Origin of the sequence: Klebsiella sp. KPN54798 (assembly GCF_021184225.1) — a bacterium.
Classification (GTDB): Bacteria; Pseudomonadota; Gammaproteobacteria; order Enterobacterales; family Enterobacteriaceae; genus Klebsiella; species Klebsiella pneumoniae.
The window spans coordinates 2,455,911-2,511,568 of sequence record NZ_CP089234.1 but is presented as its reverse complement, the minus strand read 5'-3'; the positions used below and the strand labels follow the sequence as shown (position 1 = coordinate 2,511,568).

General features: G+C 59.4%; 55 protein-coding genes and 3 pseudogenes (2 of these 58 cut by a window edge). 22 read left to right on the top strand and 36 right to left on the bottom strand.

The window, feature by feature from the left end:
• The 8 genes and pseudogenes from LPQ25_RS12100 to LPQ25_RS12065 form a co-directional block, all read right to left on the bottom strand.
• Nucleotides 1-438, bottom strand: the 5' portion of a protein-coding gene (locus LPQ25_RS12100; RefSeq protein ID WP_074424893.1) for a transporter substrate-binding domain-containing protein. It extends 414 nt beyond the left edge of the window; the window shows 438 of its 852 coding nt (coding positions 1-438); it begins with the start codon at nt 436-438; the stop codon falls past the left edge of the window.
• Between the two features lie 38 nt (nt 439-476).
• Entirely contained in the window at nt 477-1,256 is a 780-nt protein-coding gene (locus LPQ25_RS12095) for an amino acid ABC transporter ATP-binding protein (RefSeq protein WP_002906697.1), read from the bottom strand.
• The gene (locus LPQ25_RS12090; RefSeq protein WP_014907517.1) at nt 1,240-2,166 is read right to left on the bottom strand and encodes an amino acid ABC transporter permease; all 927 of its coding nucleotides are present in this window, start codon (nt 2,164-2,166) and stop codon (nt 1,240-1,242) included. Before LPQ25_RS12090 ends, LPQ25_RS12095 begins: the two co-directional genes overlap by 17 nt.
• Nucleotides 2,167-2,175: 9 nt before the next feature.
• A complete protein-coding gene (locus tag LPQ25_RS12085; RefSeq protein WP_002906702.1) occupies nt 2,176-2,685 on the bottom strand; it encodes a GNAT family N-acetyltransferase in 510 nt (169 codons plus the stop codon).
• Between the two features lie 11 nt (nt 2,686-2,696).
• Nucleotides 2,697-4,960, bottom strand: a pseudogene (locus LPQ25_RS12080) (NtaA/DmoA family FMN-dependent monooxygenase).
• A gap of 24 nt (nt 4,961-4,984) precedes the next feature.
• A complete protein-coding gene (locus LPQ25_RS12075; protein ID WP_014907515.1) occupies nt 4,985-6,106 on the bottom strand; it encodes a M20 peptidase aminoacylase family protein in 1,122 nt (373 codons plus the stop codon).
• The gene (locus LPQ25_RS12070) at nt 6,096-7,103 is read right to left on the bottom strand and encodes an MsnO8 family LLM class oxidoreductase (protein WP_014907514.1); all 1,008 of its coding nucleotides are present in this window, start codon (nt 7,101-7,103) and stop codon (nt 6,096-6,098) included. Before LPQ25_RS12070 ends, LPQ25_RS12075 begins: the two co-directional genes overlap by 11 nt.
• 91 nt (nt 7,104-7,194) lie before the next feature.
• Nucleotides 7,195-7,746 carry a P-loop NTPase family protein gene (locus LPQ25_RS12065; protein WP_004180132.1) on the bottom strand — a complete coding sequence of 184 codons (552 nt, stop codon included), beginning with the start codon at nt 7,744-7,746 and terminating at the stop codon, nt 7,195-7,197.
• Nucleotides 7,747-8,019: 273 nt separating this feature from the next.
• Between LPQ25_RS12065 and LPQ25_RS12060 the strand changes: the two genes are divergently transcribed.
• Together LPQ25_RS12060 and ansP are read left to right on the top strand one after the other, a co-directional pair.
• Entirely contained in the window at nt 8,020-8,907 is an 888-nt protein-coding gene (locus LPQ25_RS12060) for a LysR family transcriptional regulator (RefSeq protein ID WP_002906776.1), read from the top strand.
• A gap of 189 nt (nt 8,908-9,096) precedes the next feature.
• Nucleotides 9,097-10,551 (top strand): L-asparagine permease, encoded by a 1,455-nt coding sequence (gene ansP, locus LPQ25_RS12055; RefSeq protein ID WP_014907513.1) that lies wholly within the window; start codon nt 9,097-9,099, stop codon nt 10,549-10,551.
• A 50-nt stretch (nt 10,552-10,601) separates the two neighbouring features.
• On the opposite strand, the gene LPQ25_RS12050 is transcribed toward ansP, so the two are convergent.
• Both LPQ25_RS12050 and yncE read right to left on the bottom strand, forming a co-directional pair.
• A complete protein-coding gene (locus LPQ25_RS12050; protein ID WP_002906779.1) occupies nt 10,602-10,823 on the bottom strand; it encodes a YgdI/YgdR family lipoprotein in 222 nt (73 codons plus the stop codon).
• A 168-nt stretch (nt 10,824-10,991) separates the two neighbouring features.
• Nucleotides 10,992-12,053: a 7-bladed beta-propeller protein YncE gene (gene yncE, locus LPQ25_RS12045; protein ID WP_014907512.1), complete on the bottom strand. Its 1,062-nt coding sequence runs from the start codon at nt 12,051-12,053 to the stop codon at nt 10,992-10,994.
• A 258-nt stretch (nt 12,054-12,311) separates the two neighbouring features.
• Between yncE and pqqU the strand changes: the two genes are divergently transcribed.
• Together pqqU and LPQ25_RS12035 are read left to right on the top strand one after the other, a co-directional pair.
• Nucleotides 12,312-14,417 (top strand): TonB-dependent receptor PqqU, encoded by a 2,106-nt coding sequence (pqqU, locus tag LPQ25_RS12040; protein ID WP_002906783.1) that lies wholly within the window; start codon nt 12,312-12,314, stop codon nt 14,415-14,417.
• A 197-nt stretch (nt 14,418-14,614) separates the two neighbouring features.
• Nucleotides 14,615-16,320: pseudogene (locus tag LPQ25_RS12035) on the top strand (amidohydrolase).
• Between the two features lie 97 nt (nt 16,321-16,417).
• On the opposite strand, the gene LPQ25_RS12030 reads toward LPQ25_RS12035, so the two are convergent.
• Together LPQ25_RS12030 and LPQ25_RS12025 are read right to left on the bottom strand one after the other, a co-directional pair.
• Nucleotides 16,418-16,717, bottom strand: coding sequence for a DUF406 domain-containing protein (locus LPQ25_RS12030; protein ID WP_002906788.1), 300 nt, complete (start codon nt 16,715-16,717; stop codon nt 16,418-16,420).
• Nucleotides 16,718-16,806: 89 nt separating this feature from the next.
• Nucleotides 16,807-17,037, bottom strand: coding sequence for a hypothetical protein (locus LPQ25_RS12025; protein WP_041169031.1), 231 nt, complete (start codon nt 17,035-17,037; stop codon nt 16,807-16,809).
• Between LPQ25_RS12025 and rihA the strand changes: the two genes are divergently transcribed.
• Nucleotides 16,999-17,934 carry a pyrimidine-specific ribonucleoside hydrolase RihA gene (gene rihA / locus LPQ25_RS12020; protein WP_002906791.1) on the top strand — a complete coding sequence of 312 codons (936 nt, stop codon included), beginning with the start codon at nt 16,999-17,001 and terminating at the stop codon, nt 17,932-17,934. The two genes, LPQ25_RS12025 and rihA, sit on opposite strands and share 39 nt — an antisense overlap.
• Nucleotides 17,935-17,997: 63 nt before the next feature.
• On the opposite strand, the gene LPQ25_RS12015 is transcribed toward rihA, so the two are convergent.
• Together LPQ25_RS12015 and LPQ25_RS12010 are read right to left on the bottom strand one after the other, a co-directional pair.
• On the bottom strand, nt 17,998-19,035 hold the full coding sequence (locus LPQ25_RS12015) for an NADP-dependent oxidoreductase (RefSeq protein ID WP_002906792.1): 1,038 nt from the start codon (nt 19,033-19,035) through the stop codon (nt 17,998-18,000).
• Between the two features lie 65 nt (nt 19,036-19,100).
• Nucleotides 19,101-19,682 carry a helix-turn-helix domain-containing protein gene (locus tag LPQ25_RS12010; RefSeq protein WP_014907509.1) on the bottom strand — a complete coding sequence of 194 codons (582 nt, stop codon included), beginning with the start codon at nt 19,680-19,682 and terminating at the stop codon, nt 19,101-19,103.
• 162 nt (nt 19,683-19,844) lie between these two features.
• Here LPQ25_RS12010 and LPQ25_RS12005 point away from each other — a divergent pair, with 162 nt between their 5' ends.
• Both LPQ25_RS12005 and LPQ25_RS12000 read left to right on the top strand, forming a co-directional pair.
• Nucleotides 19,845-20,363, top strand: a complete 519-nt coding sequence (locus LPQ25_RS12005) for a GNAT family N-acetyltransferase (protein WP_002906796.1) — start codon at nt 19,845-19,847, stop codon at nt 20,361-20,363.
• The gene (locus LPQ25_RS12000; protein WP_004180135.1) at nt 20,360-20,809 is read left to right on the top strand and encodes a DMT family transporter; all 450 of its coding nucleotides are present in this window, start codon (nt 20,360-20,362) and stop codon (nt 20,807-20,809) included. Before LPQ25_RS12005 ends, LPQ25_RS12000 begins: the two co-directional genes overlap by 4 nt.
• 8 nt (nt 20,810-20,817) lie before the next feature.
• Here LPQ25_RS12000 and LPQ25_RS11995 read toward each other — a convergent pair whose 3' ends face one another.
• The gene (locus LPQ25_RS11995; protein WP_002906801.1) at nt 20,818-21,051 is read right to left on the bottom strand and encodes a YdcY family protein; all 234 of its coding nucleotides are present in this window, start codon (nt 21,049-21,051) and stop codon (nt 20,818-20,820) included.
• A gap of 16 nt (nt 21,052-21,067) precedes the next feature.
• Entirely contained in the window at nt 21,068-22,666 is a 1,599-nt protein-coding gene (locus LPQ25_RS11990; protein WP_014907508.1) for an ABC transporter substrate-binding protein, read from the bottom strand.
• Nucleotides 22,667-22,935: 269 nt separating this feature from the next.
• On the opposite strand from LPQ25_RS11990, the gene LPQ25_RS11980 reads away from it, so the two are divergent.
• Nucleotides 22,936-24,369, top strand: coding sequence for an aldehyde dehydrogenase (locus LPQ25_RS11980; protein WP_014907507.1), 1,434 nt, complete (start codon nt 22,936-22,938; stop codon nt 24,367-24,369).
• Nucleotides 24,370-24,382: 13 nt separating this feature from the next.
• Here LPQ25_RS11980 and LPQ25_RS11975 read toward each other — a convergent pair whose 3' ends face one another.
• Both LPQ25_RS11975 and LPQ25_RS11970 read right to left on the bottom strand, forming a co-directional pair.
• Nucleotides 24,383-25,132, bottom strand: a complete 750-nt coding sequence (locus LPQ25_RS11975) for an alpha/beta fold hydrolase (protein WP_004200090.1) — start codon at nt 25,130-25,132, stop codon at nt 24,383-24,385.
• A gap of 88 nt (nt 25,133-25,220) precedes the next feature.
• Nucleotides 25,221-25,394, bottom strand: a complete 174-nt coding sequence (locus LPQ25_RS11970) for a GhoT/OrtT family toxin (protein WP_002906888.1) — start codon at nt 25,392-25,394, stop codon at nt 25,221-25,223.
• A 195-nt stretch (nt 25,395-25,589) separates the two neighbouring features.
• Between LPQ25_RS11970 and yncL the strand changes: the two genes are divergently transcribed.
• Complete coding sequence (yncL, locus tag LPQ25_RS11965; protein WP_002906891.1) at nt 25,590-25,682, top strand: stress response membrane protein YncL; 93 nt, start codon at nt 25,590-25,592, stop codon at nt 25,680-25,682.
• A gap of 51 nt (nt 25,683-25,733) precedes the next feature.
• Here the strand turns inward: yncL and LPQ25_RS11960 are convergent, their stop codons facing one another.
• Nucleotides 25,734-25,985, bottom strand: coding sequence for a hypothetical protein (locus tag LPQ25_RS11960; protein WP_014907506.1), 252 nt, complete (start codon nt 25,983-25,985; stop codon nt 25,734-25,736).
• 137 nt (nt 25,986-26,122) lie between these two features.
• Nucleotides 26,123-26,320, bottom strand: a complete 198-nt coding sequence (locus LPQ25_RS11955) for a hypothetical protein (RefSeq protein ID WP_041168961.1) — start codon at nt 26,318-26,320, stop codon at nt 26,123-26,125.
• A gap of 148 nt (nt 26,321-26,468) precedes the next feature.
• Here LPQ25_RS11955 and LPQ25_RS11950 point away from each other — a divergent pair, with 148 nt between their 5' ends.
• Nucleotides 26,469-26,591, top strand: coding sequence for a small membrane protein (locus LPQ25_RS11950; protein ID WP_004175940.1), 123 nt, complete (start codon nt 26,469-26,471; stop codon nt 26,589-26,591).
• 340 nt (nt 26,592-26,931) lie between these two features.
• Here the strand turns inward: LPQ25_RS11950 and patD are convergent, their stop codons facing one another.
• The 6 genes from patD to LPQ25_RS11920 all read right to left on the bottom strand — a co-directional run bounded on the left by patD (nt 26,932) and on the right by LPQ25_RS11920 (nt 33,999).
• On the bottom strand, nt 26,932-28,359 hold the full coding sequence (gene patD, locus LPQ25_RS11945) for an aminobutyraldehyde dehydrogenase (protein WP_004175939.1): 1,428 nt from the start codon (nt 28,357-28,359) through the stop codon (nt 26,932-26,934).
• Nucleotides 28,360-28,381: 22 nt separating this feature from the next.
• Nucleotides 28,382-29,188, bottom strand: a complete 807-nt coding sequence (locus LPQ25_RS11940; protein WP_004143773.1) for an ABC transporter permease — start codon at nt 29,186-29,188, stop codon at nt 28,382-28,384.
• On the bottom strand, nt 29,178-30,107 hold the full coding sequence (locus tag LPQ25_RS11935; RefSeq protein WP_002906903.1) for an ABC transporter permease: 930 nt from the start codon (nt 30,105-30,107) through the stop codon (nt 29,178-29,180). The genes LPQ25_RS11940 and LPQ25_RS11935 overlap by 11 nt, the downstream gene beginning before the upstream one ends.
• Nucleotide 30,108: 1 nt before the next feature.
• On the bottom strand, nt 30,109-31,122 hold the full coding sequence (locus LPQ25_RS11930) for an ABC transporter ATP-binding protein (RefSeq protein ID WP_004184243.1): 1,014 nt from the start codon (nt 31,120-31,122) through the stop codon (nt 30,109-30,111).
• A gap of 16 nt (nt 31,123-31,138) precedes the next feature.
• Nucleotides 31,139-32,284 (bottom strand): putative ABC transporter substrate-binding protein YdcS, encoded by a 1,146-nt coding sequence (gene ydcS / locus LPQ25_RS11925; RefSeq protein ID WP_014907505.1) that lies wholly within the window; start codon nt 32,282-32,284, stop codon nt 31,139-31,141.
• A gap of 302 nt (nt 32,285-32,586) precedes the next feature.
• Nucleotides 32,587-33,999 (bottom strand): aminotransferase-like domain-containing protein, encoded by a 1,413-nt coding sequence (locus LPQ25_RS11920; RefSeq protein ID WP_014907504.1) that lies wholly within the window; start codon nt 33,997-33,999, stop codon nt 32,587-32,589.
• 687 nt (nt 34,000-34,686) lie between these two features.
• Here LPQ25_RS11920 and LPQ25_RS11915 point away from each other — a divergent pair.
• The 5 genes from LPQ25_RS11915 to LPQ25_RS11895 all read left to right on the top strand — a co-directional run bounded on the left by LPQ25_RS11915 (nt 34,687) and on the right by LPQ25_RS11895 (nt 37,978).
• A complete protein-coding gene (locus LPQ25_RS11915) occupies nt 34,687-36,084 on the top strand; it encodes a cytochrome ubiquinol oxidase subunit I (RefSeq protein ID WP_004151214.1) in 1,398 nt (465 codons plus the stop codon).
• On the top strand, nt 36,084-37,094 hold the full coding sequence (gene cydB / locus LPQ25_RS11910; RefSeq protein WP_014907503.1) for a cytochrome d ubiquinol oxidase subunit II: 1,011 nt from the start codon (nt 36,084-36,086) through the stop codon (nt 37,092-37,094). Before LPQ25_RS11915 ends, cydB begins: the two co-directional genes overlap by 1 nt.
• The gene (locus LPQ25_RS11905) at nt 37,094-37,219 is read left to right on the top strand and encodes a DUF2474 domain-containing protein (protein WP_004180143.1); all 126 of its coding nucleotides are present in this window, start codon (nt 37,094-37,096) and stop codon (nt 37,217-37,219) included. Before cydB ends, LPQ25_RS11905 begins: the two co-directional genes overlap by 1 nt.
• A gap of 95 nt (nt 37,220-37,314) precedes the next feature.
• Nucleotides 37,315-37,599 (top strand): hypothetical protein, encoded by a 285-nt coding sequence (locus LPQ25_RS11900; RefSeq protein WP_014907502.1) that lies wholly within the window; start codon nt 37,315-37,317, stop codon nt 37,597-37,599.
• Between the two features lie 148 nt (nt 37,600-37,747).
• Nucleotides 37,748-37,978 (top strand): DUF2554 family protein, encoded by a 231-nt coding sequence (locus LPQ25_RS11895; protein WP_004143781.1) that lies wholly within the window; start codon nt 37,748-37,750, stop codon nt 37,976-37,978.
• Between the two features lie 12 nt (nt 37,979-37,990).
• Here LPQ25_RS11895 and LPQ25_RS11890 read toward each other — a convergent pair whose 3' ends face one another.
• Entirely contained in the window at nt 37,991-39,952 is a 1,962-nt protein-coding gene (locus tag LPQ25_RS11890) for a peptidase U32 family protein (RefSeq protein ID WP_002907469.1), read from the bottom strand.
• A 33-nt stretch (nt 39,953-39,985) separates the two neighbouring features.
• On the opposite strand from LPQ25_RS11890, the gene LPQ25_RS11885 reads away from it, so the two are divergent.
• A complete protein-coding gene (locus tag LPQ25_RS11885; RefSeq protein WP_041168960.1) occupies nt 39,986-40,153 on the top strand; it encodes a hypothetical protein in 168 nt (55 codons plus the stop codon).
• 10 nt (nt 40,154-40,163) lie between these two features.
• Here LPQ25_RS11885 and LPQ25_RS11880 read toward each other — a convergent pair whose 3' ends face one another.
• Nucleotides 40,164-40,733: a helix-turn-helix domain-containing protein gene (locus LPQ25_RS11880; RefSeq protein WP_002907473.1), complete on the bottom strand. Its 570-nt coding sequence runs from the start codon at nt 40,731-40,733 to the stop codon at nt 40,164-40,166.
• 185 nt (nt 40,734-40,918) lie between these two features.
• Between LPQ25_RS11880 and LPQ25_RS11875 the strand changes: the two are divergent.
• Nucleotides 40,919-42,083, top strand: a pseudogene (locus LPQ25_RS11875) (benzoate/H(+) symporter BenE family transporter).
• On the opposite strand, the gene LPQ25_RS11870 reads toward LPQ25_RS11875, so the two are convergent.
• Complete coding sequence (locus LPQ25_RS11870) at nt 42,060-42,929, bottom strand: AraC family transcriptional regulator (RefSeq protein WP_004151213.1); 870 nt, start codon at nt 42,927-42,929, stop codon at nt 42,060-42,062. The pseudogene LPQ25_RS11875 and the gene LPQ25_RS11870 sit on opposite strands and share 24 nt — an antisense overlap.
• A 180-nt stretch (nt 42,930-43,109) precedes the next feature.
• On the opposite strand from LPQ25_RS11870, the gene LPQ25_RS11865 reads away from it, so the two are divergent.
• Nucleotides 43,110-44,006, top strand: a complete 897-nt coding sequence (locus LPQ25_RS11865; RefSeq protein ID WP_004180146.1) for a DMT family transporter — start codon at nt 43,110-43,112, stop codon at nt 44,004-44,006.
• A gap of 46 nt (nt 44,007-44,052) precedes the next feature.
• Here LPQ25_RS11865 and LPQ25_RS11860 read toward each other — a convergent pair whose 3' ends face one another.
• From LPQ25_RS11860 to tehA, 3 genes are all read right to left on the bottom strand, one after another.
• On the bottom strand, nt 44,053-44,721 hold the full coding sequence (locus LPQ25_RS11860) for a DUF3313 domain-containing protein (protein ID WP_004180147.1): 669 nt from the start codon (nt 44,719-44,721) through the stop codon (nt 44,053-44,055).
• A gap of 260 nt (nt 44,722-44,981) precedes the next feature.
• Complete coding sequence (tehB, locus tag LPQ25_RS11855) at nt 44,982-45,578, bottom strand: tellurite resistance methyltransferase TehB (protein WP_004891517.1); 597 nt, start codon at nt 45,576-45,578, stop codon at nt 44,982-44,984.
• Nucleotides 45,575-46,579, bottom strand: a complete 1,005-nt coding sequence (gene tehA, locus LPQ25_RS11850) for a dicarboxylate transporter/tellurite-resistance protein TehA (protein ID WP_002907483.1) — start codon at nt 46,577-46,579, stop codon at nt 45,575-45,577. Before tehA ends, tehB begins: the two co-directional genes overlap by 4 nt.
• 111 nt (nt 46,580-46,690) lie before the next feature.
• Here tehA and ydcK point away from each other — a divergent pair, with 111 nt between their 5' ends.
• On the top strand, nt 46,691-47,671 hold the full coding sequence (ydcK, locus tag LPQ25_RS11845; RefSeq protein WP_004891515.1) for a YdcK family protein: 981 nt from the start codon (nt 46,691-46,693) through the stop codon (nt 47,669-47,671).
• On the opposite strand, the gene rimL is transcribed toward ydcK, so the two are convergent.
• On the bottom strand, nt 47,657-48,235 hold the full coding sequence (gene rimL, locus LPQ25_RS11840) for a 50S ribosomal protein L7/L12-serine acetyltransferase (protein WP_014907501.1): 579 nt from the start codon (nt 48,233-48,235) through the stop codon (nt 47,657-47,659). The two genes, ydcK and rimL, sit on opposite strands and share 15 nt — an antisense overlap.
• 53 nt (nt 48,236-48,288) lie before the next feature.
• Nucleotides 48,289-49,944, bottom strand: a complete 1,656-nt coding sequence (locus tag LPQ25_RS11835) for a glucan biosynthesis protein D (protein WP_002907489.1) — start codon at nt 49,942-49,944, stop codon at nt 48,289-48,291.
• 437 nt (nt 49,945-50,381) lie between these two features.
• On the opposite strand from LPQ25_RS11835, the gene LPQ25_RS11830 reads away from it, so the two are divergent.
• The gene (locus LPQ25_RS11830) at nt 50,382-51,470 is read left to right on the top strand and encodes an NAD(P)-dependent alcohol dehydrogenase (RefSeq protein ID WP_002907491.1); all 1,089 of its coding nucleotides are present in this window, start codon (nt 50,382-50,384) and stop codon (nt 51,468-51,470) included.
• 46 nt (nt 51,471-51,516) lie between these two features.
• Here LPQ25_RS11830 and LPQ25_RS11825 read toward each other — a convergent pair whose 3' ends face one another.
• Both LPQ25_RS11825 and hglS read right to left on the bottom strand, forming a co-directional pair.
• Nucleotides 51,517-53,022 (bottom strand): carboxylesterase/lipase family protein, encoded by a 1,506-nt coding sequence (locus LPQ25_RS11825; RefSeq protein WP_014907500.1) that lies wholly within the window; start codon nt 53,020-53,022, stop codon nt 51,517-51,519.
• Nucleotides 53,023-53,063: 41 nt separating this feature from the next.
• Nucleotides 53,064-54,407, bottom strand: a complete 1,344-nt coding sequence (gene hglS, locus LPQ25_RS11820) for a 2-oxoadipate dioxygenase/decarboxylase HglS (protein ID WP_002907549.1) — start codon at nt 54,405-54,407, stop codon at nt 53,064-53,066.
• Nucleotides 54,408-54,646: 239 nt separating this feature from the next.
• On the opposite strand from hglS, the gene pcaH reads away from it, so the two are divergent.
• Together pcaH and pcaG are read left to right on the top strand one after the other, a co-directional pair.
• Nucleotides 54,647-55,387: a protocatechuate 3,4-dioxygenase subunit beta gene (gene pcaH / locus LPQ25_RS11815; RefSeq protein WP_014907499.1), complete on the top strand. Its 741-nt coding sequence runs from the start codon at nt 54,647-54,649 to the stop codon at nt 55,385-55,387.
• A protein-coding gene (gene pcaG, locus LPQ25_RS11810) for a protocatechuate 3,4-dioxygenase subunit alpha (RefSeq protein WP_004175889.1) crosses the window boundary here: on the top strand, nt 55,384-55,658 show its beginning. The gene runs 346 nt beyond the window's last position; 275 of the gene's 621 nt are visible here — the first part of the coding sequence; its start codon is at nt 55,384-55,386; its stop codon lies off the right edge, out of view. The genes pcaH and pcaG overlap by 4 nt, the downstream gene beginning before the upstream one ends.

Genomic DNA, 55,658 nt, shown 5'->3' with positions numbered 1-55,658 from the left:
AAGGTCGGCGGGTCCGTTTACCGCGGCGATATCGCTGGTGGATTTCACCGAGAAGGCCAGGGAGTCCACCCGGTAAGTCGCAAAATCGAACTTCTCTTTGCGCTTCTCGGTCACCGCGATATTGATCAGCGCCACATCGTAGCGGCCGGAGGCGATGCCCAGCGGCCAGTCCTCCCACGCGGTGGGCACCAGCCTGAGCTTCAGGCCAAGGCTTCCGGCCAGCAGGCGGGCTATATCCGGGTCGCTGCCGATCCGCGTGCGGTTGTCGCTGGCCAGCAGGGCCAGCGGCGGCGAATTGAGCGCCGAGATCGCCACCGTTAGCGTCCCCGGCTCGACGAAGCGATAGCCCGGCGGAATTTTCGCTATCGCCTGCGGGTCGCGGGTGACCGGCAATGGCTGCTCATTGGCGCGCAGATCCAGCGCCGCGGCAGCGTCCATGGCAAAAGCGCTGAGAACAAGGGTCATTAGCGCTCTGTTCATGACGGCAGCACCCTGGATAAAAACTGCCGGGTACGCGGATGCTGCGGATGATTGAGCACCTCGTCGCTGCTACCCTGCTCGACGATCCTGCCGTCGACCATAAACACCACCTGGTCGGCCACCTCGCGGGCAAAGCCAATCTCATGGGTGACCACCACCAGGGTGGTGCCCGATCGCGCCAGCTTTTTGATCACATCCAGCACCTCGCCCACCAGCTCGGGATCCAGCGCCGAAGTGGGCTCATCAAACAGGATCACCCGCGGGTTCAGCGCCAGCGCCCGGGCAATGGCGATACGCTGCTGCTGGCCGCCGGAGAGATGCCGGGACCAGGCGTCGGCTTTATTGCGCAGTCCGACGACGTCCAGCAGTTCATAGGCGCGGGCAATGGCCTCTTTGCGCGTGACCTGCTGGTGGGCGATCGGCGCCTCTATCAGGTTCTCCAGCACCGTCAGGTGCGGAAACAGGTTAAAGTTCTGGAACACGTAGCCGACGTTGATCCGCTGGCGAAGAATTTCCTTTTCTTTCATCTCATACAGCTTGTCGCCTTTGCGGCGATAACCGATATAGTCGCCATCAATCTGAATAAATCCCTCATCGACCCGTTCGAGGTGATTTATGGTGCGCAGCAGCGTGGACTTGCCCGAGCCGGAAGGGCCGAGGATCACCGTCACCGTGCCCGGGGGGATCTCCAGCGACACATCGTCCAGCGCCTTGTGGCGGCCATAGTATTTGCTGACCCCGGTGATAGAGATATGGCCATTATGAGAGCTGGGCATGAACGGCCTCCTGCGGCTGTGGTTGACGTGCGGGTTGATTCAGACGGCTGCTGCGGGCGCTGTTTACCGCCGAGCGGCGCTCGCTGCGCGCCAGGCCCCGTTCCACCAGATACTGAATGGCGGAGAGGACGCTGGTGATCGCCAGATACCAGGCGGCGCCGACCATCAACAGCGGGATCACCTCCTGGGTACGGTTGTAGATCATCTGGATGGTGTAGAACAGTTCCGGCATCGCCAGGACGTACACCATCGCCGTTCCCTTGGCCAGACTGATGATCTCGTTGAAGCCGGAGGGCAGGATGGTGCGCAGCGCCTGCGGCAGAATAATGCGCAGCGTGCGCCGCCAGGCGGGTAGCCCCAGCGCGGCGGCGGCTTCATACTGCCCGTGGTCAACGCCGAGAAAGCCGCCGCGAATAATCTCCGCGGTATAGGCGCTCTGCACCAGGGTCAGGCCCACCACCGCCGTGGAGAATTGCCCCAGCACGTTAATGGTCTGATAGCTGGCCCAGGTCACGCCGGTAAACGGGATCCCCAGCGACAGGGTGTCGTAGAGATAGGAAAAGTTATAGAGAATGATCAGCACCACAATCAGCGGCAGCGAGCGAAACAGCCAGATATAGCCCCAGGCGAGACTGCTGAGCAGCCACGATGAGGACAAACGGGCCAGCGCCAGCAGGCCGCCGAAGATCACGCTTAGCACCGTGCCGAGCAGGGTCAGGAGCAGGGTTTGCCCCAGCCCCTCGAGGATCACCGGGTCGAAGAACCAGCGGGCGAAGACGCCCCACTCCCAGCGCGGGTGAAAGGCCACCGACTGGATCACCACCGCCAGCACCAGCAGGGCGACCAGAGCCCCGACCACCCGCAGCGGATAGCGCGCCGGCACCACTTTGATCGTTTCAGATGAATGCATAATGCCTCCTCAGGCGCTGTGGCTGTAGGCGCTCACCGCCAGCGCTTTAGTGAACCGCAGCCGGCCATCGTACGGCGGCTGACTGTACTCTTCCGGGTCTCTCGTGAGGTCAAACTGCGCCTCATACCCCTGGCTGAGATAGAGCTTTACCGCCTCCGGCTGACGGAAACCGGTGGTCAGGTAGATATGGCTGTACCCGGCCAGCACCGCCCGTCGCTCCAGCTCCTGGACCACCTTCGCCGCCAGCCCCTGCTGGCGCAGACGGCGGTGCGTCCAGATACGTTTGATCTCCGCGGTGTGGCGATCCTTCGGCTTATACGCGCCGGTGGCGATAATTTCGCCCTCACGCTCAAGGACAATAAACAGCCCCTGCGGCGGCACATACCACTCACTTAACTCCACTTCCGCATCGCGGGAAAAATAGTCGCCGTAGCGGGCGGCATATTCGGCAAACAGCCCGCTAATAATCGGCTGCAGCTCCGGAGCCTCCGGAGAAATATCGCGGAATGCTTCGCTCATCGCGCCTCCTGTCAGTCGCCCAGTCCGGGCGGATTGATTTCCGATTGCGGAATGCTTTCCACCCCTTCGCCCCAGCGGTTAAGCACTTTGGCGTAGTCCCCGCTGGCGATAGCCCCGTTCAGCGCCGCCTGGACGGCATTCACCAGCCCGCTGTCTTTTTTCAGCGTTACCGCGATGTGCGCCGCTTTTGGCCAGCCGCCATCGACGCTGCCCACCAGTTTGGTTTTGCCGGTCAGCGCCGCCTTCCACGCGCCAATCACGTTGGGGCCGAAGAAGGCGTCGGCTCGTCCGGTCTGCAGGGCCAGCGTCTGGGCGGCATCATCCTTGGTGTAGACCGGGATAAACGGCTTCAGCCCCTTCTTGACGTTCTCCGCGTTCCACGCCAGCAGGATCGCCTCCTGGTTGGTGCCGGAGCCGACAATAATCTTTAGCCCGGCGATATCTTCCGCTTTGTCAATCTTGCTCAGCGGACTGGTGCTTTTGACGTAGAAGCCCAGCGAGTCTTTGCGGTAGGTGGCGAAATCGAACTTCTCTTTCCGCTCTTTGGTGACGGTAATATTGCTGATCGCGGCATCATATTTGCCGGAGGTGACCCCCAGCGGCCAGTCTTCCCATGAAGTGGGAACCACGTTTACTTCCAGCCCGAGGCTCTCCGCCACCAGCCGGGCGATATCCGCCTCGCTGCCGAGCAGGGTTTTGTTGTCATCGGCAAAGACCGTCAGCGGCGGAGAGTTCAGGGCCGCCACCGCGACGGTGAATTTCCCCGGCACCGCCAGATGCAGATCTTGCGGCAACAGGGCAATGGCCTGCGGATTTTTCGCTGTGTGAATCGGCGTTTTGTTGGCCTCCAGGCTCACTCCGGTGCCATTGATCTTGACGTCCTGACCCCACGATGAGGCGCTAAATGCCAACGCGACGGCCAGCAAGAGTGTTGTTTTCTGCATAGCGTGATTCTCTTTTATTATTTTTGGAATTGATTAGCGGGTAGCGCCAGACCCAGACTTTCCCGCAGGGTGGTGCCCGGATAGTCGCGACGGAACAGTCCGCGCGCCTGTAACAGCGGAACCACCTCGTCCACAAAGCGCGGGAAGGTTTCCGGCGTGCCGCCCTGAATAATGAAGCCGTCCGCCGTGTGCTGCTCGAACCACAGTTGCAGGCCATCAGCGACATCGCTGGCGGTGCCGGTAAAGCGCGGACGCGGGCTGGCTGCCTCCAGAGCCACCTGGCGCAGGGTTAAGCCCCGCTCGCGGGCGTGACGTTTAATCTCGTCGGTGGTGCTGCGGAAGCTGTTTTGTCCGAGGTCGCCAATATCCGGGAAAGGTTCGTCGAGCGGGTACTGCGAGAGATCGTGGTGTTCGAAATAGCGCCCGAGATAATTCAGCGCATCCTCGATGGAGACCAGCGCCGCGGTGGTCTGGTACTGCCGCTCCGCATCCTCGGCGTCATCCCCGACGATGACGCTGACGCCCTGGAAAATATGCAGTTGGTCCGGGCTGCGCTGATATGCGGCGAGTTGGCTTTTGACATCCCGATAAAATGCCTGCGCCTCGGCCAGCGAGTCCTGATGGGTAAAAATGGCATCGGCGTGGCGTGCGGCTAATTTCTTGCCGTCGTCCGATGCGCCGGCCTGGAAAATAATCGGTCGGCCCTGCGGCGTGCGGGCAATATTCAGCGGCCCGGCGACTTTAAAGAAATCGCCGTGGTGATCGAGCGTATGCAGTTTATTTTTATCAAAGAACTGACCAGTCTCCTTATTGCGCACAAAGGCGTCTTCTTCCCATGAATCCCATAAGCCTTTCACCACCTGCAGATATTCATCGGCAATGCGATAGCGCAGCGCATGATCCGGATGTTCGGCCCGGGAGAAGTTTTTCGCCGACCCCTCCAGCGGCGAAGTGACCACGTTCCACCCCGCCCGTCCCTGGCTTAAATGGTCAAGGCTGGCGAACTGGCGGGCGGTGGTAAACGGCTCGCTGTACGAAGTCGATAAGGTCCCCACCAGCCCCAGTCGCCGGGTGATCGCGGCCAGCGCGGAAAGTACCGTTAAGGGTTCGAAGCGATTTAAAAAATGGGGAATCGATTTTTCGTTAATATATAAACCGTCGGCGACAAAAATAAAATCCAGCTTCCCCTCTTCTGCTTTTAGCGCCGTCTGGGTGACGAAATCAAAATTAATACTGGCGTCCGCCTGGGCCGCCGGATGACGCCAGGCGGACATATTTCCCGATGCGCCATGCAATATGGTTCCCAGACGCAATTGTCGATTTTCAGACATAGCTACCCCTTCCCCTGTCATTCGTTAAATGTGTTGTAACGCTTCTTCCGCGAGACGGGCGAAATAGTGCGCCGCGGGCGCAATCAGCCGTTCATCCGGATTAAATGCCGGATGGTGCAAACCATATTCGCTGGCGCTGCCGATGCTGACGAACGCCCCGGGAATATGCTGAAGATAGACCGCAAAATCTTCGCCGCCGAGATGCAGATCGGCATGGTGGGTGCGATACCCGGCCTGGGCTGCCACCTCGCTGGCGAAGTCGGCCCAGCGGGGGTCGTTGACCAGCGCCGTCGGGCCGGCGTACCAGAAGACGTCAATCTGCGCGCCAAAGGCGCTGGCGAAACCGGCCGCAATCTCGCTGACCCGGGCCTTGACCCGCTGCTGCACTTCACTGCTGTGGGTGCGCAGCGTCCCCTCCAGCTCGACGCTCTCCGGCAGCACGTTCCAGGTATTGCCTCCCTGGATCCGCGTCACGCTGAGCACCACCGAGTCGAGGGTGTTCACCTCCCGGCTGGCCACGCTCTGCAGCACCGTCACCAGCTGGCTGGCCAGCAGGATCGCATCCCTTCCTTCATGTGGGCGGGCGGCATGCGCCCCTTTCCCGGTCACTTTGAAGACGAAGCGGTCGACGTTGGCGTAGAACGCGCCGCCGCGGGTGGCAAATTCGCCCACCGGCAGGCCGGGCTCATTGTGCATGCCGAAGATCGCCGACACCTCCTCCAGCGCCCCGGCGCGGATCAGGGTTTTCGCCCCGCCAAAATTTTCCTCCGCCGGCTGAAACAGGATCCGCACCCGCCCCGGGAGTTCCGCTTCCCGCTCCTTCAGCAGCAGCGCCGCCCCCAGCATCACGCTGGTGTGAATATCGTGGCCGCAGGCATGCATTACCCCTTGATTCTGCGAGCGGTAAGGCAGACCGGTCGCCTCCTCGATGGGCAACGCGTCGATGTCCGCCCGCAGGGCAATCACCTTATCGCCGCTGCCGACTTCGGCGACCAGCCCGGTTTTCAGATCGTAGGGCAGCAGGGTCAGCCCGCCGCTCTGCAGCCAGTCGCGGATCCGCGCGGTGGTGGCCACCTCCTGCAGGGAGAGCTCCGGGTTCTGGTGCAGCTCGCGCCGCCAGCTAATCAGTTGTTGTTCAAAGGACATTCAGCACCTCCTTGCCGTAGTGAGCCTGCGCCAGCAGGCGCAGGGAGTGCAGGCGCGCTGGCCCGTCGCTAATAGGGGTATCAATGATGAGTTCATCCAGCTGTTCTTCCGCCTGCAGCGCGTCAAGCCGGGCTTTAACCTGTTCGGGAGTACCGGAGATCAGCGAAGATTCACGGCGGGCAATGCGCGTCGGTCGGCTGCCGGCCTGGCGGGCAAAAGCGACGGCCTGCGCCTCACTGCCGACGGTCACCCGCTGGCCGTTCTCCAGCTCGACGCCCCACACCTCGACCTGCTGCGCCAGCGCGGCGGCGGTGGCCGGATCGTCAGCAACCACCACCTGGACGGCGACCATCGCCTCACGCGGGCTGAGCTCGCGCCAGCGGTTGAACACGGCACGGCGCAGCGCGCTGTCGCCATTGAGATGGGCGGCAAAGACAAAGTTCCAGTCAAGGCGGGCGGCCAGTTCAGCACTCTCCAGGCTGGCGCCGAGCAGAAAACCGTCTGCCCGGCGCGGCGGGATCGGCGTGGCGCGTAGGCTCTCCCCTCCCCCGGGCTCAGTCAGCGACAGCCAGTTATCCAGCTGCGCCAGCTGATCGGCAAAGGTCCCTTTCTCCTCTTGATGCAGGCCCTGCTGCAGGGCGCGGGTGGAGAGCGGCAGGCCGCCAGGCGCCTTGCCGACCCCGAGATCGATGCGGCCCGGCGCGAGGGCGGCCAGCAGGTTAAAGTTTTCCGCGACCTTATAGGGGCTATAGTGCTGGAGCATGACGCCGCCGGACCCAAGACGGATCCGCCGGGTGTGGCCCAGCAGCCAGGCGATAACCAGCTCCGGCGAGGGGCTCGCCAGCTGATCGGTATTGTGGTGTTCAGCGACCCAGAAGCGGTGGTAGCCCCAGGCTTCGGCGTGTTGCGCCAGCGTTAATGTACGCGCCAGCGCCTGCGCGGCGGTTTCCCCGGCGGCAAGCGGACTTTTATCCAGAATACTGATTCGATAAAACATTTCGCAGGCTCATATGAAAGTACGTGCCTGCATTATTAAAATCTCTGCTAACTATTGAGAAACAATTAATTCACATGTGTACTGCTGAAAATTAGATATGCCCGGCTGAACGCTGCGCTTCCAGCTCGCGGAGCAGCGCCTCGGCCTGCCGCGGATTGCGCACCCGGACGAAGCGAATATGACGATATTGCGGATCCTGCATATCGGCCAGATAGCGTCGGCGATGCTGCCGCCAGGTTTTCAGCGTCCAGAGGATGATGGATTCCCGGCTGCAGAACGAACGGCGAAAACTCTCGCAGTTGCCCGTGCCCGGCCACAGCTCCTGATGTCGCCACGCCCGGCTCGCCGCCCGCCATACCGCCTGGCGCAGCGTGCGCCAGAAACCATAATCTACCCAGATCACCAAATCCACCGCACGCCATTTAACGCTGCGGCTGCGATTGTAATTGCCATCCAGCACCCAGCCCGGCGTGGCCGTCGCGGCGGCAATGGCGGCGAAAAATGCCTCATCCGGCGCGCCCTGCCAGTTCGGCCGCCAGTACAGGCGATCGAGCTCGATCCAGGGTAATTCCAGCCGGTGCGCCAGGCGCCGGGCCAAAGTGGATTTGCCTGAGCCGCTGGTGCCGACCACGTTGATATTCATCTCTGTTTCTCCCCGGTTACCAGACTCTGCCTGGCGATACTCTTGAATCATCTTTCGGGCTGCCGTCCCCCCGGTCATGCCGCGCCAGCGAATGTCGGTTCACCTGGCGCTGGCGTTTTTTGGGCCTACTACAATACCTGCCCTGCACAGAGGAATAAATCATCCGCCATAACCATTCTGCTCCACTGCGTCCGGCCATCAGGCTGGCACAATCCTCAGGCCGGGCATACACTCTGCGTACCTGTGAGCAGTATTCATCAATCCGGAAAGATTATGCTAAAAGAGAACGTAAACGATCTGCTCTCCTTTATGGTGGTGGCGCGTGAACGCAGCTTTACCCGCGCGGCGGCCCAGCTTGGCGTGTCGCAGTCGGCGCTCAGCCATGCCATGCGCCATCTCGAAACGCGGCTCGATGTCCGGCTGTTGACCCGCACCACCCGCAGCGTGGTGCCGACCGAAGCGGGCGAGCGACTGATTCAGCGCCTCGGTCCGCATCTGGAAGAGATCGAGCAGGCCCTGGCTGCATTGCGCGACACCCGAGAACGCCCGGCGGGCAACCTGCGCATTACCGCCGGGGAGCATGCCGCCAGCGCGGTACTCTGGCCGGCGCTAAAGCCATTTATGCTGCAATATCCTGATATTAACATCGAAATCACTGTTGATAATGGGCTCACGGATATCGTGGGTGACCGCTTCGACGCCGGGGTGCGTCTCGGCGAACAGGTGGCAAAAGACATGATTGCCGTGCGCATCGCCCCGGATATGCGGATGGCGGTGGTGGGTTCGCCGGCCTATCTGCAGCGGGCCGGTACGCCGCAAACGCCCTGGGATCTTGCCCAACATCGCTGCATCAATCTGCGCCTGCCGACACGAGGGGGACTTTACGCCTGGGAATTTGCCCGCGATGGCCGGGAGATTCAGGTGCGGGTGGAGGGACAGCTGATCCTCAACAGCCTGCCGCAGCGCATCGACGCGGCGGAGGCGGGCCTCGGGCTGGCCTACGTTCCGGATGACTGCGTGGCGGAGGCCTTAGCCAGCGGCCGGCTGGTGCGGGTGCTGGCGGAGTGGACCCCCGCCTTCCCCGGCTACCATCTCTATTACCCCAGCCGGCGCCAGCATACCAGCGCTTTCACGCTGTTACTGGAAACTCTGCGACGCTGATCTCATTGATAAATCTGTCAAATGCTCTCGGTAAATGTTTTAGGTGCGTAACTATTAGGTTACGTGTAGGATTCAGCGCCATGTCTGAGCTTATCTCCTACGTCAGAATGATGAGAAAGCCAGCATAATGTGCCAGCCGTCCTCCATTCCGGCTGCAAACATGGGCATTGACAGGAAACTGATACATCAATGAATACGAAACACGAAAGTGCAGCGGAGCATCATGCTGCAAAACGCCACTGGCTTAACTCACATGAAGCGGGTTATCACAAAGCGATGGGCAACCGTCAGGTACAGATGATCGCCATCGGCGGCGCCATCGGTACCGGTTTGTTCCTCGGCGCCGGGGCACGTTTACAAATGGCAGGGCCAGCGCTCGCCCTGGTCTATCTGGTCTGCGGCATCTTCTCCTTCTTTATTCTTCGCGCCCTCGGCGAACTGGTCCTCCACCGCCCCTCGAGCGGCAGCTTCGTCTCTTATGCCAGGGAGTTCCTCGGTGAAAAAGCCGCTTACGTGGCCGGCTGGATGTACTTCGTTAACTGGGCGATGACCGGGATTGTCGATATCACCGCCGTGGCGCTGTATATGCACTACTGGGGCGCGTTTGGCGATGTGCCGCAGTGGGTCTTCGCCCTCGGCGCGCTGGCTATCGTCGGCACCATGAATATGATCGGCGTGAAGTGGTTCGCCGAAATGGAGTTCTGGTTCGCGCTGGTTAAGGTGCTGGCGATCGTCGCCTTTCTCGTGGTCGGCACCATTTTCCTCGGCTCCGGTAAGCCGCTGGACGGCAATGCCACCGGCTTCCATCTGATCACCGATAACGGCGGCTTCTTCCCGCACGGCCTCCTGCCGGCGCTGGTGCTGGTGCAGGGGGTGGTCTTCGCCTTCGCCTCCATCGAGCTGGTGGGGACCGCGGCCGGAGAGTGTAAGGATCCGGAGACAATGGTGCCGAAGGCCATCAACAGCGTGATCTGGCGTATCGGTCTGTTCTATGTCGGTTCGGTGGTGTTGCTGGTGCTGCTTCTGCCGTGGAACGCCTACCAGGCCGGACAGAGCCCGTTCGTTACCTTCTTCTCAAAGCTGGGCGTGCCATATATCGGCAGCGTGATGAACATCGTGGTGTTAACCGCGGCCCTCTCCAGCCTTAACTCGGGTCTCTACAGTACCGGGCGTATTCTGCGCTCGATGTCGATGGGAGGCTCCGCGCCGAAGTTTATGTCGAAGATGAGCCGTCACCACGTCCCTTACGCCGGGATCCTGGCGACGCTGGGGGTATATGTAGTTGGGGTTTTCCTCAACTATCTGGTGCCATCTCAGGTATTTGAGATCGTACTCAACGTCGCCTCGCTGGGGATCATTGCCTCCTGGGGCTTTATCGTGGTGTGTCAGATGCGTCTGCGCAAAGCGATCAAGGAAGGGAAAGCGGCAAAGGTCAGCTTCAGAATGCCGGGGGCGCCGTTCACCTCCTGGCTGACGCTGCTGTTCCTGTTCAGCGTGCTGGTGCTGATGGCCTTCGATTATCCGAACGGTACCTACACCATAGGATCAATTCCGCTGCTGGCGGTATTGCTGGTGGCTGGCTGGTTTGGTGTGCGTAAACGCGTGCATGAGATTCACAGCACGGCGCCGACGCTGAGGAAGTAACTGGCAGGACTCCCGGTTTGTCCATCGCGGGCAAACCGGGAGGTCAGAACTTAATTATCTTCAACCAGCTGCGACACATCGCTGCTGTTAATTTCCCGCTTATTACCTGACTCATCGATATAGCTGGTCATCCCCGTTTCTTTATCCAGCTGCGGCTTGCCGTGGGTAACGATAGTTTGACCGCTCTTCGTGGTCATAACGTAGTTTGACGAACAACCTGCCAGCAGCGCCAGCATCGCGCCGGCGCAAATCACCATGAATGGCTTTTTCATTTTATCTCCACTGATTACCACTGCCCGCACGTGGCGGGAAAGGGTTAAGTGTATAACCATCTGGTTTGTCAGGCCAATAGGCGTTTGTAACAGAGGGTGAGTCGCCGGGCCAGGCCCGGCGGCATGCGGAGCGCGACCACCGTTTTCCGGTTTCGTCGCGCTGAGGTCTTACAGGGCGATGCGGATCACATCGTCCGGCGCGGTGGCTTCTTTCTCACGGCTGGAAGCCTGTTTCACGCTAACGTACAGCGTTTTGCCGTCCTCGGAGAGCGCCAGGCTGTTGGGGTGAGTCGGCGTTTTAAAGGTCTTCACCACCTTGTAGCTCTTGCCGTCGATAACGCTGACTTCCCCGGCCTTACGATGCGTCACATAGGCTTCGTTGCGCGCCGGGTTAAACAGCACCGCCAGCGACTCCGGCGTGGCGATTTTCTCCAGCACCTTGCCGTCGCGGGTATCGACCACCAGCACTTCCGGCTGCTTGCTGTCGGTAATAAAGGCACGATGGCCGGCGGTATCGAGACTCAGGTTAAGATAGAAATGCGCTTTGCCGTCATCCTGCAATTTTTTGCGCGACGCAATCGTGTTGCTCTCGCTGTCGATGGTCAGCAGTTCGCCATCGGCGTTGGTGGTATACAGACGCTTAGCCTGCGGATCGATCGCCAGACCCGTCGCCATTGCCCCGGTGCCGGTAATGGTCGTTTTCAGCTTCAGGGTCGCGCCATCTACCACCCAAATCACGCTCTCTTTGCCCAGACCGGTAATGTAGACCGTGTTGGTCTGCTCATTGACCGCCAGCTCGCGCGGCTGCAGCGGGCGCACGGTTTCGCTGCGCTGACGCTCGTCCAGCACCAGGCGCCCCTTCACGGCGCCGGTTTTGGCGTCAATAGCGGTGACAGTGCTGTCGACGGTATTGCCAAACCACAGCGTGCCGGTGGCATGGTTGATAGTGGCGCCGAACGGCTTCAGATCGTTGTGAATAATCTGCGTCACGTCGAGGGTGGTGGGGTCAAGACGGTAAACCACCCCGCCTTTGTCCAGCGAACGACTCTGTGATGTGGCGACCCACAGCGCATTCTCCTGCTGGCTGTAGGCCATTTCGTAGGCCCCTTTTCCGACGGCCTTGCGCAGCATCTCTTCCGCGGCGTGGGCGCTAAAGCTGCCTGCCAGCAGCAGAGAAGTGACGAGCAGTGAATGGCGCAGTCGCGGCGCGGCAAAATGACGTAATGACATGACGACTCCCTTTGATAAACCAGTATGTGCTGACCCGACATCGCTTCCGGCGGTAAAGTCCTGGCTTTACCCTTATTATTGAATGCGAATAGTAATCATTATTTATATCAAAGTGGAGCGTTAATTGTTGTTGTGCGGTAAATTCATGCCTGGCGAGCACTATCCGTTAACCAGTAGCAGTTAATAATTTTCAAATATTTTACAAACGAGGTAACATATATACATATGTTCCATTTGGTTCGTCTTTGAGTATTATCGATGAAAATCCTGTCCGTGCGTCACGCCGCCCTCCCGGCCCTGCTCTTGCCGCTCATTGCGGCAGCCCAGGCCGCTGATGAACAAACCATGGTGGTGACCGCCGCGCCAACCACGGTTTCTGAACTGGATACCCCCGCCGCCGTCAGCGTGGTGAATGGGGATGAGATGCGCCAGGCCGCGCCGCGCGTCAATCTCTCTGAATCGCTGGGCGCCGTGCCGGGCCTGCAGGTGCAGAACCGGCAAAACTATGCCCAGGATCTGCAGCTGTCGATTCGCGGCTTTGGCTCGCGCTCAACCTATGGCGTGCGCGGACTGCGCATCTATGTGGATGGCATTCCGGCCACCATGCCCGACGGCCAGGGGCAGACCTCAAATATTGATATCGGCAGCGTTGACACCATTGAGGTGCTGCGCGGCCCCTTCTCTGCCCTGTACGGTAACTCGTCCGGCGGGGTGATCAACGTCACCAGCCAGACCGGCACCCAGCCGCCCACCGTGGAAGCCAGCAGCTACTATGGCAGCTTCGGCACCTGGCACTACGGGATGAAAGCCACTGGCGCCGTTGGCGACGGCAGCCACGCAGGCGATGTGGATTACACGGTCTCAACCAATCGCTTCACCACCCATGGCTATCGCGATCACAGCGGCGCGCGCAAAAATCTGGCGAACGCCCGGCTGGGGGTGCGCATCAACGACGTCAGTAAGCTGACTCTGCTGCTGAATAGCGTGGATATCAAAGCCAATGACGCCGGTGGCCTGACCGCCGATGAATGGCGCGATAACCCGCGCCAGTCGCCGCGCGGCGACCAGTATAATACCCGCAAGAATACCCGACAGACCCAGGCCGGCCTGCGCTATGAGCGCCAGCTCAGTGCCCAGGACGATCTCAGCGTTATGATGTACGCTGGAGAACGTGAAACCACTCAGTTCCAGTCGATCCCGCGCGCGCCGCAGCTGAAGCCGAGCCATGCCGGCGGGGTGATCGACCTTACCCGTCACTACCAGGGGATCGATACCCGGCTGACCCATCGCGGAGAGCTGCTGGTGCCCGTCACGCTCACCGCCGGTCTCGACTACGAAAACATGAGCGAGCGGCGCAAAGGGTATGAAAACTTTGTGATGGTCAACGGCGCGCCGCAGTATGGCGAACAGGGCGCGCTGCGCCGTAACGAACGCAACCTGATGTGGAACGTCGACCCCTACCTGCAGACCCAGTGGCAGCTCACTGACAAACTCTCGCTCGATGCCGGGGTTCGCTACAGCTCGGTATGGTTCGACTCGAACGACTACTACATCACCCCAGGCAATGGCGATGACAGCGGTGATGCCAGCTATCACAAATGGCTGCCCGCGGGCTCGCTGAAATATGCCCTGACCGACGCGTGGAACGTCTATCTTTCCGCCGGCCGCGGCTTCGAGACGCCAACCATTAACGAACTCTCCTACCGCTCCGATAACCAGAGCGGCCTCAACTTCGGCCTGAAACCCTCCACCAACGACACGGTGGAGATCGGCAGCAAGACGCGGATCGGCAATGGGCTGTTCACCGCCGCCCTGTTCCAGACCAATACCGATAATGAGATTGTGGTCGACAGCAGCAGCGGCGGGCGCACCAGTTATAAAAACGCCGGCAAGACCCGCCGTCAGGGGATGGAGCTGGGGCTGGATCAGCAGTTTGGCGAGAGCTGGCGTCTGAAGGCGGCCTGGACCTGGCTGGACGCGACCTATCGCACTAACGTCTGCGACGACGCCAGCTGCAATGGCAATCGCATTCCGGGGATCGCGCGCAATATGGGCTACGCCTCCTTTGGCTATCAGCCGGAGCAAGGTTGGTACGCCGGGAGCGATATTCGCTATATGAGCGATATCATGGCCAATGACGAAAACACCGCCAAAGCGCCCTCCTGGACGGTGGTTGGCCTGACGACTGGCTATAAATGGAGCTACGGCAGGATGGATATGGATCTGTTCGGTCGCATCGACAACCTGTTCGACCGGGAGTACGTCGGGTCTGTCATCGTTAACGAGTCTAACGGACGTTACTACGAGCCTGCCCCGGGACGTAACTACGGCATCGGCCTGAACCTCGCCTGGCGCTTCGAATAACACGCCCCTTCCCCGCCGATGCCTCTCGCGATCGGCGGGCGAAGCGCTTTTCCTTACCGTCTATTCCACCGCCAGGCGGATACCCGCCAACCACCCGCGCTTGACACTCCCCCCTCTTCGTAGTCATATAGTCACCACATAATCACCATGGTTACTATTTATATTGATCGGCACTTTTATCAGCCAGGGAGGGATAAATGGATAATGTCGTTTATGCGGACTGCGTATTGATTAACGGCAAGGTCGCCACGGTGGACGCACATTTTAGTTTCAAGCGCGCCATCGCCGTGAAGCAGGGATGGATTATTAACGTTGGTGAAGACCAGGAGATTCAGCAGCATATTGGTCCCCAGACGCAGGTCATTGACCTTGGCGGCAAACTCATTTTACCCGCCGCGCATGACTCACATATCCATATCGGCTGGCTCGCTGACAGCTGGCATTGCCTGAACTGCCAGGACGTGCGTTCCCTGGCAGTACTGCGGGAAAGACTGCGCGACCAGGCAGCCCGCACTCCCGCCGGGGCATGGATTCGTGTCTGCGGTCTGGATCCAAACGCAATCAAGGAGTGCGCGGCCGAGCAGCGCTCTCTGACGCGCTGGGATATTGACGACGTCACGGCCGATCATCCCACCCTGCTCGCCCTGTGGGACGGTCACTCCTGCATCGTCAACAGCCGGGCGCTGGCCCTCTCCGGTCTTGACGCCAGCACCCCTGATCCCCTCGGCGGACATCTGGGGCGAACGGCCAGTGGCGAACTGGACGGCAATTTCATCGACCTGCCCGCCCTGCATCTCGCATCCGGCACGATGCCCCGTCTGACCGTAGCGGCCCTCAAAGAGAACCTTCTGGCAGCCCAGCGCCTGATGAACAGCGAAGGGTATGCCAGCTACACGGAAGGCGCCATGGGTCCGGGGGAAAACACGCGCGAGGTGGGCGCTGCGGGGGATCGCGCCATCGCCGCCTACCGTGAACTGCAGGATGAAGGAAAACTCACCGCCCGGGTATCCATCGCCTTTTACTCCGCCGAGCGGGGCGTTCAGTCCTGCGCCACCCTGAAGCGCGATCTGGATAGCTTTGATTTCTCCCAGTTCACCGACCGGGACTGGCTGGACTGTCGGACCATAAAACTGTTCTGCGATGGCGTTCCCACATCGCACACAGCGTGGATGAATCAGGATTACGCCGACCGGCCGGGATATCGCGGACGCTCGGTGTTTGGTGGCCCCGAGGCGACCGAGGAAGCACAAGTTGAGGCGCTAAAGCAGATGATTCTGCTGGCTCACCAGCGCGGTTTTCAGGTGGCAGTCCATGCGGTCGGCGATAAGGCGGTAAAAGTCACGATTAACAGCTTCGTGCAGGCGATTCAGCGCTATCCGGGGAGAGCCGACGGCATTATGTGCTGCACGGCTCAATGGGCGATCGGCAAGATTTCGTGACGGCGGCAAAATACGGCATTCTGCTTTCCGAACAACCCTCACCCGGCGGCCCGGCATATGACTATGAACAGCGCGCCCGCTACTGTGGCATCAAGGGGGAAATCTGCAAAGGGCTACGGGATATCATCGACCTTGGGGTCATCGTCGCCGGCGGGTCAGATGGCATTATGGCGCTGGTGAACTGGCGCAAAATGGTTCAGGCAGCGGTCACCCGCAAATCATCTTCCAGCGGCAACGTTATTCGCCCGGAGCTGGCAATTAGCGTGGCGGACGGCGTGCGGATGTACACCATCAATGCGGCCTATCAGGAAGGGAAAGAAGCGGTACGCGGATCGATAGAGGTCGGCAAAGTCGCTGATTTTCAGGTGCTGGACAGCGATATCTTCGCCGTAGCCCATGAAGAGATTGGCGCCAGCCGCGTGGTGATGACCATGGTTGGCGGAAACATCGTCTTTCAAGACTAACCGCGCTCACCCGGCTCAGGTCGCCGGGCGGGCAGCGTGCTGCATTAGCGGAAGGCGCCTGCCCGCCAGAGCATCACGCTTCCGCTACAGGCGCGAATTAAAGCAGATTTCGCAAGGATAACTCGAAAATGATCTTTTCCGCCTGGCAGGAGAAGGCGATGGAGAGGTCGAGTTTCACCGCGTCGCCAGCGGCGACGATGGTGTAATCGACCTGCGGCGGTTCACTGGCCGGCGCTGCGGCGGCAGCACGTTCGCGCACGGCGGCTACGGTGGATTCCGCTTCTTCGCGGCTTGGGAACACCTTCTCGGCCCGGTAGACGCAGTCCTCGTTATCAATGATCGTCCCGACATCAATGGCGCAGCCTTTGGTGCTGCATTTATCTACTACATCTTTCATCGTAATAACCTCTTGAGTTTTCTTAAGGATAAGAACCCGCCCGCCGAAAAGCAAACCATTAATATCCGTAAGGATTAGCAATTTTTCTATTATATCGCGCCGCGCCGGGCGCCATCTTGCGCCACCGCAAAACGAGGCACCATGTTTACGGACGGTCGCGTAACGATATGCGTTGCCCTCGCAGCAATCGTGGTCTCCATCACACTATTCTGCACACCATCTCGTCTGCCTCGCCTCACAGCGTTAATCTGGTCACAGAACAACGCCAACAAGGAGCTGCTATGGCACTGCCGATTATGATTGATTGCGATCCGGGACATGATGACGCGATCGCCCTGGTCCTCGCCCTCGCCTCGCCGGAGCTGGAGGTGAAAGCCGTCACCGCTTCCGCGGGCAACCAGACCCCGGAGAAGACCCTGCGCAACGTGCTGCGTATGTTGACGCTGCTGAACCGGCCGGACATTCCGGTTGCCGGCGGCGCGTGGAAGCCGTTGATGCGCGATCTGATCATCGCCGATAACGTGCACGGCGAGAGCGGACTGGATGGCCCGAGCCTGCCTGAGCCGGCCTTTGCGCCGCAGAATTGCACCGCCGTCGAGCTGATGGCCAGCGTGCTGCGGGAAAGCCAGGAGCCGGTGACTCTGGTGGCCACCGGACCGCAGACTAACGTGGCGTTGCTGCTCGCCAGCCATCCGGAGCTGCACGCGAAGATCGCCCGCATCGTGATCATGGGGGGCGCCATGGGGCTGGGCAACTGGCAGCCGGCGGCGGAGTTTAATATCTACGTTGATCCGCAGGCCGCGGAAATGGTCTTTCAGTCGGGGATCCCGGTGGTGATGGCGGGCCTTGACGTCACCCATAAGGCGCAAATCCTTCCCGCCGATATCGAGCGATTCCGCCAGATTGGCAACCCGGTGTCGACCATCGTCGCCGAACTGCTCGACTTCTTTATGGCCTACCACAAAGATGAAAAGTGGGGCTTCGACGGCGCTCCGCTGCACGATCCCTGCACCATCGCCTGGCTCCTCAAGCCGGAGATCTTTACCACGATCGAACGCTGGGTTGGCGTAGAAACGGAAGGCAAATATACCCAGGGGATGACGGTGGTCGATTACTACCATCTGACCGGCAATCGGCCCAATACGACCCTGATGCTGGATGTGGACCGCGAAGCCTTTGTCGATCTGCTCGCCCAGCGGTTAGCCTTCTACGCCTGACCTCTATGCCAGGCCCCTTTCCCCTGGCGGAAAAAGGGGCCTGTTCAGTCGAAGCCCGCCAGGTTAGTCGTCCGCCGCGACGCGGATCACTACCTTACCGAAGTTCTCGCCTTTTAACAGGCCGATCAGCGCCTGCGGCGCCTGGTCCAGACCGTCGATAAGCTGTTCGCGATATTTAATTTTCCCCTCCTGCACCCAGCGCCCCATCTGCTGCTGGAATTCGGCGATCCGATGCCCGTAATCCTGGCCGATAATAAAGCCCTGCATCCGGATGCGCTTTTTGAGGATGGTCGCCATCAGCAGCGGCAGACGATCTGGCCCGTCCGGCAGCCCGGTGGCGTTATAGCCGCTCACCAGCCCGCAGACGGGTACCCGCGCTGCGGTATTCAACAGCGGCAGCACCGCGTCAAAAACCTTGCCGCCGACGTTTTCATAATAAACGTCAATACCCTGCGGGCAGGCCTGGGCCAGCTGTTCGGCAAAATCATCCGCACGATGGTCAAGGCAGAGATCAAAGCCTAACGTCTCAACCGCATAGCGGCATTTTTCCGCGCCGCCAGCGATGCCGACGGTGCGGCAGCCCTTAATTTTGCCGATCTGTCCAACCGTGGCGCCAACCGGCCCGGTCGCCGCGGCGACCACCAGCGTTTCGCCCGCCTTTGGCTGGCCGATGTCCAGCAAACCCATGTAGGCGGTGAAGCCGGGCATCCCCAGAACTCCCAGCGACCAGGACGGGTGTTGCGGATTGTCACCCAGCTTCACCAGTCCGCTGCCGTCGGAGAGTTCATAATCCTGCCAGCCGCTGTAGCCCAGCACCCAGTCGCCGGGTTGATAATCGGCATGATTTGAGCTGACCACACGACTCACGGTCCCTCCCACCATCACCGCGCCAATGGCCACCGGCGGCGAATAGGACGGCGCGTCGCTCATGCGCCCGCGCATATATGGGTCGAGCGATAAATAAACGGTACGCAGCAGCACTTGACCCGGGCCTGGCGTCGGCACTTCGCTCTCTTCCAGGCGGAAATTCTCTGCCGTCGGTTCACCATGGGGGCGGGAAGCTAGTACCCAGCGGCGATGGCGTTGCGGTTGATCTGTCATAGCAAACTCCTCTTGTTAGCAGACTGTACTGAGGCTAGCTGCTTTATGCGCAACGTGCTTTACCATTAAGAGCCGGATGGCGATTGATTAAGGCGAACCACCAGATAGACGCAGGTCTCTGCGGATTCATTAATAAAGCGACAATCGTTGGGCGGGCCAAGCTCCAGACAATCCCCCGCCTGCATCTCATGGCGGGTATTGCCTTCGACAAACATCAGCTCGCCCTGTTGCAGCCAGATTAGCTGGCGGGCAAGCGCATAGGACGCGGCGGGCATCGGCACATCGCTACCGGGCGGCAGCTCAATCTGCACCAGATCGATCGGCAAATCGCTGCGCGGCGAAACGTGGCGGCGGAGATAGTGGCTTTGCGGGTCGCGCCATACCGGCTGGCTGGCAAAGCGCAGCAGCTTGCCCTCCTGCATTTCCGCGCGGGCGATCAGGGTCGACATACTGATGCCGAAGGCGCCGGAAAGGCGGCCCAGCATCGAGGCGGTCGGGCTGCTTTCGCCGCGCTCGATTTTATGGATCATCGCCCGCGAGGCGCCGGCCCGTTCGGCGAGGTCGTTCAGCGACCAGCCGCGGGACTCGCGCTCGATGCGGATGCGCGCGCTGATGCGCTGATTGAGGTTGTCTTCTATAGTATTCATAACGTAACACTATAGTGTGCGCCCCCCCATTACACAACCATCCACCGAGACGCGTTATTCCCGGGTTAGCCGTTAAAATTATGCTGAAAACGGATGACAGCGTGGCGTTCATTATTGTAATAATATTGTACTACTATAGTGTACGAAAAATTGAGGTTTGCTATGTCCATTCGCCCTGCCATTAAAGACGACTGCGCGGCGATCGCCGAGATCTATAACCATGCCGTCGTCCATACCGCCGCCATCTGGAATGATAAAACTGTGGATACCGACAACCGCATCGCCTGGTTTGAAGCCCGCCAGCTGGCTGGATTTCCGGTACTGGTGAGCGAGGAAGACGGCGTCATTACCGGTTATTCCTCGTTTGGCGACTGGCGGGCGTTTGACGGCTTTCGCCATACCGTGGAGCATTCGGTGTACGTTCATCCCGAACATCAGGGGAAAGGGCTGGGCCGCAAGCTGCTGGTCGCCTTGATCGCCGAAGCGCGACGGCTGAATAAACATGTGATGGTCGCCGGCATCGAGTCGCAGAATCACGCTTCGCTGCATCTGCATGAAACGCTGGGCTTTATCACCACCGGGCAGATGCCGCAGGTGGGCACCAAATTTGGCCGCTGGCTGGATCTGACCTTTATGCAGCTGCAGCTGGATGCGCGTCAGGACCCGGACGGCAAAGCATGAACGCGTCGCTCACTCTCGCCTGCCTGATCGCCGCCGGCGTTGGCCTGGTAGTGCAGAACACTCTGATGGTGCGCATCACCCAGTCGGCGTCGACGATCCTTATCGCTATGCTGCTCAATTCGCTGGTCGGGATCGTTATCTTCGTGACGATGTTACTGCTGCGCCAGGGCGTCGCCGGCTTTCAGGAGCTGGCCCTGAGCGTGAAGTGGTGGACGCTGATCCCCGGCCTGCTGGGGTCCTTTTTCGTCTTCGCCAGCATCAGCGGTTATCAAAACGTTGGCGCGGCGACGACCATTGCGGTACTGGTGGCCAGCCAGCTGGTGGGCGGGTTGATCATGGATTTAGTTCGCGCCCACGGCGTGCCGGTGCGGGCGCTGATCGGACCGTTATGCGGGGCGGTGATGCTGGTGGTGGGCGCCTGGCTGGTGGCCAGACGCCAGTTCTGAGCGCATCTTCAGAGGATCGCGCCGCCTTTGGTCAACTGCTCGCGGCGCGCGTCCTGCTCTTCCTGATGCTGTCGCCCATGATGGGCGATGGCGGTGCGCAGACGCTGCTGTTGGATATAGCGTTCCTCACGACTGAGTTGCGCATCATCACTCAGGGCGATTAGCAGCTCATTCATATGCGCGATAACGCCCTCGGCCAGGGTGTCATCGACTTTGACGATAACCTCATCCAGATGTGCCATCCTGTTCTCCTTTCGCTTAATTCAGCTTCGCTTTGGAAAAATCGCTCCCCATCATGCTGACGGTGTAGCCGCTGACGTTGCTGCGCGTCGCATAGAAGGTTTTCCCGGTCGCCAGGGTGATCCATGGCGCCTGCTGATAAAAAATCTCCTGCGCCTGTTCGTAGAGTTTGGCCCGCGCCTGCGGATCGCTCACCAACAGCGCTTTCTTTACCAGCGCGTCATAGGATTTATCACACCAGCGGGCGGCGTTGGAGCCGGTCTGGATATTATCACAGCTGAGCAATGTGCCAGCAAAGTTGTCCGGATCGCCGTTGTCCGACATCCAGCCATACAGGGCGCTGTCGTGCTCCCCTTTACGCATACCGGCAAGGTATTCGCCCCATTCATAGCTGACAATTTTGGCTTTCACCCCCACTTTCGCCCAGTCGTTTTGGATCATTTCGGCAATGCGTTTTGAGTTTGGGTTGTAGGGGCGCTGGACCGGCATTGACCACAGGGTCACTTCCGCGCCTTGCTCCAGACCCGCCTGCTTGAGCAGCGCTTTGGCTTTCTGCGGATCGTAGTCATAGTCCGGGAGATCTTTCTTATACCCGAGCATCGTCGACGGGATCGGTGATTTCGCCACGCTGCCGGAATCGAGGAATACCGCCTTGACGATCGCCTGCTTGTCGGTAGCGTAGTTTAACGCCTGGCGCACCAGCACATTATCAAACGGTTTTTTCTCGGTGTTAAACGCCAGATAGCCGACGTTCAGCGCCTCAACCGCATGCAGCGCCAGATCTTTATTGCCCTTAATCACCGGGAACTGTACCGGCGACGGCGCGGGAATAATCTGGCACTCGTTGGTCTGCAGTTTCGCCAGACGAGTCTCGACGTTCGGCGTAATGGAGAAGATCAGGTGCTTGGTCGGTACCTCGCCTTCCCAATAGTGGGGATTGGCAATATAGCGGATTTGCGAATCCACTTTATACTGCTGCAGCGCATACGGTCCGGTACCGACAGGCCAGTTATCAACGTTTTCCGGCGTTCCTTTCTTCAGCATCGCCTCACCATACTCTGCCGACAGAATAGAGGCGAAGTCCATGCCCCAGTCGGCAAGAAACGCCGAGTTCGGCTCGTTGAGCTCGAACTGGACATGGTAATCATCCACCTTTTTCACCGATTTAATCAGCTTATCGAGGCCCACGTCGTGGAAGTATTCATAGTTCCCCTGCGATACCTTGTGATAAGGATGCTGAGGATCCATCTGGCGCAGCACGGAGAACAGAACGTCGTCGGCGTTAAAATCGCGGGTCGGTTTGAAGAATTTGTTGCTGTTGAACTTCACCCCCTGACGCAGAGTAAAGGTCCAGGTTTTGCCATCCTCAGAGACGTGCCACTCGGTGGCCAGCGACGGGATCGGCGTATTTTTCACCGGGTCAAAGCTCACCAGACGGTTATACAGTACCTGCGAGCTGGCGACGAACGACGGACCGGAGCTGGCGATCTGCGGATTGAAGGACTCCGGAGAGGCTTCTGAGCAGTAGACCAGAGTGTCATTGCCTGCGGCCCAGGCGGCGCCGGCCGGCAGCAGTGCGCTCAGCAGCAGCGCCAGCGTAGTTTTCCCTGTAGACATGGTTATAAGTCCTGATTATTGATTATAAGAACAGTAATAACAGCACAGCCGCCTGACGGCGGCAAATAATCAATGGCTATCACCTTATGCAAAACGCGTGGAATTTGCTGGTTTAATCGACGTTGCGCTGCTTTTTACGCCAGAGGGCTTCGGGATGATGTGAGCCACACAAAATTCCTGCAAAAAAATGTGCGATAACCGCCCGGCTCACGCTTCCCGTCAGTGCCGCCCGGTACACTGGGGGAACCGCAGAACAAGAGGTTTCCACCATGACAATCACCTGCAATCTGTACATTAACGGCCAGTGGCACGATGCCGAAGGCCGCCGCACCTTTACCCGACGCCACCCGGCCCACGATGAGGCAGCCTCGGTGGCCGCTGCCGCCAGCCTCGCCGACGGCAAACGCTGCGTCGAAGCCGCGGCCTGCGCCTTTCCGCTGTGGCGCGATACTGCGCCGGCGGAACGACGTCGCTTACTGCTCGAGGCGGCGGAACAGATGCTGTTGCGGGAGGCGAAATTTATCGCCGCCATGGCGGCGGAGACCGGCGCGACCGCGCACTGGGCCGGATTTAACGTTCATCTGGCGGCAGATATTCTGCGTGAAGCGGCGGCGCTGACCACCCAGATTGAAGGGCAAATAATTCCGTCCAACGTGCCGGGTAACCTGGCGATGGGCGTCCGCCAGGGGGCGGGAGTGGTGCTGGGCATGGCGCCGTGGAACGCGCCGCTGATTCTGGCCACCCGGGCCCTGGCGACGCCGCTGGCCTGTGGCAACACGGTGATCCTTAAGGGCGCCGAACTTTCCCCCACCGCTCAGGGACTGATTATCGACGCCCTTGACGCGGCGGGCTTCCCGCCGGGCGTGGTGAACTATCTTACCTGTGCGCCTGAAGATGCGCCGGCGCTGGTGGAATCGCTGATCGCCCACCCGGCGGTGCGGCGCGTTAACTTTACCGGCTCCACACCGGTGGGACGCATTATCGCCCGCACCTGCGGACAGTATCTGAAACCAGCGGTGCTCGAGCTCGGTGGAAAAGCGCCCCTGCTGGTGCTGGACGATGCTGATATTGAGCAAGCGGCGGCGGGCGCTGTTTTTGGCGCCTTCGCCAACGCCGGGCAGATCTGCATGTCCACCGAGCGCATTATTGTCGACAATGCCGTAGCGGAGGCGTTTATCCCGCTGCTGGCCAGGCGCGCCGCCGCCCTGCCTGCCGCCCTCACGGGCCCGGTTGTCGATATGAACACCATCGCCCGCTGCAACGCGCTCATTGACGATGCGTTAGCGAAAGGCGCTCGCCTGCTGACCGGTGGTAAAGCCAACGATACCCATATGAGCCCGACCCTGCTGGACGGCGTGACCCGCGAGATGCGGCTGTGGCGTGAAGAGTCCTTCGGTCCGGTGAAAGCGATTATTCGCGTTCATAGCGAAGAGGAGGCGCTGGCGGTGGCCAACGACAGCGAGTATGGTCTTTCCGCTGCGGTCTACAGCCGCGACAGCGCCAGAGCGTGGAACGTAGCGCAACGTCTGCATACCGGGATTTGCCATATCAATGGCCCAACGGTGCATGATGAGGCGCAAATGCCGTTTGGCGGCTGCAAAGCCTCCGGCTATGGCCGCTTTGGCGGCCGGGCCGGGATCGCGGAATTCACCGAGCTGCGCTGGATAACGATCCAGACCCAGCCCCGCGAGCTTCCCTTCTGAGGCCCAGCGCCTCTTAACTATGGCTGGCGATAAGCTGCGCCAGCCCCTGCGGATTTTCCCACGCCATCGAGTGTCCGGCATGGGGCACGATGCCGACCGGGATCCCTTGTGCCTGAACGAGGTCGCTATCCGCGTAAGGGAGCGACCGCTCTCCGACGATCAGCATTTTCTGGCAGCGCAGCTGGCATAGCTGGGTAAACCAGGGCGTGTCGCTGCCGCGTATCAGGCTGCTGGCAGCCCGCCAGACGGCCCAGGGGGCGCTGTTTTGTAAACAACCCGCCCACGGCGAGCGCTCCTCCGCCAGCAGCCTGGCATAGCCGTCAGCGACAAAGGCTGACTCTGACTGCGCCGCAATGCGCCTGCTGTACTCGCCGCCGCCGGCGAACAGGTTGGGTTCCGAGACCAGCAGCGTGGTCACCCGCTCGCCCAGTAGCCCCGCCGCTTCGATGGCGATGCTCCCTCCCATGCTATGCCCGAACAGCGCGAAGCGCTGCAGGCGCAGGTGGCTGAGGAACTGCTCCAAAACTAAAGCCTGCTCATGTATGTTGTAACTAAACACGCGCGGTTTATCGCTATAGCCGAAGCCCGGCAGATCGATGAGTATTTTGCGCCGTTCGCGGAGCGCGGGATCGCTGGCAATGCGGGGATAATCGTAGGATGACGCGCAGCCAAGGCCGTGGATAAACACCACCGGAAGGCCATCTCCCGGGAAATCGTGCCAGCGCAGCGTGGCGCCAGCGACGGACGAATAAAAACCGTTCACCTGTATGCCTCCATGATAAGGTTACTGGTTTTTTATACAGTAACCTTATCCTTTGTGCTACCCTTTTCTGCCGTCTAGCGCCTGAGGGTTAAAACAGCGAGACGAGCAGCGCCATCGGGAAGCTGAACGGCCAGGTGGCGCCGATCAGCAGGGCCGCCAGCAGGCGGATCATCCGGCTCTCTTTGGTTAAAAACCAGCTAATCACGGCGCATATCACGCCCATAATGGCGTAAAACACCAACATTTTTTGATATAACGTCATTCTTACTTTTTCCTTCCCTGAGGGGCGTTCCATGGTGGGATGATTATCTGCCATGACGTCGTGATTCAGAGATACCTGTATAACAAAATCAGAAACGGGCTGAATATTCAGAATAAAGCCTGATTCGTCTTAATCTGATAGCGCAACCGCTGGCGCCGTACTATACCTTTAGGACTTACTCATTAGGGTGGCGCTATGGATGTCTCCAGTAAAACCGTCGTTATGATTAATGTCTGCGCCGCGTTCGCGCTTATCAGCCTGCTGTCCGTAAGATTTGGCTGGTTTTAATCATTTAATTCAGCAACGAAACCTAAAAAAGCAGCCCTGGAGGCTGCTTTTTTACGCGCGAACAACAGAGTTGTTATCTTGCTGTCGGGCGGCGGGGGCTAACTGCGCGGCAGCTATTACCTTATTAAGACCGGGGTTATAGCGCGGCAGTACATTGACTTTTTCACTATCCCATTCGGCGGCGGCGCAGACGGCCTGCCCTACGCCCATCTTCTCACAGTTTTGGATTCGTTTCGCCGGGGCATTACCATAGCTCAGCGCCACAGCGCCGATAGCCAGCAGAATAAAAGCAAAAATTTTCACAGCGACATCAACGTCAAAACCTAATATGCCCTAAATGATCGCATGAGCGGCGGCGGAAAGTCAAACCCGGGGCGCGCTACCGGGCGGCATCCGGTATTTGCCTCTGCCTCAGGGCTATAAAATATTCAGAACAAATATCATGCGATAACCGTAAATATTAAAAGCTTATCTCTAGCCGTGAAATACTTTCTGTTCAGGGGAGTTAATTTCGCTAATAAGGAAAATATTTCGCCGTCGGCAAGGGGAAAAGGAACGGCGCCTTCGCCACAGGCGCAATATATCGCGCGGGCCGTCATCGTAAGAAGATAAATGGCGATGGCAAGCCGTTGTAACATAACCTCTTCATCTCCATCATCACGGATAAGAGCCAGAAATAGCGCTAAATGACAACAAATATCATTTGCCTTCGTGTCAGATAATACTTACATTCATAACCATTGGTAATGCTTTAGCGCAGTTCGCGCTTTGAATTTCGAGGTGGATATGTCCGGAATCATCACGCTGGTCATCGCGCTAATCCTGCTGGTCGCGGCGGTGTATAATCTTATTTCCTACATTCGTGACCGGCGCAGCGCCAGCCTGCCCAGCAAAAAAACCAAGCGCTGAAAGTAGTTAAAGCGGTATTCTCGTTATCCCGGCGCGACTGGCCGGCTCATCTCTTCGCTCTTCTGCGAGCACAAAAAAGCCCCTGCCGACAGACAGGGGCCGCAATTCGGTCGCGAACCGCGATGTTGCCGCCCCACCCGCCGGGCGCTGTGCGCCCAGGGTGACTGGCGGACCCCATCCGGCGCTTATCTCCGGCACTCATGATGGCTTAGCTCTTGAAGGGGCATCAGAATAATCTCATATCCCCTGGGTTGAGTTTTGACAATTTTTGCCATTGTGACTATTAGCGGCCTAACACACCCATCGCGCAATAGTCGCCTGGCGCTAAATGATCAATCCTTTAGCTATGCTTAACCATCACATGGCGGACCACGGTATAATCCTCAAGGCCATACATCGACATGTCCTTGCCGTAGCCTGACAGCTTCTGGCCACCGTGCGGCATTTCGCTGACCAGCATAAAGTGGGTATTGACCCAGGTGCAACCGTACTGCAGCCTGGCGCTAAGACGATGGGCGCGACCGACATCTTTCGTCCATACCGAGGAGGCCAGACCATACTGAGAGTCATTCGCCCAGCTCAGGGCCTGCGCTTCATCGCTGAAAGGCGTCACGCTGACTACCGGACCAAACACTTCGCGCTGGACAATAGCGTCTTCCTGCCGGGCGCCGGCGAGCAGCGTCGGCTGGAAGTAATAGCCCGCGCCGTCAGCCCGACTGCCGCCGGTGACCACCTTAATGTGCGGCAGCGCCCTTGCGGCTTCCACCGCCGCGCTAACGCGCTCAAGATGGGCCAGCGAGCTCAGCGGACCCAGTTCGGTGGCAGCGTCCTCCGGCGCCCCCATTTTCAGGCTGGCCACCGCCGCCCCAAGTTTCTCCACCAGCTGGTCATAGATACCCTGCTGGGCGTAGATCCGGCAGGCGGCCGTGCAGTCCTGGCCGGCGTTGTAAAAACCGAAGGTCCGCACCCCATCCACCACCGCATCGATGTCCGCATCGTCAAAAACGATCACTGGCGCCTTACCGCCCAGCTCCATGTGGGTGCGTTTAATCGACGAGGCGGTATGGCCAATGATATGGGCTCCGGTGGCAATCGATCCGGTCAGGGAGACCATTCGCACTTTAACGTGGGCGGTCAAGGGGTCGCCCACCGTTTTACCGCGGCCAAACAGCACGTTGATAACCCCCTCCGGGAAGATATCTTTTGCCAGCTCCGCCAGCTTCAGCGCCGTCAGCGGGGTGATCTCCGAGGGTTTTATCACTACGCAGTTGCCCGCCGCCAGCGCCGGGGCCAGCTTCCAGGCCGCCATCATCAGCGGATAGTTCCACGGCGCGATGGAGGCCACCACGCCCACCGGATCGCGGCGGATCATTGAGGTATGCCCTTCGAGATACTCTCCGGCCGCCATCCCCGGCAGGCAGCGAGCGGCGCCGGCGAAGAAGCGGAAGACGTCGGCGATGGCCGGCATTTCATCATTAATCACGCAGTGCAGCGGCTTGCCGCAGTTCAGCGACTCCAGCTGCGCCAGGGTTTCAGCCTGCGCCGAGATGGCGTCCGCCAGCTTCAGGAGACATTCCGCACGCGTCTTCGGCGTCGTCTGACTCCAGGCATCGAATGCCCGGTCCGCCGCCTCAACGGCGGCATCGACCTGGGCCGCTGTCGCTTCGGCAATCTCCAGGATCACTTCGCCGGTTGCAGGGTTATATACCGGAACCTTCTCGCCTTCACCTGCCACTAACTTACCGTTTATCAATAGGTTGTGTTGCATAGCATTATCCTGTTTCATGGTTTTATTTCCCGTTTCCGGCGTCGTTATCGCCGTCGCGGGTGAGCCACCAGGCCCCTAAGATTGGTATCGTCGTTACCAGCATCACCAACAGCGCGACAACGTTGGTGACGGGCACATCTCGCGGCCGCCCCAGCTGATTCAGCAACCACAGCGGCAAGGTGCGTTCATGCCCCGCGGTAAAAGTGGTAACGATAATTTCATCAAACGACAGAGCGAATGCCAGCATTCCCCCCGCCAGCAGCGCCGACCCCAGATTGGGCAGCACTACGTAACGAAAGGTCTGCCAACCGGTAGCGCCTAAATCCATCGAGGCTTCCACCATACTCCACGAAGTCCGGCGGAAACGGGCGATGACGTTGTTAAACACCACCACCACGCAGAAGGTCGCGTGCCCCACCACGATCGTCAGCAGGCCAGGCTCAAGGCCGACCGCTTTGAACGCCGTCAGGAGTGCCAGGCCGGTAATGATCCCCGGCAGGGCGATAGGCAGCAGCAGCAGTAGCGACACCGCATTTTTGCCAAAAAAGGCGCTGCGCCACAGGGCTCCTGCAGCCAGCGTGCCAAGCACTAAGGCAATGGCGGTCGACAGGGCGGCGATCTTAAGTGACAGCGTCACTGCCTGCAGAATGTCGCTGCGCCCGGCCGCCTCGCTGAACCAGCGCAGCGTCAGCCCCTGCGGCGGAAAGCTAAAAGCTGCATCTTCCGTATTAAAAGCATAGATGGCGATAATCAGCAGCGGAAAGTGGAGGAATATCACCCCGCCCCAGGTCGCCAGTCGCAGATACCAGGGCGCGCGTTCAGAGTGCATCGAAGGCTCCCAGACGTTTCACGAACGCCAGATAGAGGGCAATCAAGACGATAGGCACCAGGGTAAACGCCGCCGCCATCGGCATATTGCCGATCGCCCCCTGCTGCGAGTAAACCATATTGCCGATAAAGTATCCCGGCGGGCCCACCAGCTGCGGCACGATAAAGTCGCCTAGCGTCAGCGAAAAGGTGAAGATCGACCCAGCGGCGATGCCGGGAATGGCCAGCGGCAGCACCACGTAGCGAAAGGTCTGCCGCGGGGCCGCGCCGAGATCGGCCGAGGCCTGTAGCAACGATCCCGGAATACGCTCCAGCGCCGCCTGCACCGGCAGGATCATAAACGGCAGCCAGATGTAGACGAACACCAGAAAGCGTCCAAGGCCGGAGGTGGACAAGGTATTGCCGCCGACCGCCGGGACGCTCAACAGCGCGTTCAGCGCCCCCTCCAGTCCAAGATGACCGAGGAACCACTGCGCCACGCCATCTTTCGCCAGCAGCAGCACCCACGCATAGGCTTTGACGATATAGCTGGCCCACATTGGTAGCATGACCGCGATATAAAAGAAGGCCTTCATTTTGCCGCTGGTGTAGCGCGCCATATACCAGGCCATCGGCAGTGCCAGCAGCGCGCTGGCCAGCGTGACGCACAGCGCCATCACCAGGGTCCGCACAATAATGTCGTAGTTGGCAGGGTTGAACAGCGCCCGCAGGTTAGCCAGCGTGAAGTCGCTGGTCACCGACATGGTGAAGTCGTCAAAGGTATAAATGCTCTGCCACAGCAGGGTCAGCAGCGATCCCAGATAGACGATGCCAAACCACATCAGCGGCCCGAGCAGCAGTAAAAACAGGCCCAGCGCCGGTCGGCGCCAGAAGATCCCCGATATGCGCCCGGTCTGCGCAGGAGTTATTGCCATGGTCATCTCAGCCTCCGCTTTCCAGCGGGGTCATCGCCGAGCGCGACCATGACGCCTGTACTATTTCCCCGGTTCGCGGAACGCTGGCCGCCGCCGCGCCATCGATGTTGGCCTGGCTGACCAGCAGTTTGTCGCCATCCGCGAGGCGGAGCTCGATCCGCGTCGCCGCCCCCTGATACTGCACCGCCTGCACCACACCCTGCACCTGCACCTCGCCGCCGCCCTGCAGGCGAACATGCTCCGGACGCAGCGACCAGCTGCCCGCCATCCCGCACAATCGTCGGGCCGCCTCGGCTGCAAAAACGTTGGCGGTGCCGACAAAACCGGCCACAAATGCGGTCCTGGGGTGCAGATAGAGATCCTGCGGGGCATCCACCTGCTCAATGCGCCCGTTGTTAAACACCGCCACGCGATCCGACATCGACAGCGCTTCGCTCTGGTCGTGGGTCACGAAGATGAAGGTGATCCCCAGCGACTGCTGCAGCTTTTTCAGCTCCACCTGCATCTGCTCGCGTAGTTTCAAATCCAGGGCGCCCAGCGGCTCATCGAGCAGCAGCACCCGCGGCTGGTTCACCAGCGCCCGGGCAATCGCGACCCGCTGCCGCTGGCCGCCGGAGAGCTGGGAGGGCTTGCGATGATGAGCAAAGCCAAGGGCCACCTTCTCCAGCGCCTCCTGGGCGCGGGCATGGCGCGCTTTCTTCGCCATGCCTTTGACCATCAGGCCGTAGGCGACGTTGTCAAGGATCGACATGTGGGGAAATAGCGCGTAGTCCTGGAACACGGTATTCACATCCCGCTGCCAGGGCGGCAGTTCGCTGGCCGGCTGACCAAAGATATGGATGGTTCCGCCGGAGAGCTGCTCAAAACCGGCAATCAGCCGCAGGCAGGTGGTTTTACCCGAGCCGGACGGACCCAGCATCGAGAAAAATTCTCCATCGCGTATGCCAATGCTAACCCCATCCACCGCCCGCACATCGCCATACAGGCGCGATACATTCTGGAACTCGACCGCGTACGTCATTGTTTGCCTCCGATCCTTAGCGGCCGCCCATTATCGCAATATAGTCCTGAGTCCAGCGGCTATAGGGCACGTATTTCCCGCCTTCCGCAACCGGCGTTTTCCAGAAGTGAATGCGGTTAAACTGCTCATAGCCGTTGGTCTCACAGCCTTTATCACCGAGCAGCGCGCTGGCTTTACAGCCCTCAGGCACCACCGGCAGCGAACCGAACCATGCCGCCACATCGCCCTGCACCTTCGGCGTGAGCGACCAGTTCATCCATTTATAGGCGCAGACCGGGTGCTTCGCCTCGCTGTGCAGCATGGTGGTATCCGCCCAGCCGGTTACCCCCTCCTTCGGGAACACGGTGGCGACCGGCTGGCCTTCCGTCTTCAGGCCGTTGGCTTGATAGGGCCACGAACTGGAGGCGGCTACCCCTTCGTTTTTGAAGTCGTTCATCTGTACGGTGGCGTCATGCCAGTAGCGATGGATCAGCGGTTGCTGGTCGCGCAGGACTTTCAGCACCGCGTTGTACTGGGTTTCGGTCAGTTGATAGGGGTCTTCGATCCCCAGCTGCGGCTGGGTGGCTTTGACAAACAGCGCGGCGTCGGCGATATAGATCGGGCCATCATAGGCCTGCACCCGCCCCTGGTTGGTTTTACCATCCGGTAGATCCTGCTTGACGAACACCACGCGCCAGCTGTCCGGCGGCGTCGGGAATACGCGGGTGTTGTACATCAGCAGGTTCGGCCCCCACTGATACGGCGTGCCATAGACTTTACCGCCGACGTTAAACCACGCCCCCTTCGCAATACGCGGATCAAGGGAGCCCCAGCCGGCAATCAGCGCCGTGTTGATCGGCTGCACGCGTTTGCCCATGATCAGGCGCAGCGAAGCATCACCCGAGGCGGTGACCAGATCGTAGCCGCCTTTGGCCATCAGACTGACCATCTCGTCAGAGGTGGCAGCGGTTTTGACATTAACCTGGCAACCGGTGTCCTTTTCGAACTGACTCACCCAGTCGTACTGTTTGTCGGTCTGACCGCGTTCGATATATCCCGGCCAGGCAATAATATCGAGCCGCCCTTCCGGTTTATCCAGCGAGGTGAGCGGCTCTGCCGCCTGAACGGTCAAACAAGCCATACCCAGCACATAAAGGCTGCAACGGGCAATTTTTTTGCTCATCAGGTGTTACTCCTGTCACAAAGGAATTAGCGGCAGCCGTGCCGTAAAAATATCTCCTGAAATAAGGGTAGTCAGCGGATTAACGCCCCAGGGGAATTTATTCAGGTTGTGACCCGGGACGCATTACGTAAAAATCGCCAACACAAGCAGGACTTTATGGATTATAGACAACGAGTTAGGGAATGAGGAGGGTATGCATATTTCCTATGGTGAGCGCCGGTAAAATAATGACCGGCCTCGATAAAAATCCTCTTTCGCTTATTTTCGCAGAATGTTTATGATGAGAAAAATAAACGACAGGGTCAGGCAAGCTGTTCGCGAATAAGCTCCCCCAGGCGCTTCACCCCCTGCTCTTCGCGTTTCCCCCAGCCCCAGGCGGTATTAAAACGGAAAAACGAGGTCCAGCTGTCGGAGGTGGAGAACATTTTCCCTGGGGCAATACTGATGTGCGACGCAAGCGCCCGGGCGCTAAGTGCACTAGCGTCGGCCCCTTCCGGTAGTTCGATCCACAGAAAGTAGCCACTGTCGCTGTGGTGGACGATGACCTCCGGCGGCAGATGGCGCAGCAGCGCCTGCCAGGCCTGCTGTTTACGCTCCGCCAGCTGACGACGTAGACGGCGCAGGTGGGCGTCATAGCGCTTGGTGGACAGGTAATCCACCAGGGCTAACTGCATCGGCGAACTGGTGGAAAGCGTACTCATCAGCTGGAGCTGCTGGATCCGCCGCGCCTGTTTGCCGGCCGCCACCCAGCCGATACGAAAGCCGGGTACCAGACATTTTGAGAACGAGCTGCAGTGCAGCGTCATCTCCTGGCGATCCCAGAACTTCGCCGGTAACGGCTTTTCGCGGCCAAAATAGAGCTCGCTGTAGACATCATCTTCGATCAACATCACGTTATAGCGCGCCAGCAGCGCCACCAGCGCCGCTTTTTTTTCAGCGCTGAGGGTGAAGCCGAGCGGATTCTGGCCGTTGGTCATCAGCCAGCAGGCCTTCACCGGATAGTTTTGCAGGGCCGCCTCCAGCGCCGTCAGATCAATGCCTTCCCTGACGTCAGTGGCCACCGACAATGCTTTCAAACGCAGCCTCTCCAGCGCCTGCAGGGCGCCGTAGAAGCAGGGGTTTTCCACCACCACCCAGTCTCCCGGCTCGGTCACCGCCTGCAGGCTGAGGTTAAGCGCCTCCAGCGCCCCGGCGGTGATGACGATCTCGTCCGGCGAGACGTTCATCCCCTGCAGGGCATAGCGACGGGCAATGGCATGCCGGAGTTCTGCATTGCCCGGCGGCAGATTCTCAATGACGCTCATGGCGGTGGCGGTTTTACTCACCTGCGCCAGCGAGCGGTTGAGCTGCTGCAGCGGGAAGAGACGCGGGTCCGGAAAGGCCGAGGCAAAGGGCAGCATCGACGCCTGGCGGCTGGCCTGGAGCACCTCAAAGATATAGGTATTGATATCGACGGCTTCATCGCGAGTGACCTGGGCAGGCGGCGCCGGCTGGCGGAGCTTCACCGGCTGGGGGGCAACATAATAACCCGACTGCGGACGGGCGACGATGCGCCCCTGGCTTTCCAGCAGCTGATAGGCATGGCTGACGGTCATAAAGCTCATGCCGCTGCTGATCACCTGCTCGCGCAGCGACGGCAGCCGATCTCCAGGCAACCAGACGCCAAGGGCGATCTGCTCGGTCAGTTGCTGCGCCAACTGTTGATACTTTTTCATTGCGGCCGTCCCCGTACGATAACGTCCCATTATCATATATCAGTTATAAAAAAATCATAGTTTCCTGTAACTGTTATATCTGCAGCGGCGGCCGCGTCGCCGTGATAGCACGGGATGGGTTTAAAATATCACCACCCAGAATAGCGAGATTAAAACAAACCAGAAGATAATCATTACGCCAAGCGTAATGCACAGACTCTGTAATCCTTTTTCAGACATTGGCATTCCCTTTTATTTATTCCCGAGCTCATACAGTACAAATTAGCCGCGGAGCCGACAATTTATTATTATTTAATTTACGATTAACCGGCTCAGCGTTTTTACTTATTCTCATACTAATGAGTGACAATAAATCAGAGTAAAAATCCGTGGCGGATTTCGTAAGCCAAAATATGAGCTACGGCGGGTGGTAAGGATATATTATGCCGACCAAGTGACTACGCCATACCGGCGGCAGGGCCGCGTAGCCAGCCGTTAGCAATAATATGACAGACAGCGGAATAGACGCCTAATCACCTTCCGCAGGGATTAATCAAGGTTGCGCAAGGATATTTTCTCGCCCTGGCAACAGCTGAAAAATCATAACAGCGGCCAACTGTTATGATAAAAAATGGCGTGACTGCCTCTGCCCCTCAGTCGTCACCCCACCTAAAATTGCGCTGAATCAATTTTGTTGTGGAGTCCTGCATGTTCGGTCTTGATGCATTCCATCTGGCGCGAGTTCAATTCGCTTTTACGGTCTCATTTCATATTATCTTCCCCGCCATTACCATCGGACTGGCCAGCTATCTGGCGGTGCTCGAAGGCTTATGGCTAAAAACAAAAAATCCCGTCTGGCGCTCGCTGTACCATTTCTGGTCGAAGATTTTCGCCGTCAACTTCGGTATGGGGGTCGTTTCCGGGCTGGTGATGGCCTACCAGTTCGGCACCAACTGGAGCGGTTTCTCACAGTTTGCAGGCAGCATAACCGGCCCTCTGCTGACCTATGAAGTCCTGACGGCATTTTTTCTGGAAGCGGGCTTCCTCGGGGTGATGCTTTTCGGCTGGAACCGCGTGGGGCCGGGGCTACACTTTTTCGCCACCTGCATGGTGGCGCTGGGTACTATCATCTCCACCTTCTGGATCCTCGCCTCTAACAGCTGGATGCAGACCCCGCAGGGGTTTGAGATCGTTGATGGCCAGGTCGTGCCCGTCGACTGGCTGGCGGTGATCTTTAATCCGTCGTTCCCCTACCGATTATTGCATATGACAGTAGCGGCATTTCTCAGTAGCGCGCTGTTTGTCGGCGCCTCGGCGGCCTGGCATCTGCTGCGCGGCAATCAGTCGCCGGCGATCCGTAAGATGTTCTCGATGGCGCTATGGATGACGCTGCTGGTCGCCCCCGTCCAGGCGCTGATCGGCGATATGCATGGCCTGAATACCCTGAAGCACCAGCCGGCGAAAATCGCCGCCATTGAGGGGCACTGGGAAAATCCGCCGGGTGAGCCAACGCCGTTGCTGCTGTTTGGCTGGCCCGATATGGACCAGGAGCGCACCCGCTACGGGCTTGAGATACCGGCCCTGGGCAGTCTGATCCTCACCCACAGTCTTGATAAACAGGTGCCGGCGTTGAAAGAGTTCGCTCCTGAGGAGCGCCCGAATTCTACTGTGGTGTTCTGGTCATTTCGCCTGATGGCCGGGCTGGGCATGTTGATGCTGCTGCTGGGCGTGCTGGCCCTGTGGCTGCGTCGCGGCGACCGGCTATACCACTCGCGGCCGTTTCTGCGTTTTGCCCTGTGGATGGGGCCATCCGGCCTGATCGCTATTCTCGCCGGCTGGGTGACCACCGAGGTGGGCCGCCAACCCTGGGTGGTGTATGGCGTTCAGCGCACCGCCGATGCCGTTTCCGCTCATGGCGATCTGCATATGTCGGTCAGTTTATTGACCTTTATCGTAGTGTACAGCGCCGTCTTCGGCGTCGGCTACAGCTATATGCTGCGCCTGATCCGCAAGGGGCCGCAGGAGATGCTCCCGGCGACAACCGGTACGCCAGCCCGCCCGCTGTCCGCCGCCACTGAAGGTTATCTGCAGAAGGAGTCCCGCTAATGGGTATCGAATTATCGGTGATCTGGTTCGTGATTATCGTCTTTGCCACGCTGATGTACATCGTCATGGATGGCTTTGATCTGGGCATCGGCCTGCTGTTCAGCACGGTGCGGGGCGGCGGGGATCGCGACGTAATGGTCAACAGCGTCGCGCCGGTATGGGATGGCAATGAAACCTGGCTGGTGCTCGGCGGCGCCGGCCTGTTTGGCGCCTTTCCTCTCGCCTACGCGGTGATCATCGACGCCCTGTCGATCCCCCTGACCCTGATGCTGATCGGCCTGATTTTTCGCGGCGTCGCCTTTGAGTTTCGCTTCCAGGCCACGCCATCGCACCGGCCATTCTGGGATCGCGCCTTTTTTGGCGGCTCCCTGCTGGCAACCTTCAGCCAGGGCGTGGTGGTCGGGGCGGTGATCAACGGTTTCACCGTCAGCGGTCGCGCCTTCAGCGGCGGCATGTTTGACTGGCTGACCCCGTTCAGCCTGTTCTGCGGATTCGGACTATGCGTGGCCTATGCGCTGCTCGGCGCCACCTGGCTGGTGATGAAAAGTGAAGGCGCGCTGCAGCAGAGAATGCGCAGCGCATCGCGGCAGTTGCTGGGTGCCCTGCTGGCGGTGTTTGCCGTCATCAGCCTGTGGACTCCGCTGGCGCACCCGGCGATTGCTGCCCGCTGGTTCAGCCTGCCGAATCTCTATTTCCTGCTGCCGGTACCGCTGCTGGTGATCCTCGTTAGCGGCTGGCTGTGGAGCACGCTGCATCAGCGCGACCGCCATGTTTCGCCCTTCACGCTGACGCTGGGCCTGGTCTTTCTCGGCTTCAGCGGACTAGGGATCAGCATCTGGCCGCATATTATCCCGCCGGCCATCACATTGTGGCAGGCTGCCGCTCCCCCGCAAAGCCAGGGCTTTATGCTGGTGGGCGCCCTGCTGATTATTCCGGTCATTCTTGGCTACACCTGCTGGAGCTATTACGTGTTCCGCGGCAAAGTTCAGCCTGGGGAGGGATATCACTGATGCGTACTGCCTGGCCTAAACGTCTGCTGTGGCTGATCGCGCTCTGGGGAGGCAGCGTACTGACGCTGGCCGCCATAAGCCTGCTGTTTCGCCTGCTGATGACCGCCGCAGGGCTAAAAGTCTGAGTGGGATGCAGAGAGGTCCGAAAAGGGACTTCTCCATCTTATCTTCACTTTTGCCTGATGAAATACGGCGATACATCTGAAGAAAGGATATTGCTATGAAGAAGTTAGCTTTACTCTCCGCCGTAATGACGCTTGGAATGTCGTCATGGGCTTTTGCTGCCGACAACCCGCCGCCGCCGCCGGAAAAAGGCGCGCAGCATCAGGGTAAACCGCCGGTGAAAAACGGCCAACACGAAGGTAAGCAAGCGCAATACAACAGAAAACAGCCACAACGAGACGGCAAACAGCCGCAGCACGACGGTAAACAGCCGCAGCACAACGGCAAGCAGCCGCCAAAAGGGAGCGAGCACAGCGGGAAACCGCTGCCGCCGAAAGCGTAACACTCTGGCCTGGCTTCCGCGTCAGGCCTTTTTTCATCCTTCGTCAGCCATCGTTGACAAACTCTTGCCGTTCTTTGAGATGCCCGAAAAAAAGCCTGCATTGCGCCTGACATAGTATGTCCACGCCATTGTTCCGTCGAGAAAAGGTATGTTAAAGAGAAGCATAAGCGCCCTGCTGTTGCTGTGCGCATTATTTTCCGGGCATCTGTTGGCCCATCGTCAGGGACACGAGTACTTTCCGGTGCAAAGTCTCGAACAGCAGCTGCTGCACGAAGCGGATAGCGATGAGCTTCGCAGCCAGCACGAGGAGGCCGCCGCAGACCTGCGCGAACATCACCGCTGGCAGGACGACCGTAAACCGCGGGCATCCTGCCAATAGCATCGACTCGAATCAGGCCCCTTTGCGCTTCGGCAGCGTCTTCATCAGATCGTCCGGGCTGACGGAGGCCACAATGCTGCCCGGGTGCGGCATTTTGAGGATATGGTTTTTGATCTTGCCGACCACGTGCATTTCGCACGGACGGCAGTCAAACTTCAGGGTCAGGACCTCATCGCCATGGATCAGCTGCATCGGCGTGGCTTTCCAGCTCTTAATGGAGCCTTTCGCCTGCTTCGGGCAGAGGTTGAAGGCGAACCGCAGACAATGCTTAGTGATCATCACCGGCACATCGCCCTTCTCTTCGTGCGCTTCATAGGCGGCGTCGATCAGCTGTACGCCATAGCGCTGGTAGAACGCCCGCGCCTTGTGGTTATAGACGTTGGCGAGGAAGGAGAGATGGGTCTCCGGGTAGACCGGCGGCGGTACGGAGACCGGCTTGCGGGTGCCGCGCTGCCAGGCGTTGAGGCGCGCTTCATCCAGCATCTCCGCAGTTTCCCGACGCAGCTGGTTGAGCAGGCTGTTGGGCACAAACAGCGGCGGAAGATTAACCTGCACCTCGCGCGCATAGTAGATGGTTTGCCCCAGTTTTGTGACACCGTCACGCAGGTTGGCCAACGCTTTCTCCGCCTGGTTAGCTTCGGCGAACTCCCCGTCAAGGGTGTGGGTCACGCTGACGCCATCTTCACAGGTCATGGTGAGAACCAGCTGCTCCTGCCAGCCGCTCAACGTCACATCTACCGCGATGCGGCGTTCGCTGGAGGTCTTTAGCAGCGCCTGTTGCCAGTTATGATCGAGGTTGCGGTTGAGCGGCTGATGGGGGCGCACTTTATGCAGATCCGCTGGCATCTCGTTCGGCCATACCCGATAACGGTTTTCGCCGGTTTTTTCCACGGTATTAGCACGGAAGCCCACCACTTCGCGCTTAATCATCACGTTGAGACCATCGCCGTTGGTTAACGGTTCACTGACTTCAACGTCGAGATGGTCTTTGCCTACCTTCAGAACTTCACCCACCGGCAGGCCGATAAATTTCGGCGAATCAAAGGCGCCGATATCGCCTTTGCGGGCATTAACAAAGTAGTCAGTGCTGCCCCGGTGGAAGGTTTTATCCGTGGACGGGATAAAGAAATGCTCAGTGCGTCCAGCCGAGGCGCGCGCCAGGTCGCCGCGATCTTCGATAATGGCATCCAGCATTTGACGGTAGTGCGCAGTGATGTTTTTCACATAACTCATGTCTTTGTAACGGCCTTCAATTTTGAAGGAGCGTACGCCAGCGTCGATCAGCGCCGCCAGGTTGGCGGTCTGATCGTTATCCTTCATCGACAGGAGATGTTTCTCATAGGCCACCACCCGCCCCTGATCGTCCTTCAGGGTATACGGCAAGCGGCAAGCCTGCGAGCAGTCGCCGCGGTTGGCGCTGCGTCCGGTCTGGGCGTGCGAAATGTAACACTGCCCGGAATAGGCCACGCACAGCGCGCCATGGATAAAGAATTCGATAGTGGCGTCAGTGTGGTCGTAAATGGCTTTAATTTGACTGAGGTTCAGTTCGCGCGCCAGCACGATCTGACTGAAGCCGGCGTCGGAGAGAAACTTCGCTTTTTCCACACTGCGAATATCGCACTGGGTGCTGGCGTGCAGCTCAATCGGCGGCAGATCCAGCTCCATGATCCCCATATCCTGGACGATAAGCGCATCGACGCCTGCGTCGTAGAGATCGGTAATCAGCCGCTGCGCCGGCTCCAGTTCATCGTCATGCAGAATGGTGTTCAGCGTCACAAATACCTTTGCGCCAAAGCGATGAGCGAAAGGCACCAGCCCGGCGATATCGCTTAGACTGTTGCTGGCGTTGTGGCGAGCGCCAAAGCCAGGTCCACCGATGTAAACGGCATCGGCGCCGTGAAGGATCGCTTCGCGAGCGATACCGGCGTCGCGGGCAGGACTAAGAAGTTCAAGACGATGATTGTGCAGGCGCATACGCGTGTTGTTATCCAGTATAAGGGGGTCGAAATGGCGGCTATTGTAGTCAGAACCGGGCGCAGACGAAAACCTTTTCCGCCGTCGCGCGACGACGAATTTTCACTTTTCAACAAAGTATTGACGGAAAAGATATTTCCCTCAAATGGCGGCGAAGAGTACTGTCATCACGTATTCCGGATTTTCCTCGTCACGTTGTGAGTGGTTATCATCAGTCATCTTGTCTGGCCGCGGGTTCGCTCGCGGTTTTTTCTTTTGGATAATGGATAAGAGAATGGAAATGGGCCGCCTGGGCGCCGCGGTTACGATACGCATGCGTCGCGTCGCCGGCGAAACGCCTACCCTCACCCGCCTGCAGCGAGTGCCACTCCCCTTGTAAGCACAAATCCAGCGTACCACTTATCACTACCACATGCTCAATCACCCCTTTCTCATGCGGCGTTGATTCGCTCAGCGCGCCGGGGGCAAGGGTTATCGAAAAATGGTCAAAGCGCAGCTCGGGATCCCACGGGAATACTGGCGTCACCACCATCGCCTGCTGCTGCGGATCAAACGCGGAAGGCGCGGCGCTGGCGTCCGGGACGATGAACGCCGAAAACGGTACGTTCAGCCCGGTGGCAATCTTCCACAGCGTCGCCACCGTTGGACTTGATTCATTCCGCTCAATCTGCCCGAGCATGGCTTTCGACACCCCGGTCTCTTCCGCCAGTCGCGACAGGCTCCAGCCTCGCTGCTGGCGCAGGGTTTTAAGCGTTGCCGCCAGATGTTGCGCAATATTCATCCTTCCTCCTGTTTTTACTGCGCAAAGTATACCGCCATTTGTCTGATTTTTTCAGGACGTTTAACGGCATCGTACGCCACTGGCGGCGAGTATTTCTCCCAGGGTAGCTGCGCGAACCACCGCTTGTGCGTTATAACGCACAATGATACAGTGAATGGATGTTATAACGCACATGAGAATCATCGATGCGCTCGTTTAGTCTTCCGCTTCCCACTCTGTTCGCTGGCTTCGTCGCCGTGTTGGTGGGGTACGCCAGCTCCGCCGCCATCATCTGGCAGGCCGCCGCCGCGGCCGGCGCTACCCCGGGCAGATCGCCGGCTGGATGACGGCTCTTGGCCTCGCCATGGGCATCAGTACTCTCGCGCTGAGCGCCTGGCGGAAAGTTCCTGTGCTCACCGCCTGGTCAACGCCGGGCGCTGCGCTGTTAGTTAGCGGCCTGCAGGGGTGACCCTCGCCGAGGCCGTGGGGATCTTTATTTTCGCCAACGCGCTGATCGTTATCTGCGGCGCCACCGGCCTGTTTGCCCGGCTGATGCAGATCATTCCCCATTCGCTGGCCGCCGCGATGCTGGCTGGGATCCTGCTACGGTTTGGTTTGCAGGCCTTCGCCGGCTTACAGGATCATCTGCCGCTGTGCGGCGGGATGCTCGCCGCCTGGCTGCTGTGTAAAGCGCTGTGGCCCCGCTTCGCCGTGGTGGCCGCGCTGGTGATTGGAGCGCTGATTGCGGCGGCGTCCGGGGATGTGGCTAGCGCCGCCGTGCCGTTGGCATTTGTGACGCCGGAATGGGTCGCCCCGCAGTTTACTCCGGCGCTTTTGCTCAGCGTCGGTCTGCCGTTCTTCCTCGTCACCATGGCCTCGCAGAACGCTCCGGGGTTCGCCACCCTGCAGGCATCAGGCTATACCGTACCGGTCTCCGCACTGATCGTCGTTTGCGGGGGGTTGGCACTACTGCTGGCGCCGTTTGGGGTTTATTCCATCTGCATCGCGGCGATCACCGCCGCCATATGCCAGAGCCCGGAGGCGCACCCGGATCCGAACCAGCGCTGGCTGGCGGCCATAGCTGCGGGCGGTTTTTATCTGCTGGCCGGTCTGTTCGGCGGGTCAATCACCGCCCTGATGTCGGCCCTGCCGCCGGCGTGGATCCAGATGCTGGCGGGTCTGGCGCTGCTCGGCACCATCGGCGGGAGTCTGTTTCAGGCAGTGCATCAGGCCAGTGAACGCGATGCGGCGGTGCTAACCTTCCTGGTCACCGCCAGCGGGGTGACGCTGGCGGGAATTGGCTCCGCCTTCTGGGGCGTGGTGCTCGGCGGGGTGAGTTACGGCGTGCTATCCGCGCTGCGCCGCCCGTAGCTGGGAGGGCGTCAGCCCGGTGGCGGCTTTGACCCGATGGCTGAAATGGCTGGGGGAGCTAAAACCACAGGCCAGCGCTATCTCGGTTAACGGCAGCGCGCTATGGCAGATCAGGTTTTGCGCCTTCGCCATTCGCTGCTGCATGACGTACTGATGCGGAGCCATATTTAGCGACTGACGAAACATACGAGCAAAATGAAACTCACTCAGACCCGCCTGCTGCGCCAGGTCGGCCAGGGTCAAGGGCTGATCGAGATGAGCATCGATCCAGGCCAGTACGTGACGCTTTACGCCTGGCGCCAGCCCGCCGGTGACCGTCGGCAAACGCCACTGCACGGTGGAATAGTGCTGGATCAGATGGGTGAGCAGTAAGCTGCTGGCGGCGCTGAGGGTCAGCTGGTTCGCCGGCTGCCGCCAGTCGTTAGCCAGCAAAAACTGACGATACACTGCGGTGATTTTATCATCGCTGGCGAAGGTCTTTTCCTGCAGGGTGAAGTTCGCCGGGCTGCGGTCCCACACCTCCTCGCCGACGCGACGCAGGTGCGCATCGGTACAGTAAAGATGCACAAACGACAGATCGCCGCGGATATCCCATACGCTTTCATCGCCTTTCGGCATCAGACAAAAACGATCCGGGCCGCCGCCATTTTTCCAGCCGTGCGGCGTCTTTTGATAGCTTTCGTAGCCATCAGCGACGTACAGACTTAAAGTATGATGGTCGCTGCGCACCGTCACGGTATCGCAATTGTTATACCAGGCGGCCAGTTGAATACCGGAATTCAGCTCCACGGTTCCCTTCAGCACCGCGTTCTGTCGCCGTAATGTTTCAAATGTCCCGTAACCCATCGTCTTCACACATTGTCTGTAAAAGCCCTAGTCTAGGGAGACTACGGCGCGGTTTCCAGTCCTCACCGCCAGCGGATAGTAAATAAGCGCAAGAATTTGCAAGCCGACAACAAACCGGTGAAAGCCGCAGCAGGCGGCAGCCGGCATACTCCTCCCATCAACAGGTAGAGGAGAACCAGGGTGAACGCATTACTCTATGCACTCGTTGTCGTGATCTGGGGTACAACGTGGATCGCGATTTTTTTACAACAGGGACCGGTGGCCGCGCCGGTATCGATTTTCTGGCGTTTCGCCGTAGCCAGCGTCACGATGCTGGCGATTCTGCTCGTCACACGACGCCTGCGGCCGCTGGGCGCGAAAGATCATCTCTGCTGCCTGCTGCAGGGCTGCTGCGTCTTCTGCTTTAATTTCTGGTGTTTTTATACCGCCGCCGCCTGGATCAATACCGGTCTGGAATCGGTGATCTTTTCGATGGCGGTACTGTTTAACGCCATCAACAGCTTTCTCTTTTTCCGCCAGCAGCCGCCGGGCCGCTTCTGGGCCGCCGCCGCGCTGGGTCTCGCCGGTATCGTCATCCTGTTCTGGGACGACCTGCTGGCCAACGGACTGAACGCCTCGCTGTTGTGGGGGATCGGGCTGAGCGCCCTGGGTACCTACGGTTTTTCGCTCGGCAATATGTTCAGTATTCGCCACCAGCGCCGCGGGCTGGAAACGCTGACCACCAACAGCTGGGCGATGCTCTACGGCACGCTGGTGATGGGGGCGATCGCTCTGCTGCGCGGCGATAATTTTATGCCAGAATGGACCGTCAGCTATCTGGGCGCCCTGCTTTACCTGGCGCTGTTCGGCTCGGTCATCGCCTTTGGCGCCTATTTCACTCTCGTTGGGCGCATCGGCGCCAGCAAAGCCGCCTACAGTACGCTGCTGTTTCCGCTGGTCGCCTTATCCATTTCCACCGTTTATGAAGGGTATGTCTGGCACAGCAGCGCCGTGATCGGGCTGGCGCTGATCCTGCTGGGTAACCTGGTGATGTTTGCCAAACCGGAACAGCTATTGCTGCGCCGAAGGCTGGCCTGAGGAGGCTGAAGAAAAACAGCGCCGTCGTCAGACGGCGCTGGCACGATTAACGCTGAGAGGGATCGAATTTAACGGCGTCGACCGCCATATCATCGATAACCTGCTTCAGGGTATCGACGGTCAGCGGTGTATTCTCATTCGCCAGGGTTTTGCCTTCCCCTTTACGAACGACCTTGATGACCGGCTTATTGGTGCTGGCGTCAATGACCTCCGCCTCAAAGTACAGATTGGTGTCCATGGTACGATGGCCGGTGGCGGCCTGGGTGCCGGCGACAATCATAGCGACCGGGATCACTTCATAGAACTGCAGCCCCTCTTTGCTGGAGTCCACCCCGGTGATCGCCCCGCGGAAGATGAGGCTGCGCTTGCCGGCGGTAGTGGCCAGCGGTTTACGCTCGGAAATAGCCTGTTTCAGCTCTTTATTGGTGTAGTTAAGAATATCCTGCAGCGCCTTCTCCCCTACCTGGGTGGTCGGCTTCGGTACCGGATAGTAGGTCACCGGGTGATAAACGATATTGTCATAGTTGGCCGGATTGAAGTTCGGATCGATCCAGCGCAGCTCCGGCTTGCCGGAGGCAGAGGTCGTTTCTTTCAAACTGGAATAATCTTTTAAGAAGCCCGAATACTGATTCGGTTGCGCCACTTTCGCCGCACAGCCGGTCAACGCCAATATTCCCGCCAGAGCGGCGACTTTCAGTAAAACGCGAGTACGCATAGAGAGATCCCTGTAAATACAGTTTTTTTTCGGCAGACGTTATAGCAAATAGGACCCACTAGTTTTGTGACAAAAAAAGGGCTTCGTCAAGGAAGATTTATAAATATTGATGGCCTGAACATTACGTTAATAAATAATCACTTAAAAGGGGTATCGCGCGGTTTTCCAGGCTCATTTTCGCCGCAACGGGTCTCTGTCTTGCCCAGGCTTTGGCGGGGAATGCGGCGCGGGCGATGCTCAGCTTCCCACGCCGCGGCGAATCAGGCAGGCTTGCGCGCCAACAGGGTGGCGAAGCGCAATTTGATGCGATTGCCGTTGGCGTCGGTGCGATGCAGCTCGCCGACGTCCTCATTGTATTTCAGCAGCTCCCAGCCCTGGTAATAATCACGAAGCTCATCAGGTTTAAAGGCAAACGGGAAGCCGACGGTGCAGGGATAGTCTTCGGTATCCATCGCCGCCACAATCAGGTTATAGCCGCCGGCGGCGGTGCAGCGCTGCATATTGGCGATCAGGCCCGGGATGGTGTCAGGCTCGAGGAACATCATCACTACGGTGGAGAGGATCAGGTCATACTCGCCGTCAAAGCTCAGGCTGTTGAGGTCTTTCACCGCCGTTTGCAGATTATCCAGTCGCTCGGCGGCGCGAATGCTTTCCAGATTGTTGAGGCTCATCGGATTTTTATCCCACGCCGTCACCGCGAAGCCGTTCGCCGCCAGATAAAGGCTGTTACGCCCGTTGCCGCAGCCCAGATCCAGCGCCCGCCCCGGCGGCACAATCGTCGCGGCATGCAGCACCTCGGAATGGGTGCGGGTCAGGCTGTATTTTTGACTAAAATAATCCGCGTCACGCTTTGTCATGATCCTTCCTTCTTATTCAGGAGTGTTTCCCGGTCGACTTGGAGCAACAGTTTCCCGCTAACCAACAGCAACGCTGTACGCAGCAGCAGCAGGCCGACAACCAGATTGCTAAAAATAAATAGCGGCATCGCCAGATGATGAAAAAAGCCGTCTCCCCTGGCCTGGCCGAGATGCAGACCGGTGGTGGCCAGCGCGGAAATGCCGAACGAGAAGCTCCAGAAAGAAGCATTGAACGGCTGACGAAGATACCAGGGCATCAGACGGAGCATAAACAGTAGCTGCAGCAGGCCGTAACCAAACAGCAGCTTAGCGAAGGTATCGGCCTCCCCGCCGTTGACGCTGAGCCAGGCGCTGCAGGCCACCAGCGCAGGCGCCAGCTGGATCCCCAGCGAGGTGCGCAGCGGCGTCGGCAGCTCGCCTGCGCTGCGCAGACGCTGGAGGATCGCCGGCTCGAGGCTCAGCCAGGAGAAGACCCCGGCGCCGAGGAACACCAGTCCGGCATCGGAAAATCCCAGCGCGCCGCAGGCCATCGCGCTGATAAAATTATTGGCTACTGTCGGCAGATACAACCCCGGCGTGGTGGCCTCGCGAGGATGGTTCCCCCGCCATAGCCCACCGCTTTGCCAGGCGGCATAGGCGAGCTGCAGCGCCACGCCCGGCACAAACAGCCCGATCGCCAGCGGCCGGCACCAGGGAGCCAAACCAATCGCCACCAACAGCGTGGTGGCCGGAAACAGGCTGACGAAGCTGCTGCTGACCGGATGACGCATCTCCCGCAGCACGCTCGCCGGAAAGCGGATCGCCCGGCTGATAAACGCCATACTGAGCAGGACCCACATCGCCATCGCCAGCGTCACCAGCCCATCACCAATGCTGCGGCTGACCGGCCAGAGGGTGCTGGCGTAACGCCAGGCGAAGCCCATTCCGATGGTGCCGAGCACCATGCCAAAATAACCCGCCGGCAGGTTTAGCACCTGCCGCGGCGTTTGTGTTTTATTCATTTTACTGATGATATCAATTTAATTTGAAGTTGCATTCTAAAGGAACCTTATCCCGCGCGCTATGGCGATCTTTGCTATGTTTATGTTAACCATAAGTAATAAGGATCGGCCATGCGTAAATACCGTCTCAGCGAACAGACCCGGCAGTATTGTTATGAGGAAGAGCATGGCAAACAAAGCGTCACCCTGCGCCAGATCGTGGCGCTTATTGATTTCGCTGACGTCAAAGCGGGCAGCGAAGGCGGCTGGGTGGATGAGGAATGCGCTCTCAGCCAGCAGGGGGAGTGCTGGATCTACGATGTCAACAGCGTGGTCTTCGCCGGGGCGCGCATCCGTGACGACGCCCGCTTAACCGGGTTCTGCGTGGTCAGCCATGAGGCCACCATCGGCGGACGGGCCTGCATTCACGCCTCGCAGATCAGCCATCACGCGCAGATCAGTGACAACGTCACGGTTATGCAGAGCCAGGTGCGCGGTTATTGTCGCCTTGCCGACGAGGCGCGCCTTCTCCCCCACTGCCAGGTGATTGCCGCGCGCGGGTTAACCGCCGATCGCGACAAAGTCCTGCAGATCTATCAGCGAGCCACCGTCAGCGCCTCGCGCATTCTCCACCAGGCGCAAATCTACGGCGATGCCTTCGTTGAGCATGCGTTTGTCGAACATCGGGCGGAAGTGTTTGACCAGGCAAGACTTGAAGGGAACGAAGAAAACGACGTCTGGGTATGCGATAACGCCCGGGTATACGGGCACGCGCGCCTGATCGCCGGTCGCGGAGAGGATGCCATTCCCACCGTGCGCTACAGTTCGCAGGTGGCAGAGAATGCGGTGATTGAAGGCAACTGCCTGCTGAAGCATCGGGCGATGGTCGGCGGCGAGGCGCAGCTGCGAGGTGGTCCGATTCTGCTCGACGACGATGTGCTGATCCAGGGGCGGACAGTCATCACCGGCGATGTGATCGTTGAGCACCAGGTCTCCATCAATGACGAGGTGCAGATTGCCGCACAGGAGGGAGAGGCCATTCATCTGCGCGGCCCGAAAACGCTTGACGGCCAGCAGCACATCACCCGCACGCCGCTGTTAGGCGCGCTTTAATGCCTCATCGCGGTCAATAATGCGGGCGTAGATATTCTGATCGTCATAGCTACCGTTCAGATACTCGGCTTGTCGGAGACAGCCTTCCAGAACAAACCCGTTGCGCAACGCTACCTGGTTGCTGCGGATGTTCGCCACCCGGCATTTGATCACAAACCGGCGCACCAGCCCGCTGGCGGCATAATGGCGGATAAAGGCCTGTAATGAACGGGAAAGCAGCCCTTGCCCCTGGTGCTCTTCATCGATCCAGTAGCCAATATAGGCCGTTTTATTCTGCGGCTCGATCTGATTGAACGACAGGACCCCGACTAGCTGCTTATCGAGAAACAGCAAAAACATTTTGGCGTAATCCCGCTGATGCAGCATCACGTTACCCTGCACATGGCGGCGGGTCTCGTCTTCGCTGCGTACCTCGGCGGGCCAACTGAGCGACTGCTGTAGCCAGCGCTGGTTTTTGACCACCAGCTGGTGCAGGTCGCTAACGTAGCGCTCATCAATGGCGATTAGCGTCAGCGCGTCGGTTACCGGGATCGACTCAGGTACTGCTGGGATATCTGCGGTCATAGCGCTCTCTTCTGGCCCGCAGAGACTGCCTGCGGGCGTCGGGTGACTCAGGGTTATTTCATGATCCGGTCGTCAACGTAGTTGCGTTTATCTGCTGCCGGCGGGAAATACTGATAGAGCCAGGTTTCGCTGATGGCTTCTCCCTGACAGCGCAGGAACAGACGCATCTCCACCGGGTCGGTTGAGTCGGTGGTCGGATACCAGTCGAAAAGGATCCGGTAGCCATCGAACGGCTCGACGTAGAGGATCTCAATCTGCTTCGCTTCCCCGCTGGAGAGGGTGATCACCGGTTCAATACCGCGCGGCGCGGCCGCCTTCAAATCGCCGCCGACAAAGTCGATGGCAAAACGACGCGCCCACTTATCCGGGTAGTGTTCACCCGGCGCCCATCCCTCGGGGAAGCCCCCCATCCCGGTGCGGGTGGCCAGAACGCGCGCCAGCGGAGTGCTCACCGGCGGCTGCGCGCTCCAGTAAAGACGGTAGCGGAAGTCCAGTTCGTCGCCCGCCTTCACCGCCTTTTCCGGCTGCCAGAAGCAGACGATATTATCCAGCGTTTCGCCGGTAGTTGGGATCTCCATCAGGCTGACCGCCCCTTTGCCCCACTGGTTACGCGGCTCAACCCACAGGCTGGGACGCTTGTTATACCAGCCCATCACATCCTGGTAGTGGGAGAAATCACGGTCCAGCTGCAACAGACCAAAGCCGCGCGGGTTCTTGTCCTGGAAGGCATTGAACTGCAGCTTCTGCGGGTTATTCAGCGGCCGGCAGACCCATTCCCCGTTGCCCAACCACATTGACAGCCGATCGGAGTCGTGGATTTGCGGATGGATGGTGTCGCACATCCGCCGCTCATTATTGCCGCAGCTGAACATACTGGTCATCGGCGCGATACCCAGCTGTTTGATATCCTTGCGGGCGTAAAGGTGGTTTTCCACGTCCATGATAACCTGGGTATCCTGGCAGTGGATGGTGAACTTGTAGGCGCCAGTGATGCTCGGGCTGTCCAGCAGCGCGTAAACGGTAAACACCGTGGCGTCCCCTTTGACCGTTTCGAACCAGAACGACGTAAAGTCGGGAAACTCTTCCGGGGTATCGGTAAAGGTATCCACCGCCAGACCGCGGGCCGACAGGCCATACTGATAGGTGCTGTCTACCGCGCGGAAGTAGCTGGCGCCGAGGAACGCCACGATATCGCGGCGCGCCAGCTCCGGCGCTTTAAACACCCGGAACCCGGCGAAGCCGAGGTCAGACTGTCCTTCCAGCTGACGGGTATCCACACCGGCGTCATTGTACTTAAACAGCTCCGGACGGAAGTGGATCTCGCGCGCCTGCTGGGTGCTGGCGTCTAAAGAGAACATCCGCACGCGGCGACGGAACCCCATCCCGACGTGGAAAAACTGGATGTCCAGCTTACGCTCTTCAATATTGTTCCACAGCGAGTGGTTGGCATCGTACTGGATGCTGTTATAGGCCTGCGGGGTGAGATTGGCGAGCGTCGGCGGCAGATCGCGCGGGGCGCCGCCCCACGGCTGGCGCGCCAGATCGTGAGCCATCGCCTGCAGAACAGCATAATCAAAACGACGCGTTTGCCCGTCGGCAATGCCCGCGTCTTCGGCAAAAGCGGCCTGACTGAATAAGGAAGCGACTCCTGACGTTCCGCATACGGCGGCAACAGCCATGGAAGATTTAAGAAAACGTCTGCGGTTCATGCCTGAGAAAGCGTCCTTCTGCACGGGTGAATTGATTCGCAACGCGTCATCACGCTGCGTGATAATTTCCGCCCACTCTAGACAAAAACGATTAATAATCCAATTGTTGCCAGCAGAAAAAAGGTAAAAAAGCCCTGTCCAGAGGAACAGCCTGTTTTTTTCATTTCCTCTGACGTGTAGTCAGGGCATACACGCTGCCTGCCGCTTTTTACCCCTGACTATTCAAGGGAAATCTATTCTCCAGTGCTGAATATTCACCCCATGTATCGCTCCTCGCCGCGCGCGTTTTTTAGGCACGATTCGCGCAAATTTCCATCGCGCCTGGTGCTAACTTTTCCCCGATAACCGCTATCTTTCTTCACGTTAGCGGCCAACAGGGGAGAGCCGTTCGGGCTGTCCCGCCACGCTCTCCAGGGAATTCAATCAGGAGTCATGCCATGCAAGTGAAAGCAGCCGTCACGCTGGGCTACCAGCAGCCTTTTGTCATCAAAGACGTCGAGGTCGCCCCGCCGGGGAAGGACGAGATATTAGTGAAAATTGTCGCCACCGGCGTCTGCCATACCGACGCCGTGATGCGCGACAACCCCGGGGTGGTGCCTATGCCGGCGATCCTCGGCCATGAAGGCGCCGGGATCGTTGCCAGCGTCGGCGAGGCGGTTAGCGGCATCAGAGTAGGAGACCACGTGGTGCTCAGCTACGCCGCCTGCCACCACTGCGAAAATTGTTTAAGCAACCACCCTTCGGCTTGCGAAGATTTTAATACGCTTAATTTTGGCGGCCGACGCGAGGATGGCACCACCCCCTACCGGCTGGGAGACCAGGATCTGTCCCTGTTCTTTGGCCAGTCGTCTTTCAGCCAGTATGTGGTCACCCGCGCCAGCAACGCGGTCGTGGTCGACCCGGAGGTTGATCTCACCCTGCTCGGCCCGCTGGGTTGCGGTATCCAGACCGGTAGCGGGACGGTGCTCAACCGCCTGAAACCGGTGGTCGGCGAATCGCTGGTGGTGTTTGGCTGCGGCGCGGTGGGGCTCAGCGCCATCATGGCAGCGAAATTAACCGGCTGTTCGCAGATTATCGCGGTGGATATCCATGCCAGCCGCCTCGCCCTGGCGGGCGAACTGGGCGCGACCCATCAGATCAATGGCAAGGAACAGGATGCCGTCGCCGTGATTAAACAAATCACCGGTAAAGGCGCCCACTACGCGGTGGAAACGACCGGCGTCTCCGCTATCGTTCTGCAGGCCGTACACGCGGTGAAACCGCTGGGAACGGTGGCGATTGTGGGCTTTACCGGAGATATCACCCTTAACGTGCAGAACGACCTGATGGCGGAGGGAAAATCGCTGGTCGGGGTGATTGAAGGCGACGCCGTGCCGGCGTTGTTTATTCCGCTGTTGGTTCAACTCTATAAACAGGGAAAATTCCCTATCGATAAGCTTATCGCCCGCTATCCGTTGGCCGATATCAACCAGGCCTTCGCCGATTCGGCGTCCGGCAAGGTGATCAAGCCGGTGGTGGTCATGTGAGATAACGTCGCCACCGGTCGGTGGCGACAGTTGCGCATTATGGGATTTATTCCAGCGTCACGTGATGCTTCATCACCCGGCGAAACAGCGCCAGTCTGGCGCGCATAAAGCGGTTCTCCACTTTAAACCCGGCGCGCTTATGCAAGCCAATGCGCAACAGGCGATCCCGCCCGCGCAGGCACGCCGGCCAGCGCACCGCGCCGGAAAGCGTCTGCTCGCCGCTGGCGAGGCGGGCAAACTGCGCCCAGTAGTCAGCGACCTGAGCGGCGAAGGCCAGATCCGCTTCGCTGGCGTACTGCCGCACCGGGTCGGTCAACCGCAGGTTATCAAACACGTAGGGCACCTCGTTGCCATGCCAGGCCCCATGCGGGTAGGCGTCATGCTCCGCTTCCGCGACATAATCAAACCAGTAGCGCCAGCACGGCTGACCCACGCGCTGTTGCGCCTGCATCACTACATAACCAAGGGTGGTGAAGGCCATGTCGCGGCATACTTCCCGCCCCAGCGCTTCATCGCCCTTCACGCCGGGATAGAGGAGTTTGATCAGCCCCAGCCCCAGACGGCGCTCTCGGCGCAGCTTCTGGATCTGCCCGGCAATATCGACGCCGAACACGGCCATCACGCTGGCTTCATCGCTATTGGAGCCGATCATCACCGGTATCGGATGCTGGCGGCCGGCAAAGAAGGTCTCCAGCATCTGCTGCGGCAGCACCGCGTCTCCGGCAATAGGCGCTGGCCCGGTATTCAGCGGCGCGGTGAGCGACCAGAAGGCCTCCGCGGGGATCGCCCGCAATTCCTCAGCGCTGGCTTGCGGTAAGGCGAAGTGTTCCGCCAGCAGGCGCCCTTTTTCCAGCGCTTTTTCCCGCGGCAGATCGGGTAGCGTATACCCGCTCTGAATAATCGCTTTATGAAACAGCCCTTTCGCTTTCGGGGAGGCCATTAGCGACAGCACGCTGCGCGCCCCGGCGGATTCGCCAAACAGCGTGACGTTGGCGGCATCCCCGCCGAAGGCGTGGATATTCTCCTGAACCCACTGCAGAGCGGCAATCTGATCGAGCAACGCGAAATTATAGAGACGTTCGCCCGCCTCTTCTTCCAGCGCCGGATGGGCGAAAAAACCGAGATGGCCCAGCCGGTAGTTAACTGTCACCACCACCACGTCGCGGCTGGCAAGCGCTTTGCCATCGTAAGGCGGCAGGCTGCCGGCGCCGATGGTAAACCCGCCGCCGTGCAGCCAGACCATCACCGGCAGCGGCTGCGCTGCGCTGGCCGGGGCCCAGACGTTGAGATATAAGCAGTCTTCGCTGAAGGCGCCAGGATCGCCGCCGCCGAGCTCGCGGCAGTAGTCAATGTCCTGCCAGCTGGCCGCGGAAAAGGTCTCGGCTGGACGTACCCCCTGCCAGCGGGCGGCTGGCTGCGGCGCGCGCCAGCGCAGCGGGCCCACGGGCGGCGCGGCGTACGGAATGCCGCGCCAGATATGAATCCCCTGTTCTGCGCTCCCGGCCAGCGTTCCCTGACGGGTTTTCGCCAACGGTTTCGACGGATGTTGCATAACCTGCTCCCTGTAAGGCTGATGCCAGCAGGGTACTGATTTTACAGCAGACCGCAACGTCGTTTGCTGCGCTCCTCCGCCTGTCGGTATAGTTCAAACTCATCCTGCACCGGGCAGCCCAGAGCTGCCTCAAACGCCTCGCGACTGGCGTTCCCGTGGCTGCGCGCCTGGGTTTCGTTGCCCAGATTGGACTGAAAAATGCCCGCCGCGCTGACCGGTAAAAAATCTTCATAAATAATCGGCTGGGCGACCACCCACCCGCGCTCAATCAGCGGCTGCGGATCGTCGCCCGGGCGAAACGCCTGGCGATGTGCCTCACCCGTGGGCGTCAGGCGGTAGCGAAACCAGGCCAGCCCCTGCTGACGGAGCAGAAATTCGCTGTCGGGAAATTCGCTAAACACCTCCTGTAGATGCTGCTGGTGGCTGAGATTGTCTTTCCCGGTTCCTGCCGCCTGCAGCAGCCGATCGTACAGCGCGCGCCCTTTCGGCGTCAGCGCCACGCCCCGCTGCTCAATTTCGCCAAAGCGGGCGCTATGGGTGCCTCGGTGTTCTCCGGCGAACATCACCGGCTCCTCAAGCGCCTTAAAGCTGGTCTGCCGCAGGAGGATCGGGACCTCCCGGCGCGGTGGCCCTTCAATCAACGCTTTGGGTTCAATACCGCACTCCGGCATCAGGGACTGGACGCGGTCAATATCCAGCGTCCGCGGCGTGAGATGGTTGATATGACACCCCGGGAAACAGACCACATCGGCAATCAGGCGGTGCTCGCGATGCAGAGCATGGTAAGTCTCCTCATCGACGGTGGCTTGCCGGTGCCAGCGGAACGTCTCCAGCGCCTCCTGGACAAACTCGCGCGCGTCGGCAGAGGTGAATTCGCCCTCTGCTTCATACTGCGCAATCAGCGCCAGGCAGCGGGGGGTGAAGATTTTGCGCCGCGCGAGGATCGCCTCGGCCCGCTCGCGCAGGGCGCGATTTTCAATCAGCTCCAGGCGCAGCAGCGAGGTGAAAATCCGAAATGGATTGCGCGCCAGCGCGGCATCGTCGATGGGACGAAACGCCGTGGAGTGGACCGGCACGCCGGCCTGCGAGAGATCGTAATAGCTAACGGGATACATTCCCATGATGGCAAACATGCGACGGAGCGTCGCCAGTTCTTCCGCTGTGCCCACGCGAATCGCGCCGTGGCGCTCCACGTTTAAGCGCGCCAGCTCGTCAGCGTTAGCGAGCTGTTCATGCAGCTGCGGATTATTTTCCAGTACCGCCAGGTTGACGTCAGCCACCAGCTCCAGCAGCGTTCCGTACTGCGGAACTTCCTGCTGGTACATGGCCGACATGGCCTGCGAAAAGTGCTCCCGAATCTCATCAGCCGTGATGGTGTTCGCCATGATGTGTTACCTCCAGTGAATACTTCCTGGAGTGTAGGAAAGCTGCCTCGCGGCGGGGGGAAGAATTTACAAACTGTGATGGCGATAACCTGCCGCCGGCCCAGGTCAGTGCGCAAAACATAACCCATAGTTATGAAAAACACCCGGTAATTTCACTTTAAATTAACAATACATTTACACACACTGCTTCTGGCGACATTACAACAATATGCCCCTCTACCGTCTACACGGAGTACCCTATGAACGACAAATGGTCCCCACGTGAGGTTGTCCATCGCGATTACAGTAGCCACCCGCCCGCTTACGCGCCGGGCTATAAAACCAGCGTCCTGCGCTCGCCAAAAAACGCCCTCATCTCTCTGCAGAACTCGCTGTCAGAGATCACCGGCCCGGTATTTAGCCGCGACGACCTCGGCCCTCTGGATAATGACCTAATCCTGAACTATGCCAAAGAAGGCCTGCCGATCGGCGAGCGGATCATCGTCCACGGTTACGTGCGAGATGGATTCGGCCGACCGATGAAAAATACGCTGGTGGAAGTCTGGCAAGCCAATGCTGGCGGTCGCTACCGGCATAAAAAAGATCAGTATCTGGCGCCGATTGACCCGAACTTTGGCGGCTGCGGCCGGGTGCTTACCGATGAAAACGGCTATTACTGTTTTCGCACCATCAAACCCGGCCCCTACCCCTGGCGCAACCAGGCCAGCGACTGGCGTCCGGCGCATATCCATTTTTCTCTCTCGGGCGACGCCTGGGCCCAGCGCCTGATCACCCAGATGTATTTTGAAGGCGACCCGCTGATTAAGCAGTGCCCGATCGTCAGGACTATTAAGAATGACGACGCCGTGCGCACGCTGATCGCCGAGCTGGACCTGCACGCCGCCGTACCGCTGGATTGTCTGGCCTACCGCTTCGACCTTGTTCTGCGCGGCCACCGCGCCACGCTGTTTGAAAATCGCACTCAGGGGGCCGCCCGATGAAAGAGTATCTGCCTGAAACCGCCTCGCAGACGGCGGGACCCTATGTTCATATCGGCCTGGCGCCGGACGCCGCAGGCTTTCATATTTTTGAGAAAAATTTTGGCCCGGTCCTCACTACCGCCGATACCGTCGGGGAGCGCATCACCATTGAAGGCCGGGTTATCGACGGCTCCGGGACGCCGGTCCGCGATGTGCTGCTGGAGATCTGGCAGGCCAACGCCGCGGGTCGCTATAACCATCCTGACGATCGTCAACAGCAGAAAGCCGTCGA

Coding starts and splice junctions, on each gene's coding strand:
- tehB (WP_004891517.1), bottom strand. CDS start 45,578: ATGACAAAGCGTGACGCGGATTATTTTAGTCAAAAATACAGCCTGACC.
- rimL (WP_014907501.1), bottom strand. CDS start 48,235: ATGACCGCAGATATCCCAGCAGTACCTGAGTCGATCCCGGTAACCGAC.
- pcaH (WP_014907499.1), top strand. CDS start 54,647: ATGAACGACAAATGGTCCCCACGTGAGGTTGTCCATCGCGATTACAGT.
- LPQ25_RS12070 (WP_014907514.1), bottom strand. CDS start 7,103: ATGTTTTATCGAATCAGTATTCTGGATAAAAGTCCGCTTGCCGCCGGG.
- LPQ25_RS12085 (WP_002906702.1), bottom strand. CDS start 2,685: ATGAGCGAAGCATTCCGCGATATTTCTCCGGAGGCTCCGGAGCTGCAG.
- LPQ25_RS12005 (WP_002906796.1), top strand. CDS start 19,845: ATGTCCATTCGCCCTGCCATTAAAGACGACTGCGCGGCGATCGCCGAG.
- LPQ25_RS11905 (WP_004180143.1), top strand. CDS start 37,094: ATGCGTACTGCCTGGCCTAAACGTCTGCTGTGGCTGATCGCGCTCTGG.
- LPQ25_RS11825 (WP_014907500.1), bottom strand. CDS start 53,022: ATGCAACATCCGTCGAAACCGTTGGCGAAAACCCGTCAGGGAACGCTG.
- rihA (WP_002906791.1), top strand. CDS start 16,999: ATGGCACTGCCGATTATGATTGATTGCGATCCGGGACATGATGACGCG.
- LPQ25_RS11890 (WP_002907469.1), bottom strand. CDS start 39,952: ATGCGCCTGCACAATCATCGTCTTGAACTTCTTAGTCCTGCCCGCGAC.
- LPQ25_RS11870 (WP_004151213.1), bottom strand. CDS start 42,929: ATGGGTTACGGGACATTTGAAACATTACGGCGACAGAACGCGGTGCTG.
- LPQ25_RS11930 (WP_004184243.1), bottom strand. CDS start 31,122: ATGACGTACGCGGTCGAGTTCCAGAATGTATCGCGCCTGTATGGCGAT.
- LPQ25_RS12050 (WP_002906779.1), bottom strand. CDS start 10,823: ATGAAAAAGCCATTCATGGTGATTTGCGCCGGCGCGATGCTGGCGCTG.
- LPQ25_RS11995 (WP_002906801.1), bottom strand. CDS start 21,051: ATGGCACATCTGGATGAGGTTATCGTCAAAGTCGATGACACCCTGGCC.
- ansP (WP_014907513.1), top strand. CDS start 9,097: ATGAATACGAAACACGAAAGTGCAGCGGAGCATCATGCTGCAAAACGC.
- LPQ25_RS12025 (WP_041169031.1), bottom strand. CDS start 17,037: ATGTCCCGGATCGCAATCAATCATAATCGGCAGTGCCATAGCAGCTCC.
- LPQ25_RS11835 (WP_002907489.1), bottom strand. CDS start 49,944: ATGAACCGCAGACGTTTTCTTAAATCTTCCATGGCTGTTGCCGCCGTA.
- LPQ25_RS12090 (WP_014907517.1), bottom strand. CDS start 2,166: ATGCATTCATCTGAAACGATCAAAGTGGTGCCGGCGCGCTATCCGCTG.
- LPQ25_RS11830 (WP_002907491.1), top strand. CDS start 50,382: ATGCAAGTGAAAGCAGCCGTCACGCTGGGCTACCAGCAGCCTTTTGTC.
- tehA (WP_002907483.1), bottom strand. CDS start 46,579: ATGAATAAAACACAAACGCCGCGGCAGGTGCTAAACCTGCCGGCGGGT.
- LPQ25_RS11940 (WP_004143773.1), bottom strand. CDS start 29,188: ATGCACTCTGAACGCGCGCCCTGGTATCTGCGACTGGCGACCTGGGGC.
- LPQ25_RS11895 (WP_004143781.1), top strand. CDS start 37,748: ATGTTAAAGAGAAGCATAAGCGCCCTGCTGTTGCTGTGCGCATTATTT.
- LPQ25_RS12030 (WP_002906788.1), bottom strand. CDS start 16,717: ATGAAAGATGTAGTAGATAAATGCAGCACCAAAGGCTGCGCCATTGAT.
- patD (WP_004175939.1), bottom strand. CDS start 28,359: ATGCAACACAACCTATTGATAAACGGTAAGTTAGTGGCAGGTGAAGGC.
- LPQ25_RS12000 (WP_004180135.1), top strand. CDS start 20,360: ATGAACGCGTCGCTCACTCTCGCCTGCCTGATCGCCGCCGGCGTTGGC.
- LPQ25_RS12075 (WP_014907515.1), bottom strand. CDS start 6,106: ATGTCCTTTGAACAACAACTGATTAGCTGGCGGCGCGAGCTGCACCAG.
- LPQ25_RS11900 (WP_014907502.1), top strand. CDS start 37,315: ATGAAGAAGTTAGCTTTACTCTCCGCCGTAATGACGCTTGGAATGTCG.
- ydcK (WP_004891515.1), top strand. CDS start 46,691: ATGCGTAAATACCGTCTCAGCGAACAGACCCGGCAGTATTGTTATGAG.
- yncL (WP_002906891.1), top strand. CDS start 25,590: ATGGATGTCTCCAGTAAAACCGTCGTTATGATTAATGTCTGCGCCGCG.
- ydcS (WP_014907505.1), bottom strand. CDS start 32,284: ATGAGCAAAAAAATTGCCCGTTGCAGCCTTTATGTGCTGGGTATGGCT.
- LPQ25_RS11920 (WP_014907504.1), bottom strand. CDS start 33,999: ATGAAAAAGTATCAACAGTTGGCGCAGCAACTGACCGAGCAGATCGCC.
- LPQ25_RS11885 (WP_041168960.1), top strand. CDS start 39,986: ATGGCGGCTATTGTAGTCAGAACCGGGCGCAGACGAAAACCTTTTCCG.
- LPQ25_RS11955 (WP_041168961.1), bottom strand. CDS start 26,320: ATGTTACAACGGCTTGCCATCGCCATTTATCTTCTTACGATGACGGCC.
- LPQ25_RS12010 (WP_014907509.1), bottom strand. CDS start 19,682: ATGAATACTATAGAAGACAACCTCAATCAGCGCATCAGCGCGCGCATC.
- LPQ25_RS12060 (WP_002906776.1), top strand. CDS start 8,020: ATGCTAAAAGAGAACGTAAACGATCTGCTCTCCTTTATGGTGGTGGCG.
- LPQ25_RS11935 (WP_002906903.1), bottom strand. CDS start 30,107: ATGACCATGGCAATAACTCCTGCGCAGACCGGGCGCATATCGGGGATC.
- LPQ25_RS11990 (WP_014907508.1), bottom strand. CDS start 22,666: ATGTCTACAGGGAAAACTACGCTGGCGCTGCTGCTGAGCGCACTGCTG.
- LPQ25_RS11980 (WP_014907507.1), top strand. CDS start 22,936: ATGACAATCACCTGCAATCTGTACATTAACGGCCAGTGGCACGATGCC.
- LPQ25_RS12095 (WP_002906697.1), bottom strand. CDS start 1,256: ATGCCCAGCTCTCATAATGGCCATATCTCTATCACCGGGGTCAGCAAA.
- LPQ25_RS11970 (WP_002906888.1), bottom strand. CDS start 25,394: ATGACGTTATATCAAAAAATGTTGGTGTTTTACGCCATTATGGGCGTG.
- LPQ25_RS11915 (WP_004151214.1), top strand. CDS start 34,687: ATGTTCGGTCTTGATGCATTCCATCTGGCGCGAGTTCAATTCGCTTTT.
- LPQ25_RS12065 (WP_004180132.1), bottom strand. CDS start 7,746: ATGAATATCAACGTGGTCGGCACCAGCGGCTCAGGCAAATCCACTTTG.
- LPQ25_RS12015 (WP_002906792.1), bottom strand. CDS start 19,035: ATGACAGATCAACCGCAACGCCATCGCCGCTGGGTACTAGCTTCCCGC.
- LPQ25_RS11880 (WP_002907473.1), bottom strand. CDS start 40,733: ATGAATATTGCGCAACATCTGGCGGCAACGCTTAAAACCCTGCGCCAG.
- LPQ25_RS11860 (WP_004180147.1), bottom strand. CDS start 44,721: ATGCGTACTCGCGTTTTACTGAAAGTCGCCGCTCTGGCGGGAATATTG.
- LPQ25_RS11950 (WP_004175940.1), top strand. CDS start 26,469: ATGTCCGGAATCATCACGCTGGTCATCGCGCTAATCCTGCTGGTCGCG.
- hglS (WP_002907549.1), bottom strand. CDS start 54,407: ATGGCGAACACCATCACGGCTGATGAGATTCGGGAGCACTTTTCGCAG.
- yncE (WP_014907512.1), bottom strand. CDS start 12,053: ATGTCATTACGTCATTTTGCCGCGCCGCGACTGCGCCATTCACTGCTC.
- pqqU (WP_002906783.1), top strand. CDS start 12,312: ATGAAAATCCTGTCCGTGCGTCACGCCGCCCTCCCGGCCCTGCTCTTG.
- cydB (WP_014907503.1), top strand. CDS start 36,084: ATGGGTATCGAATTATCGGTGATCTGGTTCGTGATTATCGTCTTTGCC.